61 protein-coding genes and 1 pseudogene are annotated in these 43,921 nt (G+C 47.9%); all 62 read right to left on the reverse strand.

All coding sequences use genetic code 11. The features are described 5' to 3' along the window. Window positions 1-764 (reverse strand): DUF2189 domain-containing protein (locus MDMS009_RS01635; RefSeq protein WP_008290155.1); only part of this gene is annotated, 764 nt, incomplete at its 3' end. Window positions 765-982: 218 nt separating this feature from the next. After that, window positions 983-2,263 (reverse strand): transporter, encoded by a 1,281-nt coding sequence (locus MDMS009_RS01640; protein WP_008290125.1) that lies wholly within the window; start codon window positions 2,261-2,263, stop codon window positions 983-985. Window positions 2,264-2,383: 120 nt separating this feature from the next. Next, entirely contained in the window at window positions 2,384-3,253 is an 870-nt protein-coding gene (locus MDMS009_RS01645) for a hypothetical protein (RefSeq protein ID WP_043887780.1), read from the reverse strand. 63 nt (window positions 3,254-3,316) lie between these two features. Next, a complete protein-coding gene (locus MDMS009_RS01650) occupies window positions 3,317-3,961 on the reverse strand; it encodes a C39 family peptidase (RefSeq protein ID WP_008290143.1) in 645 nt (214 codons plus the stop codon). Window positions 3,962-4,103: 142 nt separating this feature from the next. Further along, a complete protein-coding gene (locus tag MDMS009_RS01655; protein ID WP_008290151.1) occupies window positions 4,104-5,342 on the reverse strand; it encodes a hypothetical protein in 1,239 nt (412 codons plus the stop codon). Window positions 5,343-5,368: 26 nt separating this feature from the next. After that, a complete protein-coding gene (locus MDMS009_RS01660) occupies window positions 5,369-5,986 on the reverse strand; it encodes a hypothetical protein (RefSeq protein WP_008290171.1) in 618 nt (205 codons plus the stop codon). Between the two features lie 2 nt (window positions 5,987-5,988). Further along, complete coding sequence (locus tag MDMS009_RS01665; protein ID WP_008290163.1) at window positions 5,989-6,468, reverse strand: hypothetical protein; 480 nt, start codon at window positions 6,466-6,468, stop codon at window positions 5,989-5,991. Beyond that, entirely contained in the window at window positions 6,465-6,764 is a 300-nt protein-coding gene (locus MDMS009_RS01670; RefSeq protein ID WP_043887782.1) for a hypothetical protein, read from the reverse strand. Before MDMS009_RS01670 ends, MDMS009_RS01665 begins: the two co-directional genes overlap by 4 nt. A 360-nt stretch (window positions 6,765-7,124) precedes the next feature. After that, window positions 7,125-8,480, reverse strand: a complete 1,356-nt coding sequence (locus MDMS009_RS01675) for a sigma-54 dependent transcriptional regulator (protein ID WP_008290159.1) — start codon at window positions 8,478-8,480, stop codon at window positions 7,125-7,127. Between the two features lie 63 nt (window positions 8,481-8,543). After that, complete coding sequence (locus MDMS009_RS01680; RefSeq protein WP_008290137.1) at window positions 8,544-8,759, reverse strand: hypothetical protein; 216 nt, start codon at window positions 8,757-8,759, stop codon at window positions 8,544-8,546. Window positions 8,760-8,794: 35 nt separating this feature from the next. Next, window positions 8,795-9,685: a hypothetical protein gene (locus MDMS009_RS01685; protein ID WP_008290170.1), complete on the reverse strand. Its 891-nt coding sequence runs from the start codon at window positions 9,683-9,685 to the stop codon at window positions 8,795-8,797. A gap of 31 nt (window positions 9,686-9,716) precedes the next feature. Further along, window positions 9,717-10,478 carry a DNA adenine methylase gene (locus MDMS009_RS01690; RefSeq protein WP_008290146.1) on the reverse strand — a complete coding sequence of 254 codons (762 nt, stop codon included), beginning with the start codon at window positions 10,476-10,478 and terminating at the stop codon, window positions 9,717-9,719. Next, complete coding sequence (locus MDMS009_RS16650; RefSeq protein ID WP_081443579.1) at window positions 10,444-10,638, reverse strand: Com family DNA-binding transcriptional regulator; 195 nt, start codon at window positions 10,636-10,638, stop codon at window positions 10,444-10,446. Before MDMS009_RS16650 ends, MDMS009_RS01690 begins: the two co-directional genes overlap by 35 nt. 138 nt (window positions 10,639-10,776) lie before the next feature. Continuing rightward, window positions 10,777-11,139, reverse strand: coding sequence for a hypothetical protein (locus tag MDMS009_RS01695; protein WP_008290144.1), 363 nt, complete (start codon window positions 11,137-11,139; stop codon window positions 10,777-10,779). After that, complete coding sequence (locus MDMS009_RS01700; protein WP_008290664.1) at window positions 11,139-11,660, reverse strand: hypothetical protein; 522 nt, start codon at window positions 11,658-11,660, stop codon at window positions 11,139-11,141. The genes MDMS009_RS01695 and MDMS009_RS01700 overlap by 1 nt, the downstream gene beginning before the upstream one ends. Next, window positions 11,660-12,607, reverse strand: coding sequence for a hypothetical protein (locus MDMS009_RS15720; RefSeq protein ID WP_008290149.1), 948 nt, complete (start codon window positions 12,605-12,607; stop codon window positions 11,660-11,662). Before MDMS009_RS15720 ends, MDMS009_RS01700 begins: the two co-directional genes overlap by 1 nt. Before the next feature lie 2 nt (window positions 12,608-12,609). Then, on the reverse strand, window positions 12,610-13,197 hold the full coding sequence (locus MDMS009_RS01710; protein WP_008290129.1) for a YmfQ family protein: 588 nt from the start codon (window positions 13,195-13,197) through the stop codon (window positions 12,610-12,612). Beyond that, window positions 13,188-14,252 carry a baseplate J/gp47 family protein gene (locus MDMS009_RS01715; protein ID WP_008290140.1) on the reverse strand — a complete coding sequence of 355 codons (1,065 nt, stop codon included), beginning with the start codon at window positions 14,250-14,252 and terminating at the stop codon, window positions 13,188-13,190. The genes MDMS009_RS01710 and MDMS009_RS01715 overlap by 10 nt, the downstream gene beginning before the upstream one ends. Next, window positions 14,242-14,703, reverse strand: a complete 462-nt coding sequence (locus MDMS009_RS01720; protein ID WP_008290120.1) for a phage GP46 family protein — start codon at window positions 14,701-14,703, stop codon at window positions 14,242-14,244. The genes MDMS009_RS01715 and MDMS009_RS01720 overlap by 11 nt, the downstream gene beginning before the upstream one ends. Then, window positions 14,700-15,251, reverse strand: a complete 552-nt coding sequence (locus tag MDMS009_RS01725; protein ID WP_008290167.1) for a phage baseplate assembly protein V — start codon at window positions 15,249-15,251, stop codon at window positions 14,700-14,702. Before MDMS009_RS01725 ends, MDMS009_RS01720 begins: the two co-directional genes overlap by 4 nt. Next, window positions 15,251-16,273 (reverse strand): phage baseplate assembly protein, encoded by a 1,023-nt coding sequence (locus MDMS009_RS01730; RefSeq protein WP_008290121.1) that lies wholly within the window; start codon window positions 16,271-16,273, stop codon window positions 15,251-15,253. The genes MDMS009_RS01725 and MDMS009_RS01730 overlap by 1 nt, the downstream gene beginning before the upstream one ends. Beyond that, window positions 16,266-17,393: a DNA circularization protein gene (locus MDMS009_RS01735; RefSeq protein ID WP_008290153.1), complete on the reverse strand. Its 1,128-nt coding sequence runs from the start codon at window positions 17,391-17,393 to the stop codon at window positions 16,266-16,268. The genes MDMS009_RS01730 and MDMS009_RS01735 overlap by 8 nt, the downstream gene beginning before the upstream one ends. After that, a complete protein-coding gene (locus MDMS009_RS01740) occupies window positions 17,393-19,165 on the reverse strand; it encodes a phage tail tape measure protein (protein WP_008290161.1) in 1,773 nt (590 codons plus the stop codon). Before MDMS009_RS01740 ends, MDMS009_RS01735 begins: the two co-directional genes overlap by 1 nt. An 81-nt stretch (window positions 19,166-19,246) precedes the next feature. Continuing rightward, window positions 19,247-19,627 (reverse strand): phage tail assembly protein, encoded by a 381-nt coding sequence (locus MDMS009_RS01745; RefSeq protein ID WP_043887794.1) that lies wholly within the window; start codon window positions 19,625-19,627, stop codon window positions 19,247-19,249. 4 nt (window positions 19,628-19,631) lie between these two features. After that, window positions 19,632-19,982, reverse strand: a complete 351-nt coding sequence (locus MDMS009_RS01750; RefSeq protein WP_008290154.1) for a phage tail tube protein — start codon at window positions 19,980-19,982, stop codon at window positions 19,632-19,634. Between the two features lie 15 nt (window positions 19,983-19,997). Beyond that, window positions 19,998-21,464, reverse strand: coding sequence for a phage tail sheath subtilisin-like domain-containing protein (locus tag MDMS009_RS01755; protein ID WP_008290164.1), 1,467 nt, complete (start codon window positions 21,462-21,464; stop codon window positions 19,998-20,000). A 2-nt stretch (window positions 21,465-21,466) separates the two neighbouring features. Further along, entirely contained in the window at window positions 21,467-21,715 is a 249-nt protein-coding gene (locus MDMS009_RS01760; protein ID WP_008290139.1) for a DUF2635 domain-containing protein, read from the reverse strand. Between the two features lie 3 nt (window positions 21,716-21,718). Continuing rightward, complete coding sequence (locus tag MDMS009_RS01765) at window positions 21,719-22,282, reverse strand: phage protein Gp37 (protein WP_008290165.1); 564 nt, start codon at window positions 22,280-22,282, stop codon at window positions 21,719-21,721. Next, window positions 22,279-22,698, reverse strand: coding sequence for a gp436 family protein (locus MDMS009_RS01770; protein WP_008290132.1), 420 nt, complete (start codon window positions 22,696-22,698; stop codon window positions 22,279-22,281). Before MDMS009_RS01770 ends, MDMS009_RS01765 begins: the two co-directional genes overlap by 4 nt. 15 nt (window positions 22,699-22,713) lie before the next feature. Then, complete coding sequence (locus MDMS009_RS01775) at window positions 22,714-23,136, reverse strand: hypothetical protein (RefSeq protein WP_008290141.1); 423 nt, start codon at window positions 23,134-23,136, stop codon at window positions 22,714-22,716. 66 nt (window positions 23,137-23,202) lie between these two features. Continuing rightward, complete coding sequence (locus tag MDMS009_RS01780; protein WP_008290173.1) at window positions 23,203-24,273, reverse strand: Mu-like prophage major head subunit gpT family protein; 1,071 nt, start codon at window positions 24,271-24,273, stop codon at window positions 23,203-23,205. A 37-nt stretch (window positions 24,274-24,310) separates the two neighbouring features. After that, window positions 24,311-24,712, reverse strand: coding sequence for a hypothetical protein (locus MDMS009_RS01785; protein WP_008290156.1), 402 nt, complete (start codon window positions 24,710-24,712; stop codon window positions 24,311-24,313). Beyond that, window positions 24,712-25,806, reverse strand: a complete 1,095-nt coding sequence (locus tag MDMS009_RS01790) for a phage protease (RefSeq protein ID WP_008290138.1) — start codon at window positions 25,804-25,806, stop codon at window positions 24,712-24,714. Before MDMS009_RS01790 ends, MDMS009_RS01785 begins: the two co-directional genes overlap by 1 nt. A gap of 173 nt (window positions 25,807-25,979) precedes the next feature. Further along, on the reverse strand, window positions 25,980-26,558 hold the full coding sequence (locus MDMS009_RS01795) for a hypothetical protein (protein WP_008290118.1): 579 nt from the start codon (window positions 26,556-26,558) through the stop codon (window positions 25,980-25,982). Further along, a complete protein-coding gene (locus MDMS009_RS01800; RefSeq protein ID WP_154646946.1) occupies window positions 26,558-27,010 on the reverse strand; it encodes a hypothetical protein in 453 nt (150 codons plus the stop codon). Before MDMS009_RS01800 ends, MDMS009_RS01795 begins: the two co-directional genes overlap by 1 nt. A gap of 230 nt (window positions 27,011-27,240) precedes the next feature. Then, complete coding sequence (locus MDMS009_RS01805) at window positions 27,241-27,690, reverse strand: phage virion morphogenesis protein (protein WP_008290150.1); 450 nt, start codon at window positions 27,688-27,690, stop codon at window positions 27,241-27,243. Between the two features lie 96 nt (window positions 27,691-27,786). Further along, window positions 27,787-29,004: a PBECR2 nuclease fold domain-containing protein gene (locus MDMS009_RS01810; protein ID WP_008290145.1), complete on the reverse strand. Its 1,218-nt coding sequence runs from the start codon at window positions 29,002-29,004 to the stop codon at window positions 27,787-27,789. Then, complete coding sequence (locus MDMS009_RS01815; RefSeq protein WP_008290712.1) at window positions 29,005-29,301, reverse strand: Gp49 family protein; 297 nt, start codon at window positions 29,299-29,301, stop codon at window positions 29,005-29,007. After that, a complete protein-coding gene (locus MDMS009_RS01820) occupies window positions 29,294-30,859 on the reverse strand; it encodes a DUF935 domain-containing protein (RefSeq protein WP_008290130.1) in 1,566 nt (521 codons plus the stop codon). Before MDMS009_RS01820 ends, MDMS009_RS01815 begins: the two co-directional genes overlap by 8 nt. Before the next feature lie 2 nt (window positions 30,860-30,861). Further along, window positions 30,862-32,388 carry a terminase large subunit domain-containing protein gene (locus MDMS009_RS01825; RefSeq protein WP_008290169.1) on the reverse strand — a complete coding sequence of 509 codons (1,527 nt, stop codon included), beginning with the start codon at window positions 32,386-32,388 and terminating at the stop codon, window positions 30,862-30,864. 3 nt (window positions 32,389-32,391) lie between these two features. Continuing rightward, entirely contained in the window at window positions 32,392-32,940 is a 549-nt protein-coding gene (locus tag MDMS009_RS01830) for a DUF3486 family protein (protein ID WP_008290117.1), read from the reverse strand. After that, window positions 32,940-33,113 carry a hypothetical protein gene (locus MDMS009_RS16195; protein WP_008290347.1) on the reverse strand — a complete coding sequence of 58 codons (174 nt, stop codon included), beginning with the start codon at window positions 33,111-33,113 and terminating at the stop codon, window positions 32,940-32,942. The genes MDMS009_RS01830 and MDMS009_RS16195 overlap by 1 nt, the downstream gene beginning before the upstream one ends. Next, window positions 33,110-33,400 (reverse strand): VpaChn25_0724 family phage protein, encoded by a 291-nt coding sequence (locus MDMS009_RS01835; protein ID WP_008290323.1) that lies wholly within the window; start codon window positions 33,398-33,400, stop codon window positions 33,110-33,112. Before MDMS009_RS01835 ends, MDMS009_RS16195 begins: the two co-directional genes overlap by 4 nt. After that, complete coding sequence (locus MDMS009_RS01840; protein ID WP_008290353.1) at window positions 33,397-33,732, reverse strand: DUF2730 family protein; 336 nt, start codon at window positions 33,730-33,732, stop codon at window positions 33,397-33,399. Before MDMS009_RS01840 ends, MDMS009_RS01835 begins: the two co-directional genes overlap by 4 nt. Further along, the gene (locus MDMS009_RS01845) at window positions 33,733-33,960 is read right to left on the reverse strand and encodes a TraR/DksA family transcriptional regulator (protein ID WP_081443580.1); all 228 of its coding nucleotides are present in this window, start codon (window positions 33,958-33,960) and stop codon (window positions 33,733-33,735) included. 2 nt (window positions 33,961-33,962) lie between these two features. After that, complete coding sequence (locus MDMS009_RS01850; protein ID WP_008290135.1) at window positions 33,963-34,541, reverse strand: 3TM-type holin; 579 nt, start codon at window positions 34,539-34,541, stop codon at window positions 33,963-33,965. Then, window positions 34,528-35,073: a glycoside hydrolase family 108 protein gene (locus MDMS009_RS01855; protein ID WP_008290134.1), complete on the reverse strand. Its 546-nt coding sequence runs from the start codon at window positions 35,071-35,073 to the stop codon at window positions 34,528-34,530. The genes MDMS009_RS01850 and MDMS009_RS01855 overlap by 14 nt, the downstream gene beginning before the upstream one ends. Window positions 35,074-35,241: 168 nt before the next feature. After that, window positions 35,242-35,562: a hypothetical protein gene (locus tag MDMS009_RS01860; RefSeq protein ID WP_043887798.1), complete on the reverse strand. Its 321-nt coding sequence runs from the start codon at window positions 35,560-35,562 to the stop codon at window positions 35,242-35,244. Between the two features lie 75 nt (window positions 35,563-35,637). Then, window positions 35,638-36,546: an AAA family ATPase gene (locus MDMS009_RS01865; RefSeq protein WP_008290124.1), complete on the reverse strand. Its 909-nt coding sequence runs from the start codon at window positions 36,544-36,546 to the stop codon at window positions 35,638-35,640. After that, on the reverse strand, window positions 36,546-36,920 hold the full coding sequence (locus MDMS009_RS01870; protein WP_008290342.1) for a hypothetical protein: 375 nt from the start codon (window positions 36,918-36,920) through the stop codon (window positions 36,546-36,548). The genes MDMS009_RS01865 and MDMS009_RS01870 overlap by 1 nt, the downstream gene beginning before the upstream one ends. Window positions 36,921-36,936: 16 nt before the next feature. Continuing rightward, entirely contained in the window at window positions 36,937-37,545 is a 609-nt protein-coding gene (locus tag MDMS009_RS01875; protein WP_008290168.1) for a regulatory protein GemA, read from the reverse strand. Next, the gene (locus tag MDMS009_RS01880) at window positions 37,542-38,093 is read right to left on the reverse strand and encodes an HD domain-containing protein (RefSeq protein ID WP_237700449.1); all 552 of its coding nucleotides are present in this window, start codon (window positions 38,091-38,093) and stop codon (window positions 37,542-37,544) included. Before MDMS009_RS01880 ends, MDMS009_RS01875 begins: the two co-directional genes overlap by 4 nt. A 362-nt stretch (window positions 38,094-38,455) precedes the next feature. Continuing rightward, window positions 38,456-38,680: a hypothetical protein gene (locus tag MDMS009_RS01885; RefSeq protein WP_008290122.1), complete on the reverse strand. Its 225-nt coding sequence runs from the start codon at window positions 38,678-38,680 to the stop codon at window positions 38,456-38,458. Window positions 38,681-38,688: 8 nt separating this feature from the next. Beyond that, window positions 38,689-39,306, reverse strand: coding sequence for a DUF3164 family protein (locus tag MDMS009_RS01890; RefSeq protein ID WP_008290166.1), 618 nt, complete (start codon window positions 39,304-39,306; stop codon window positions 38,689-38,691). 13 nt (window positions 39,307-39,319) lie between these two features. Then, a complete protein-coding gene (locus tag MDMS009_RS01895; protein WP_008290127.1) occupies window positions 39,320-39,589 on the reverse strand; it encodes a hypothetical protein in 270 nt (89 codons plus the stop codon). A gap of 2 nt (window positions 39,590-39,591) precedes the next feature. Beyond that, window positions 39,592-39,924 (reverse strand): hypothetical protein, encoded by a 333-nt coding sequence (locus tag MDMS009_RS01900; protein ID WP_043887799.1) that lies wholly within the window; start codon window positions 39,922-39,924, stop codon window positions 39,592-39,594. After that, the gene (gene csrA, locus MDMS009_RS01905; protein ID WP_043887800.1) at window positions 39,921-40,100 is read right to left on the reverse strand and encodes a carbon storage regulator CsrA; all 180 of its coding nucleotides are present in this window, start codon (window positions 40,098-40,100) and stop codon (window positions 39,921-39,923) included. Before csrA ends, MDMS009_RS01900 begins: the two co-directional genes overlap by 4 nt. Next, on the reverse strand, window positions 40,100-40,321 hold the full coding sequence (locus MDMS009_RS01910) for a hypothetical protein (protein ID WP_008290147.1): 222 nt from the start codon (window positions 40,319-40,321) through the stop codon (window positions 40,100-40,102). Before MDMS009_RS01910 ends, csrA begins: the two co-directional genes overlap by 1 nt. After that, the gene (locus tag MDMS009_RS01915) at window positions 40,321-40,932 is read right to left on the reverse strand and encodes a hypothetical protein (RefSeq protein WP_008290358.1); all 612 of its coding nucleotides are present in this window, start codon (window positions 40,930-40,932) and stop codon (window positions 40,321-40,323) included. Before MDMS009_RS01915 ends, MDMS009_RS01910 begins: the two co-directional genes overlap by 1 nt. Continuing rightward, entirely contained in the window at window positions 40,929-41,693 is a 765-nt protein-coding gene (locus MDMS009_RS01920; protein ID WP_008290142.1) for an AAA family ATPase, read from the reverse strand. The genes MDMS009_RS01915 and MDMS009_RS01920 overlap by 4 nt, the downstream gene beginning before the upstream one ends. A 22-nt stretch (window positions 41,694-41,715) precedes the next feature. After that, entirely contained in the window at window positions 41,716-43,485 is a 1,770-nt protein-coding gene (locus MDMS009_RS01925) for a transposase domain-containing protein (protein WP_237700450.1), read from the reverse strand. Between the two features lie 45 nt (window positions 43,486-43,530). After that, window positions 43,531-43,866: pseudogene (locus MDMS009_RS16655) on the reverse strand (DNA-binding protein); the annotation flags it as partial. Window positions 43,867-43,921 lie beyond the last annotated feature (55 nt).

Raw genomic sequence — 43,921 nt, forward strand, 5'->3', positions numbered from 1 at the left:
AAATCACGATAAGCATGCCAACTAGCATGGCCAAGCAGCGGGTATATCACGATCATTCCGATCAGGAAGGTGGCAAGACTAATACCCATCAGTAATACAATTAAACTCGCCCAAACCAGCATGGTTAGGCTGTTAGAGACAACCACTTGAATGCTGATAATCATGGCGTCCATTGCAGTGATTTGACTATCGATGATAGCGGGTACCGACACTACCGACATGACATAAACCAGGCAGGCCAAAAGACCTCCCACAATCAGATATAAGGCCAATTGCATCGGTGCCACAACTGCAAAGAAATCACCCCACAGGGTTTCATTCAAGGCTGGTGCAACATTGCCGACTGTTGCCAGTAACACCAATGCGGATAAAAAGAACCAAAGTACGCTGAAGCCAAGCAACATGCTGGCAAAGCGGACTAAAGCCGTTTGGTTACGACTCAGGCCATTCAATGAGCTGTCAAAACTGACGGGGCTCTCTTTTTGTCGTTGGCGTGAAATTTCACACAGGCCAGCGGCCATGATCGGCCCAATAAGCATAAAGCCCGAGATGACGGCGGCAAGCACATAGACATGGCGGCTGGTTATCAACAAGGCTATCAAGAAAATGGCGGTGACAATCAGCCCATGAGCAAGACTGGCAGCAGGGTTATGAATAAGATCCCGCCAGCCTTTTGATAACCAATGGAAGGGACGCAATAAACTGACATCCTGTATCGAGAATTGTGATGGGATTTTATAATTAAGGTGACTTTGTACACTCATGATTTTCTCCTTCCCATGTCGAACGATGGGCAGTAATCCATTGTGAATGGAGGCATGAGATGAAACAGTAAGCGTTGAAGATAAGGTGAGTACCCATACCTCTTAATTATGAGACAGGCTTTGAGCTGAAAAAGCTCCGCGAAAATATTCGTATCCTTGATGTTCATAAAACAACGCCGTTACGATTGCTAACGGCGTTGTTAATGAGAAAAGCGACTTTAGAAGTTGTATGGGAAGCGGAAGCCAACGGAGACATCTGGCGCATCGGGGGTAATGCCAATACCGACATTACCGGTCATGGTCAGGTTGTCACCGAGACTATAACTCACGCCAAAGTTAAGCAGCCCGGCACTGGCATCACTGCCGTTGACGTCTATCTCAGATTGGCCTCGTTGTTTGATGCTGGTTTCTTTTGTAATACGGTGTGAGTAAGACATGCTGGCACTCAGCTTTTCATTAAGCGCAAAAGCAAAACCGGCACCGAACGCGTAACTATCTCCTAAATCGACATCAGCGCCGGTTTGAATGTCGGGACTGGTACTGATATCGCTAAACGAGCGTTCAAAGTTATAAGTGTAGGAAAAATTGGCAAACAGAATCGCTGGATCAGTTGTCTTGATAATACTAATCCCGGGGGTTAATGACCACACGCCATTACCTGTAGGTAGCTCGGTCGGCACGGTCAGATTCTGACCACTATCTGAGACTTCAACAAATTTAATACCGTAGGGGTCTTTCCCTGTAGGTGCTTTAACCCGAAGACTTAGGACCGTGTCAGGACGTGAGCCTCGTTCCTGAAAAAGTCGATAAAATGCACCAAAGCTGACATCACCAAAGTCACCATTAGAGACATCATCCTCAGCGACTGAATTCGTAGCGAAACCCGCACCAACCGTGGAGAATGATGAGTCACGATAAAGGTAAGGCACATTGACATCGAATTGCAGACGGTCGCTGTAGCTATAACGTCCGGTTAGATCAAATGTCCACGTATCCGCTTTAATTCGGTCAAGACTGATGTCGCCTAAGAAAATTGCATCCAAAGCCAGAAAGCCATTTAAGAATAGGTCTCGGCGATCAGAGTGAGAATAAGTAATACCGGGTTCAATAGTGAATTTTCGGTCAAACAGCGTATGTTGCTCACGGTACACGGCTTCAGTGCTTCGTGCAGCCGGCGCTTCTTTGACGACACCTTGCTGGTTTTGGGCTTGCTGTGTGCCTGACTGCCCTTGAGGTTCTCCCTGCTCTGCAGAGGTATTCGGCTGGGGTTGTGCGCCACCAACTTTGACATTTCGTGGCTGCGACTCTTGTTCAAGTCGCTGTATCTTGACCGCCATGGCTTTGAGCACATCATTTTGTTGCTCGTAGCGCTTCTGCATTTGCTCGACTTGCTGCTGCAGCTGTTCGACTTCTTTGTCTGTCGCCGCCTGTATCGGTGTGGCGAGTGCCATACCGATACAGAGGCTCAGGGTGGTGTAACGATTTTTGAGTGCAGGCATTTTAACTCCTTGGCTGATTACTCGACCCCATTTAAAATGAAGTATTGAACGCGGTTTTAAAATTTGTCAAATTTATTGTGTGCATTCATCAGGATATTAATGCCTCATATCGACGTTTTCCTAAAAAGGTGTGGTCTGTGACAGTTGTCGCAGTGATGACAAAATTTGCTGTGTATTTGCAGAAGAAGACACAGCATTATTTCTGGTTTGTATATCCAAGTTGATAAGGTTACGAATCTGATTGAGATCGCCACCCAGTCTTACTGACTGTAAGACCTGACCATTCCCTTGTGAAATACTACGTATGGCTTGTTGTGCCTGCCCTTGTTCGAGGACATTTACATTCACTGACAAGCCATTATTGACCAGAGAAACCGCAGCGGTATTGCCGGAAGGGGTTGTCACATTTAGATTCGCCCCTGTGTTTCCAACGGGTGGGTTATTGCCTGATTCGTTGTATTTTTTGACCGATATACCGATGGAGTTACCGATACCATTGGTATTACCTGCAACTTGAATACTCTGTACTACCCCAGTCACATTTTCTAACCCTTGACCACCGGTGACGAAATTATTGCCTTGTGAGGATGGCTGGCCGACGGGCTGTGTCTGATGGATGCTGATCACCGGTTCAAAACTAATCGACGGTTGACCATTAGCCATATTCACCGCCAAGGTGCCGCTGGCATTGATGACCTCGCCAGTTGAGGTGATCCACTCGGTTACCATTCTGATACCAAAGGTCATAATTTGCCCGGCGGAAACAAATTTACCGCGTGTTTCTCCCAGTACGTCATCCGAAAGTTCTTGAGCGTTAGCAAAAACTCCCATTTCAGGGAGCTCAGCATGGGCTTGATGTAGAGGCGCAATACACAAGAGCAGCACTGAAAGTGCAACGGCACGAGGTTTAAACCGTCTGGGTAGCGACGTCCCTGTTTTGTCTTTTGGCGTAACACTGTCCCTGCTGTACGCACTAATGATAGTTTTCATCTTGTCCTTCTCCATTTTGACTGCCGAACCTTTCATTGGTCGACAACGCATGGGCAAGCAGACTTAGAACAGCTCGGAGCGATAAAAGCCAAACTCAACCAGCTCAGCATCTGTTAATGGTCGCCAGGTATCGACCGTGTTTCGCGCGGTCAGAGGTTCCTTGGGACGTAACAGAATGGAGTCACGGTCAAAGCCTTCACCGATAATGGCAAAGGTGACTTTATTCCAACCATCCACGAAGTCTTGCCTGTCCATGACCCTGTTACCTAGGGCCGGATCGGCGATGTATACTTTGTCTTGTGTCGTTTTTTTGAGAACGACAAAGTGTTTGTAACCACGTATATCCAGCAAAGCGATAGTGGGGATTTTGATGCGATCAAGGATCTCCGGATTGACGGAGTAGCCGCGTCCACGTAACCCCAGTGTTTCCACATAATGTTTAATATCTAATAGTGAAAAACCTTGGCTTTGCACCAGTTGTAAGTCGCTGACCTTGAGCATGCCTTCAATCACATCGGCTTCAGTGAAGTCGTAGTTGTAGGCATAATTGAGAATGGTGGCCAAGGCAGCCGCACCACAACTGAAGTCAGTTTGCTGTGGCACCATTTCAACGAAATGTTGCTCGCGCATACTGATAATGTTCTTATTAATGATGGTGCCGGGAATGACACCACTAAATTGAATATTGGCCGCATTGCTTAACGACATTGACAGCCAGAGACTGAACAAGCTCGTGAGTAGCAGTGCGCTTTTTTTGTATTTCATTGTCTGGTGGCCTTTAGGAAAACTCCGGCTCCCGGAGGAGCCGGAGAGTTCAGTTGATCGTACTCAACTCATTGTATCCCTACTTTTACGGCTCACCACCGCCACCACCATTACCAGGCGCACCTGGACCAGTCGCGGCTGCGATGGATAGGTGATTGCCTTGCAGGTTGTTAGTACCCGCAGCAATGTTGACACCGATGTTACCACTGGCACCGCGAAGTGCGTCTCCACCGAAGTTGGCATTATTGTGGTGAGGACGAACAATCCAGCGGGTAGTGACAACTTCACCGGTGAAGGTGCCGCCTAAGGTTACTGCGCCTTGCTCCTGAAAGATAATACGACCACTTTCATTAAAGGCTAAAGCACCACCGTCACCATTCAGATCCGAACCACCTTGAGTGTCTGTATCCAAATCAAAGTGACCGGTTTGGTTACCAGCGGGGTGAGAGTCACCAGACCAGATATCAGGATAAACATCGCCAATCTGATCTGATGTACCTACATAACGTGCATTTGGCAGGTTGCCTGATACTGAACCTTCCAAGGTGACCTGAACGGTATCGCTAACTTGTTTCAGCATCCCTTTGTTCATAGTGAAGTTATGATCTTGGGTTTGAATGCTAGATACAGTCGCTTCTGCCATTGTGCCAGAAGTGTTGACAGATGCAGCCAGTGAGTTGGCTTGCAGATTGCTGTTACCAGCAGAGATGTTAACGGCAATATTACCGCTGGCATCACGCAGTGTGTTGCCGCCCATAACCGCATCGTTACGAACACCATGGTTGAAGTAAGTGTTACGTTCTGCATTTTGATTCGAAATAGAATCGGCTGCTGCAAACACAAACGCGGCATCAACTTTTGACAATGAAGCACTGTTATCTTGTGCATTGTTGTCACCTGCTGTGATATTGAGGCCAATATTACCGCTTGCTCCCTGCAGGCCGTTTTCTTCAGCTTTGGCATCATTATCAGTCAAGTAGTTGATGGATTTATTACGGTAGTTATTCTGATTCTGACTAGTCAGAGATGCAGAGCTACTGTTGACTGGGATTTCCCCAACCACATCAATATCACCTTTAACATCAATATAACGGTCAGTGTCATAGACCCTTTCTAACTCGACATCTGTGTCATTTTCATACTTAGACACGCTCAAACCTAAGTCAGCACGGGCATTGAGTTTAAGGTCGACCAGTAAAGTAGGACCGCCGGGGCCGTTACCTGGACCACCGGGGCCACCTGGACCACCAGCTGTAGCAACACTACTTGCCACCAGCATGGTCATCGCGACAGCGATAGGGGTGTACTTGGTTGTAAGTTTCATGACTTTCTCCTTGATGAATCACAAAGTTATTTCGCACCCAGATCAAGCTGGAGTACGAAGTTGTTGGCCGTGCTATTGCCCGACCCGGCTGACTGGTTAACTTGCACCAGCCCGCGTGAACCGTTGAAGGCACTATCAGCGATAGTGGCACTTCGGATTCCCTCGTCTGGTTCGCGGGCTGCCAGTCCAGCCCCGGTCGACATGTTGGAAAGCATGCTTTCCGACATGACGTTGACATCCAGCCCAATACCGATTGCCATCCCATTGACTTGGGCGTTGCCCGTGCCACTGGTCTGATTAATCGAGAGAGCGCCGATACTGTTAGTAAAGGCATGACCGCCAATACCCGATATCGACAATCCTGACGGTGTGCTGGAATTCTGATGTAGGTTTTGCTGTGTAAACAGACCAATGCTTGCTACCCCGTTAGGGTTGAGAGCTATGGCTGCTGCATTCTGTTGTGCGTTAGCATCACCCGCAGCCATATTGACCACGTTACGACCTCTTGTGCCGCTGAGTGCATGACCATCGATCATGCTGTTGTTAATGGCATAAGGCAGCCCGGTCAATGCATCGTCAGCAATGGCTGCCGGCAATGTGGGCAACAATGAAGCAAACAGCAAACTGATAGGTAAAAGCTTCATAGTTATCTACCTGGTAAAGTGTCCGATAACGCACCACGAATATCGCTACCAAGACTTCGGGTAGCACCGCCGACACTGCCGGAAATGCTGCCACCGAGACCGGTGGTGATACTGTTTACCGTACTCATCTGGCTGGAGACACTGCTACCGCTTCCATGACCACCTAATTGATTGGTCAGAGTGCTAGCAAAGTGATTGTTGATAGCCGATGGGCCTGAGACGGCGTTGGATGTGATACCGGAAAATTGTTGATCGGTCAGTTCGCTCATCCCCATGTCCTGCATCGAATTATTGAGGGATTGGGTTTCTTTGACCGGTGAAGGATTAATGACAGTGGGTAGGCCGGTATGACGATTTACATCCCAGCGCTGTGCTGGCACATCGCGGCTCATAACGATGCCTCCAGGCTCTGCATTAATGGGTAATAACAAACTGACCAGCAGTAAGCCTGATACAGTTTGAATAAGGTGTTTAACATTCATGGCGTATCAACCGTGATGGTAAATTGACTGCCTTGACCTGAATGGTTGTTGTGGGTGGGTTTCTGACCGTTATCAACTTCATCCCATAAGATGACGCCTGTTTGTATGTCTGGAAAACTGAAACCTTGGCCACGATGACTAGACAGTTCTTGATCAGATAAATGGTGACTGACCGAAAGGGGAGCCAAATCGGAGTTACCTGTCATTAACAAAGCAATGTCTTGCGCCATGACTTGATAACCAGGCAAAGCCAGCAAGATCGAAATAAGAAACAGTTTTATTTTTTGCTTTGTCATGACACGTTCTACATATTTGTCTATTTGAACATGTCGTTACAGTATTCATGCCATGATTGTAACTTGTTGATATTTAATTATATTATTGGGTTTTGTGGCGAGTCGCTAACGCAGATCTGTAAACTTTTAGATACACGATTTTGTGGGGGGTAATTTGTAATCCTATGTATTTTAAAAGAAAACTTATGAACTGAGATCTGTACCGTTTTCGTTACAGTCACAAAAATGTATTACAAAGAAGGAGGCTTATTTGCTGTGTGGCTAGCGACAACTATTGTCGTTCGCTTAAGTTATGCAAGGCGAGGCATGCTATGTGGCACAAGAGGATGCGGTGTATGTGATAAACACCGTTAAGGTTTTTTAGTCACTAATGTTAATGCTATGTTTTTCTATCAAGCGATACAATGTGACGCGTGACACTTTGAGCGTTTTAGCGGTGAGTGTGACATTGTTATGCATTCGCGCCAGAGCATTAAGAATAGCTTCACGTTCAGCACGATCTTTTGCTTCCTTGAGAGACATGAAGTGAAAATGATGTGAGGATTCATCAATACCCAGATCTTCTGCAGAAATGAGTCGGTTTTCACACATCACCATGGCATGGCGAATACGGTTCACCAGCTCTCTGACATTACCTTCCCAAGCGTAATCACGCATAACGGCAAGGCAAGCGCTAGAGAAGCCCTTCACCGTTTTATTTTTTTCATGTGAAAACTTTTTGAAGAAGTAATGGGCAAGCAATTCAATATCACCGGGTCTTTTTCTTAAAGGCGGTGTGCAGAGTTGCAACACGTTAAGACGATAATAAAGATCTTCGCGCATCTTTCCTGTCTTAACGGCTTGTTCTAAATTAATGTGGGTGGCAGCAATGATTCTCACATCAACAGGAATTTGTTCGTTACTACCCACCCGTTGGATCGTTCCTTCTTGTAGAAAACGTAACAGATTTATTTGTTGATCCAGTGGCAAATCACCGACTTCATCTAAGAAAATGCTGCCTTTGTGAGCGGCTTCAAAATGCCCCAGCTTTTTGTGATTTGCCCCTGTAAAGGCGCCTTTTTCATAACCAAATAACTCAGACTGAATCAGGCTATGAGGAATGGCTCCACAGTTCACAGTAATAAAGGGACCGTTTGCACACTTCGAGCGCTCATGTATCGCGTGTGCCGTTAACTCTTTACCTGTACCACTCTCACCCGTGATAAGAACAGGAGCTGAAACGCCGGCGACCTTTCTTATGTTTGCAAACAGGTTTTGGATTTGTTGACTGCTACCGACCATCTCCTGTTCAAGGCCATCGGTTTCGTCAGGAATATTAACCGTATCCCATTTCATTTTGGCCATGCCGTAAGCATGACCGACATTGGCGAGTAAATGACTAGGATCGACGGGTAGCGTGTGAAAGTCAGAAAATGACTCAGCAATAATCTGCTTGAGGCTCGAATTTAACCCGGTTTCACTGTGAACGAGTGCAATCCATTCCATTTGGAAGTATTGCTGAAGCATCTCTTGAATTTGGGATAGATAAGATTCTGTATGTTGGCAAGTTAGCTCAATTAAGCCGACATGCAACTTATGCTCACGCATGGTCTGTTTGGCTTCATCAATATTACTCGTCTGTTTGACATGCCAGTCATTCAACTGCAATGTCTCTAACAAGTTTTGAGAAACGCCGTTATTTCCCATATAGATGAGTGCACGCCCATCTGACTTCATGAATCTCCCTGTAGGCCGCCACATGAATTGCGATCTCTCGCCACATGAATTGCGATCTGTAGTTTAATCGTCAGTTGGCGAAACTACTCCTCGCTTAACCAAACGTCTCAGCAAAATCCTAGCGACTTGGTCTGGCTTCATACCTCCAAGAGTGGTGAACTCGACCTCTGGCTTATGAGGGTCACCTAGATCACCATAAACCCGAACCACACCACCAACTTCATGGTACTCAGACTCATAGAGCTTCCCTTCGACCTCAACAGAAACAAAACCAGACATAACAAACTCCAAACTAACTATAGGTAATTAATGATCTATTTAAGCTGCTTTATATAAGAAGTAAATGCAGAAGATTCATCATAACTGCCACCTAAACGATCAAGTGGTTTTAAGTTCTCTCTAGTGAGAAACACTCTGGCAAAGAGAATGATTTGTGTGGCTTTACTGACTAAAGAGTCAACCTCTCTAACCCACTTCGCCCATTTCTCTAAATCTTGATAACTGAGCTGATTTATATCGGCATCTCTCAATTGATTGAGATTGCTTTCAAGCTGAATAACCACCAACTCTCTGATGTCGTTCTCATCATACAAAGCCTCTAAGCCAGCAATTTCAGCAACAGGACGTTCAACATAATGAGGCCTTTCAAGGGTTACATTTTGAGCAGCCTCAATAGCTTCAACCTCTTGCACAGTAGCTTTCACGGTAATTATAAGTTGATTACTCCGTGTCTTGATCATGCTAGACAAGGCTTTAGATATGGTAGGAAATTTATTCTGTTTAAACGGGCTAAGTTTAGAATTAGCCCAATTGGCACCTTTTTCCTGAGCCTTTAGTTCCGAAACCTGTTGTTGAACAGAATCAATATCAAACTCTCTTAATGTGGCACGGTTTTCAGATTCAGTAACAAAACGGTCGAAGCGTTTCGATAGAGTGTTGAATTCAACACCGAAGTAACTGGCACCACATAACTGGCCGATGTTAGTGGTATAGCCATCTTCAGTTGAGACAATATAGCCTTTGTTATGAGGCGAATGACAAGTTGATAAACCACAACGAATTTTTTCAGTAAAAGTATAATTACCTAGAATCTCCTTTAATTTATGGTCTGATGGATCGAGGTTTTCCTCAAAACCAGCTAAGTCTTGAATATCTCCCCATGAATCAACACGGATTAAGCCTTTCTCGGTATTTAGTGTAATCATCGCTTAAGAATGTGACTCCATTTGTTAATTATCACCAATTCCATATTAGCAGCTCACGGGATGCTTTTTTATTGTGATTTCCACCTACCGTGTAATTGATATTTAAAGGCTTATTTGAGAGGCCTTTAAAGACCTTTTTAATAGTGTCGTGGTCGTTGATGCTGATGAGCATTTTGCCTGGGATAGTTTGGGCCAGTTCTGCCATGGTTTCGTATTGTTCTAAACCAAAGTCTTGACCGTAACCTGCGGTTTCATAGTACGGTGGATCCAGATAGAACAGTGTGCCTGGTCGATCATATTTCTGAATGCAGCGCTGCCAGTCTAGGTTCTCGACGTTGGTTCTGGCCAGGCGAAGGTGAGCGGCGCTCAGATCCTCCTCGATGCGGAGTAGATTGAGCCGTGGCGGACTGGTAGTGGCGGTGCCATAGCTCTGGCCGTCGACCTTGCCACCGAAGGCAAGCTTTTGCAGATAGTAGAACCTGGCTGCACGCTGGATATCGGTGAGCGTTTCGGGTGTTTTGGCTTTTTCCCATTCAAACAGTTGTCTGCTGGATAAGGCCCACTTGAACTGCCGGACGAATTCTTCAAGGTGGTGCTGAACAACCCGGTAAAGGTTGGTCAGCTCACCATTGATGTCATTAAGCACTTCGACTTTGGATGGTTCCTTTTTGTAAAAGAGCGCTGCGCCACCAGCAAAGACTTCGACGTAGCATTGATGTTCCGGAAACAGGGGCAGGATGTCTTTTGCGAGTCGGGTTTTACCGCCCATCCACGGGATAATTGGTTTGGCCATGTTTTTCCTCTATTGGTCTGGCACTCGCTGGTGCTGGATTAAGAGGCTCAATGGCCTTCAGGTTGTTGAGTGTCTTACATCGCGGACACTTGATTTCGATTTGTACGTATTCAGCTTTAGCCAGTAACCGGCTGCAGCCACCACATCTAACTTCTTTCATGTGAGCCTCTATCTGTTTGTGCTAGGCTGGCCCGGCTGCGTCGACGCGGCGGGATGGCCTTGGTTGGCTCACAGGGTATGTGCCTGTGGGTTGACGGCTCGGCAGTGTTGGCGCACTGCCGAGTCGCTGTCTCTTCCTTTACTTCAGTATTTGGTCTAGCGATTTGTATTGGCCATCTTCAAAATGAAAACGGCCAAAGAAGCGAACCAGACCATAGAACCCAACAGCTTCTATAGCTGCTGGCAATTGTAATGACCAATGCAGCCGCTTGACATCTCGCAGCATGGCTTTAAAAAAGCCTCGGTCAGCTGAGAGACGATCCTTATCACCACCACCACGTTGGTAGTTAAAATCGTGATGACGGCAACTCGCCTCGAAGAACCAGCCAAATAACAGCTTAGCAACTGGTTCGGGTAGCCAGTCAGGGCCACAGCCATTTCCAAAACTGATTTTTTGTTCCGGTGTCAGGTCTGACCAGGATATTTTTGATTGCTTAGGCATTAGCTGTAATCCACAACAATCGCGTCAATATCAGCTTGAATCACATCCGGCTGCTGCTCATCTTCGTGCTGTGTTTGAAGTGCATAGAGCAAGTCTTCATAGTCCTGCTTTTTTCCAATAGCTGGGCCAGCCACACTTTTATAATTGGACGCATTGCTAATGATTCGTCCGACTAGGGTTGCTTTATCAACGCTGGCTCTCTCTGCAACAATGAAGTCAATCAGTGGCGTCGGCGCGGCATTGTCCGACTGCCAAGCTATTGCTTCTGGCTCTTGCGTTGGGAAGCTAGCAATTTCTTCAGCCGTATAAAGACTCGTGACTGGAGCCATGGCTAGTTTGAATTTCTGAACAATCTCAGAATGCTTATTAGCAAGCCGATCATCGATTATTAGTTTTGAATCTATGACAGATTGAATTTCTGACTCATCAATTTCAGTCATGCCAGACTTAATTAAATGATCTTGTGAGCCATCGGATTCAAATGCAAAGACATTATTATTTTCGTCTTTAAAATATTTCATTATCTAAGCTCCCACCAAACATCAAATCCCGAAAGAACTCCAGCTCCGGCTTGATATGTGCTACCGTTCGGAATAATCAAATTAACGTATTGTTCATCAGAATCACCTGCGATAGTGCAGATAACTTCACCGTCAACAAGGAAATTACGAGGCCCACTGCCAGCGCTTAGAACTATCGCCAGTTGAATAGATCTACCAGTAGTGTTTGTATAAGTAACACCCTCTGAACGACTGACAAAAACGTCTTGCCAGACCTGCCCCTCGCCAATAGCCATCGTTTTGATTTTGGCATCAAGCTTGTCGGGGCTGATAATACTCTCAGTCGTATCGGTTCCCGTATTCCATGTCGTCTGATCCTGAATAGGCGTACCGGCAATCGGGTCAATATCAACAAACATCACGGTGGCTGATTTAGCCAGACCGACGACCACCTTTTCGGATGGCGCAGTTGCAGTAATTTCCCCCTCCGTACTGCCAGACAGATAATACTTGTCACCCACCGTCAGGCCGGAGAACAGCGCCGAACGACCAAACGCTTCGACCAGGCTGTTGGTGACATCCGCAAAGCCGACCATCTTCTGTTTGTCGGTACCGTCGGCAATGGCACGGTCATAGCGGCTGTTGGCAGTGTCCCAGTACACGGCATCGCCATCGGCTACTGATGGACCAAAGGTGACATCTTCCAGCCGTACAACGTGGTTGGTGGCTGAGACCAGCTTGACGATGGCTTTCTGCAGCAGGTTTAAATCACCATCATCAGGTGTGAGGCCTGCATTAGTGATGACGTTGCGTAGTGACTCGCCCATTTTGTAGAACCAATGCGCGCCGGGCCATGTCGCTGGTGTACCGGATGTAGGATCACCATTTGTTGGATAACCAACTGACGGTACTGCTGGGGCATCAGGAGGTGATGCTGAAGCATCCGCTTCATAATTACGTGGTTCCATTATTATCCTCCGTAGGAAAAAATGAGTGTGGTGTGATCGGGTTTTAATCTATGGAGTGTGCATTCGAGGCGCTTATTGCCCCATGATGCTAATGGCTCATCGACGCGGCCATTCACTCTCCAATAGCTAATCGTTTCTTCAGGCGCATTGACCTGCCATGCAAACTGCCAAGACTGCCCATAAAGCGGTTTATTGACTCGGTCTGCGACTGTCCAGCGCGAAAACTCGGTGATAGTGACTTGATAGCCAATCGATTCTGCAATGGCTATAAAATACGGGATGCTTTGCCCCCCTTTATTGGTCACTTTGGCGTATAGGCTAGCCAGTCGCTGCTGAAGGGTTTGCACGTCATCTACGCACGGATCGGGCAGCGCGTAAGCGGCTTCCCACTCATTAAGCATTTCATAGGTGGTACGCGGGTCTGCTTCGTCTAACAGGTCATCTTCACGGGCGTGAAGGATGGCAAGCTCTTCAGCGGTTGATTCGAACAAGCCGATAAAGTCAGGATCGTGTTGCAGATCGTCCCAAAGCAGGCCGCGAGGCATTAAGGCCATCAGCATAGTGAGGTATTGCTGGGTTTTTATTGCCATGTGATATCACCTGGCACGAGAATTTGGCCTAGCGTTAGCGTGACGTCTTCTGTCGGGCTAACTAAAACATGATCGGTCTCACCAGCAGCGATACTAATCGCTTCTCGGATATGGCTGACTTTGATAGTGCCTTTGCCATTACCATCTTCTGGAATCGCTTCTCGCGAAAGTAAGTCGGCTATTTCGGATTCAACGGCTGCTTTGACAACCGTGGTATTCGGTGTCAACGCGATAGTTAAATCTAAAGCGACAGGGATGGGGGCAACAACATAGATCCCGGCTGTAACAGGGTGCTGTTCAAAAATATAGTCATACACCGCTTCCACTTCAGTCGCATCAGGGATGATGCTGTCATCGTTATCTCTCACGAAACGAACGGTGACAGTGCCTTCACCCATCTCACCCGGATATTGCCATGCACGGGTAACACCTGGCACTTGTTTTGACCATCTAATGTAGTCATGTGCCGCGCCACCTTGAGCCGGTTGCTGGATGTTTTCGATATGACGTTGACGCCAACTTTCAAGCTGCTCGATGTCGGTACCATTGTTAATACCGTCTGCGTCAACGATGGCTTGGCCATTAATACCGGCAAGGGTATCGACAAAGGTTAAGGCAACGCCAGCGATGGCATTGGCTTCAGCGCCTGGCAAAACGGCTGTGACTGAAATAACGGCTTCACCACCGACAATAGTGACTTCATCATCGACTGTGTATTCAACCGCATCAGCACGTTTTAGAGTTTTACCGGCTTCGATAACAGCGCCATTGGTGCCGGTGACTTCACATTGGCCGATCGCGTATTCGAATGGGTTTCGCTCGGTGCCTTCAATTGATGCGAGACGACCAAAGTGCGCTTCATCGGCGCTATCAGGCAATAACTGCTTCGCTTTATAGGCTTGATAGCCATACATCTCATGCATGCCACCCGCCATGACCGTGGCAAAGATATTAAACGGTGAACGGCGCAGACGTGGCTGACCATCGGTTCTGCTATCAATATTCGCCGTTAAACGGGCATGTAATTCTGCCAATGAAGGACGTTTAAACGCCATTGAAAGCCTCCCAGGCATAATTGAAATTTAAAAGCTGGCCGTCTGCTGTTTCGATGTCGATATCTAAGGCTAACCATTCAGCGCGTGGGTAACTGGCTGTGACTTGCACGGAATCAACCACTTCATCATCAATGAGATGCTGCAAGGCTTCATCGGCATAGTCTTCAGCGGCTTTTCGCACAGGCTCGGTTTGCTTTTCACGTTGTAACAACCAAAGCCGTGAGCCGATCAAGTCACCAGAAACAGACGCCAAGGCATCGCCCCACCAGCCACGTTTATCATTGGTGCCATCGGGGATGACGTCATCTGAGTCGGCTTGTCTGTCAGTGAAAAGCGCCACGATGACGGCTGTTTCCAGTATCGCGACGTAGGTAATTTTTAATGGATCGGTTTCCAGCACAAAGCGTGGACGACCATTTTTATTCACCATTTTGATAACAAAATCCATCATGGTGTCATACTCTGATTAGGGTTACTGGTGGTGCCGCCACTATCGCCATTATGATTGTGGCCGTTATAAGTAGAACGCATGCTCGCCATGGTCAGACCATCGCTATCGACGTGATCGATAATGTCGCCGGTGACGTTCAGTTGGCCTTCGATACGAAAAACCGGCACTTTGGCCGTGATTTGTGTGTTGGCAATCAACTCCATCAGGCCACCCTGCTTGAGGTGAACGAGTTGTCCTTGACTATCGTAGAGTGCAACTTCGCCCGGCTTGAGACTGACTTGACGATAGCGCTTATCATCCATCTTGATGCAAACATAGCCATTGGTTTTACCGCCAATAGCCGCGACGACACCTTTTGCTCCGGGTAGTGGCACGGATGTTATGCCGTAATCTTGAATGCGAGGCACCTCAATCACCTCACCAGATAAGGTTTCGATCTGCACCATTTGAATCGGTGGTGCGTCATTGACTTTAAGCAAGGCACCGACACGTAGCATTTGTTGCAGGCCACGTTTTAATGGTGACAGTAATTTCTGTAAGCGACGCATTACCAGACACCGCCTTCATCGTTTGGCTCTGGCAGGGCTTGTAGTTCAAACGCTTCAGGCAAACCAAGGATCAGCTCAGCGCGCAGCCCTTTATCATCAACTATATAGGTGATGCCTACGATCAATAGGTCACGATTGACATTCAGGTAGTGGTCTTTCACTGCGATAAGGCAATTGGGTTCGATCAATTCATCGTCTAAATACCAGCTCAGCATCGTGTAATTAAATGTCTGAGCTTTCGCTGCAGAAATATTTCTATGCCATGTGGCTCTGGCTTTGCAGCCAGCGGCATCTAAGGCATCTTCAGCTAGAATAATTTTAGGTCGATGACGAGTAACGGCTTTATCTGCCACGGTAGCTGACACCGATACCGTATCTATCCAGGCACTGCTGGTTTGGCCTTTAACCGTGTAGTGACTAAAGCGTTCGCGTGATGAGCGTTTACGACTACCGGCTTTAATGTTGACACCGGTTTCTAAACTGCCTTTCAGGCGTCGGGTTCCGGAACGTGTGATTTTTAGGCCACCCAAACCATCAGACACTAGCAGTACTGCTCTGATTTTAGCGACGGTATCGAGCACTTCAAAGGTGCTTTCACCTTCATCTGATTTCATTGTGGCAAACGGTTTGCTGGTATCAACCGTTGAGGACACCGGAATACCGTATGGCTCACAGAGTACTGACGCACCCTCTAATTGGTTACGACCAGCCCACTGAAACGATGGCGCGCTACAATCAACCAGGTCACCGGTTGCATCACGCCCTGCTACTTGAATGCCATTAGTGCTGTCATCATAGCTATGATCAACTTCATCAATATAGCCAGTGATGACCGTGTGATCATCAATCGTCACCTTGCAGGAATCGCCATCGTTAATAGGGCGTGGCGCGCTGTTTTCAGACCATTTATCAGTCAGCTTGAGATTAAACTCATTCGCAATTTGAACAATTGAACGATTGATCCGAACCTCTTCCCAGCCATACCAGTCCAGACCATTCACTTTCAAGGCGACATCATGCATCCAACACCTCCAAAGTCTGACCACCGGGTACAAATCCGGGGTGACCGATGTTATTGCGAGAGACGATATCGGTTGCACGATCAGCGTCTTGGTAGAGCTGATGCGCAATCACTAATGAGGGCAATGTCGCTTGTGGTGTATAGCGACGAACTTGCTTGAGGTTGGCGGCACGTTCTGTCAGGTCTTGAACCATGGAAGCCCGTAAATCTTGCAGTGCGATATAGGTCTCATCGTCTGCCGCTTGCATTTGCTCATCTAATACCTCAGACAGTTCATCACGTGCGGCAATCGCATCTTGAGCCGAGTCATAATCACGGGTACTAGCCACTCTGGCCGCTTCAATTTGTGATGATTGTTGTACCAGGTTAATGATTGCCTGCTGATTTGAGGCTTGCTGAACACGACTTGGCGTGGTGGTTGGCACGGCGGCTGATTCGCTACCAAAGCTGAACAGTTTACGAAACTGAGTCATGGCAGAAAGACTGCCGACACTGCCAATCACCTGCCCCGCTAAGGCATCGGGCAAACCAACAAAATCGGCAATGGTGGCATCGATAACACCTAATCCGGAAAAGCGTGACTCGATATCGGATAAGACGGTTTTCGCCTGTTCTTTCACCCAACCTGGAAAGCCGGTAACGCTGTATGCCGATGTAAATTGTTGCTTCACTACAGCTTGTGCGTTTTTGGCCGCTGCATTGACGCGTTGTTGCGTGTCAACTTTTGATGTTGGCTTGGCGCGTGACTCAGCTTTGTAAAAAGTCAGAGTAAATCGGGCAATACCACCTTCTTTATTGGTTTCACGCAAACTGCTGGGGCCAGCCTGCACACGGACACGTCCGAGGTAACGATGAACTAAGGTGCCAGAGCCTTTTTTGTTTAAAGCCTCAATCAGTTTGTCACGCTGCTGCCTGTAATCTTCACCCACTACAAAAGCAGGAAAGGAGTACACAGCATCTTTGCCGCCTAAGTCTTCGGCATAGGCATCATCTTTAAAGGGATAATCATGCAACTGGACACGGCGACCAAATTCGAGCGTATGGTCATCAACATAAAACTCAACGCCACGGAATGAGGATTGTTGAAGTTGCTCGCGCCATGTCAATACTTGTTCGGCCATTACAGATTCCCCACTGTAGGGCCAGTATCGACATTAATATCCATGTCATCGCTTTGGATATTTTTGACCTGGACACGCTTATCGGTGACTTCAATTTGCAGTTGGCTGCGTTTTTCCGCACTTAATGCGGCCTGAGCATTATCATTACCAAACAAAGCCAAGGCTTTAGCAATCGAACGGCCTAATGCGTCAGCAAACTCAGTGCCTTCTAATGCATTATCATAAATAACCTTACCGGCTCCGTAACCTGCCAAACCAGCAGCGCCAACTGCTAAACCAGCAGTACCCATCGCTCCGGCACCCATCGCTGCTATTGTTTTCATATTTGGCGCTGCTCTAAGCATTTGCCTACGATTAGGTTTTTTTACTTTTGGTTTCTTTTTTGGATCCATACCCGTTGGATCCATGCCGCCGCGCATATTGACAACATAAACAGGCGTTACCCCATCCATCCCGCCTAGTGCACCACCCATGGCGGATTTAGCTTTGCTGCCTTTAACAAAGTCGGAGATACCCTTGCCACCTTTATAGAGTTTCCTCGCTAGGATAGCTGTGCCACCGACTGCAACCAGACCTGCTGCACCTTTGATGAGCATATCCAGTGTTTCTTTATCAATGTCATTGATCGTGTCCGCCAATGATTGAATGTAGGTAGTCAGGTTTGAGTCAGCAAATTGTTGCCAGGCAGTGTAGAGGTTTCGCATAGCGCCTGCGGCATCATTTGCTGCTCTGGTCGAGTCTTCTAATGTGGTGGTGCCATCAGCGTGGACATTCATGAATTTATCTAAGCTTTCCAGCCCACCAGTGCGCTGGAACTCGGCAGTGGAAGAATTGAATGCACGCATGGCTTCTGCATCAAACACGGTGCTTAACAGTGTTTTTTTGCCTTGTGTTTTTTTGATAATGTCGACCATGATTTCATTGATTGGTCGCAACACTTCTTCGCCACGACTTAAAGCTTCAGCATCAAATATTTTGATGCCGCCGCTTTTGAGCATGTCTATTTTCTTAGCATCACTCAGTGTCCGCATTAAGGCTTCAAAAGCCGTCGCTGCCATCTCTGATGAGCCGGTACCCTGACGGATAACCTGCAATGCCGCACCCATCTCACGAATAGCAGGAATACCTTGCCGCCCCATCGAGGTGTAAGCGGTGACAACACGAGGGCCTAATGCCGCAATATTTTGCAAGGTGAACGCGCCTTCTTTACCTTGCACATTGAGTGTGTCGAGTGCCGTAAGCACGTCTTTTTCCAAGACGATGCCCATTTTCTGGAACTCACCTAGCACTTCACCAATCGATGTGCCTTCTGCACCGGTTGCCTGGATGGCTAAACCAATGTTGCGGATATTGGCTTCAGCAAAGTCCAGGTCACCGGTTTTCTCGACAATAGATTCAATCGCGCTGGTGATTTGACTTGGGTCAACTCTGATGTCGGGTGATTGTGCCGTTTCATAGATTTTCTTTTTCAGTTCATCGATTGCTTCAGCACCGATATTGGCTTGAATGCCTAGCCGAGTGAAGCGACGCTCAAGCGAGACTAAAAACTTGGCTGTTCCGGCACCAGCGGCACCGGTCAATAGTGCGGTGTAACGATTGCCTAACTTATCAAGCCCGTTACCAAAGCTGCTGACACTTCTACGCAACACGCCCATTTGACGTTGGCCTGTTTTGCTAAAGCGTTTCCAACGGTCTTCATTAACACGCATCTGGCGGCCGAAGTTACCTCCGGCGTTGATGTTGATGCTGGTTGTTAAGTCGTTTTGGCTCATCGTTTCATTAGCTGCGTATAAAAGAGTCTTAAAGGTCTATTTAATGTGTAGTTAAGAGGCGTCTGGCTGTACTGGCTGAACTTAATCGTCTGCCAGTTCAGGTTCTCCGCCAGACGCATCATGCTTCCCCCGCTGCATGACAGACTCCAGCACTGCCTGGTCTAATCGTTCTGCATGAAACTGAAGCAGCTCAAAATCTTCACGGTGAAATTTACGCAGGTCATCAATATCAACAATGCCGTCATAATCACCAATAGATTCAATCTGCTTCGCCAAGGTATGAAGCCCCATCAATGTCGGACTGACAGCAAACACATAGCCATCATCTGATGCCGTGACACGTTCAGACGCTAGCCCCGCATCAATGATGTCTCCAGGGGTTAACTCTCGCAGCAAGACTGTAGTGTGGGTTTTATCGCCCATTTTGACGCCGTGTTCGAGTGAAATTGTTATCGTGGCCATGCGTTTATACCTTCTCCGCCATATCGCCTGACATCTCGACATCCGCACTGGTCATGCCATGCTCAATCACATTCACAGTGAAGGCGTTACGCATTAAATAACGTTGGCCGGTATCAGTGATAAACGTGACGGTTTTGTTTTTCCACTTATTCACCTCTGTCACGTCAACCGTTGACGTGAGCAGGATTTTAAACTTCAGGTTCGGTGGTGAATCTGATTCGGTGAAATAGGTTTTGCCACCATGGCTCGACGGTTCTCTTGAAACACCACCCGGATCTAACGTGGCTTCGTTTTCTGACTCAATAACACCGCCGTCAATTCTGACTTTTACTTTTCCTGTGACTTGTTCGCTCATTGCTTACTCCTAAATTTAACGACGATATTCAGTGTGCACAGCCGTGACACGTAGGTTATTGATGAGTTTTGGTGAGTCATACATATCCAGACGGTCTGGATCGTCATCATGAATTTCAGCGATGATTGTGGCTTTATAACCTTCATAATCCTGGCACCAGCCGCGATCCATAAAGACGGTATACAAGGCTAAAAACTCATCTTCCATGGCATTAGGCGTCACCACCGCCTGACCGGCTGGAATATCAAAATCATCATCCGCCAGCTTGTGACGCGGGAATTTTTGAGACACCATTGCCCGTTGCTCAAAGCGGATGCGTTCTAATGTTTCTGCCGTGTTGATGTTGAGATAACTGTCATCAGCAAAGCCGGACGCATTGGTTTGATACATACTGATTTGACGTTCAATTCGTACCAATCCACCACGATCAACACTGTAAGTAGCAATACCATCGAACAGCAGCTGATTACGCTCGGTACCATCCCAACGCAGTTCTTTTTTCGGTGGCTTAATACCAGGCAATGCCAGCGTTCTTAGCTGACGTGCCGGGTCAATTTGCAAGGAAGCGGCAGCGACAACACAATTGACGCCAGCCCATAGATAAGGCGGAGTCGGTGAGTCATTGGTACCCATGCAGGTGACGTGTGGGCCATTTCGTCCACTGCCAAAAGTCCCGGTTTCTGAGTGGGTGCCTTTAAACGCAGTAAATGCCCGAAAGCCGATGGCACGCATTGGCCCCCAGCGACTTTCTGCTTCGGCTTCTAGCACCACTAAGTTGGCTGTATCGGTATAAGGCACTGCAAGCCAGTTGTACCATTCATCACCAATAGCAGTGAACACATCAGTAAGATCAGGATTACCGGTACCGCCAGACATGGCCACAAAGGTGAGGCCGACACCATCAGGCAAGGCTTCATCGTAGAAATTGAGTCGCATATCAATATCGTTGCCGGTTTCACCTTTCCACTTACAAGTGATATCGACCTCAGTCGACTCTGCACCATTAACTTCGGCTGTTACCGGTAAGGTCGTCTCTGCCGTAATGGCTGCAACGATAGCGCTGGCAATATCTTCATCCGTGTCAGCAGCGTCAACACCAATGAGTAAGCGATAGCCTGCGATGTAAAGAAAGACTGTGCCTCCTCGCGTGGCCGGGCCAGTAACGGTGATTGACCCGGTTGCTTGTTCACCGCCTGATGCATCATCTAAAGCCAAGAACCACTTTTCAGTAAACTGATCGGCATTGATTTGTGCCTTGCCCATTTCAGCCAACATAGAGCCTCGACCAAAATACGCTTCCAATTCTTCAGGGCTATTGGCACGAACTGCTTGCCCCGCTGGAATCGTGCCGGTTGACAGTCGCTGACCGATAACCAGCATTTTAAAATCAATATTGGCATTACCTGCCAACCGATTACTGAACTCAATGGCTGTAAACGGTAGACGTAATTTTTCAGGAATCGTATCAAAAGAAATAGCCATGCTTATGCATCCTTATCAGTTGAATCTGTGGGTTTGGCAGCAACGGCTTTTTTGGCATCCGTTTTAGCCTTGGCCAACGCTTTTTTAATGTCGGCGTCACTGGTTAGCTCAATCGCATCACCGTCTTTTATCCGCTTCAGGTAATACACTTCACGTGGCACGTATTCACCGTGCTGATTTAACAGACCGCCGCGTAGCTTTCGCACATTGACAGCCTGCTTGGCGGGTTTGATAAAAATTCGGTCTGGCATGGTTTATTGCTCCAATGTTATGTGGTCAATAGCGTCGGGTTCGTCGTCGCCGTCGACCAATGAATGTTCAGCATGAAAGGTGACAAAATCAGCCAACGTTGATGGGTCAAAGTCATTAGGAAATGGCATATTTGGCAACTCAAAAGTGACGGCATACATCGTGGCTTTGAAGCTTTGCTCCAGCTGCATTGAAAACAGATTCCTGACATTCTTCAGCGCCAGTGAACCGACCCCTGCAATCGTCGATTCATGCAGCTTAGGAATCAGTGCCGCTAAAATGTCATAAGCACCAATGGTGGTTGTGTCACCTCGACGCCGGGCGCTGTGGTTACCAACGTGACGGGTGATGACATACACATCAAAACGGCCATTGAGGCTACCGCGTGAGTTGCCTTGACCACCGAGAAACGTGGTGTAAACGCCCGGCGTTCTGTTTGAGGCAACCAACTGTTTCAGTACTGCCAAGTTCAACGCGCTGGGTAACACTTCAGCAGCGCTTAATGTATTGCCAAATAACGCCTGTGCTTTTTCAATGATGTGATCTTCAACGGTGCTAATGCTGTTCATATAAAGCTCTTATCTTTACGGTTAAAGACATTGCCACCGGTGTTGATTTTCACTGTGTTTTGGCTGAGAGGTTTGGCACCTTCTGTACTGATACCAATGCTCAATTCGCCACGGGCGATGCTTTTGAGTGACTTGACTGCTTCGTTGTACCGGTCTTTTACTTCATCGGGCGCTAGATTTTCGTACAAGTAATAGCGTGTAATTTCGCAAGCAATACGCACCAATGACCTTGGCAGCGGGTCAATCGGCAGGCTGTAACGGCCACCCAGATAACCATCAATCATGCTGTCTGAGTCGGCAATGGCTAAATTAATGACGTCCGTGTCCAGCTGACCCGTGTTTTGCTTATCCGTAAGCTGGATCAGTTCATCCTCTCCATATCGGGTGACCAGGTCTTGTTGTGTGCAGTAAGGCATCGTTGAGATATCCGCTTATAGCTCGACAACGCTGAACATCGGATCGGCTTCCAGGATGGCGACCTCTTCTTCGCTCAGCTCGACATCATCACTGCCTGACCAGGCACGACCTAAACGACGAAACCCATCCCGCATCACGGTCACACGGTAGTGTGGTAAAGCGTTCTGTTTGGTGCTTGGTTTAGAATCAGGGTCACTGTCGGTTGTAGTGGTTGTTGTGGTTGTGCTGTTTTTGTCTGAGTCACCGCCACCCCCATTATCATCAGCTTCTGAATTCGTTTTAGACTGAGCCTGCTTTTCGTCCTGAATGACTTTCCAGGCTTCATCACGCTCTTTGGCTGTAATGCTGTCCAGACCATCAAACTTTTTCAGTTCTTCGACGGTAGGCTTTTTGTCGAATGCCTTCTCACGTAGCAGTTGTAGTAAGTTTTCCATCATGCGTTCCTTATCTTGGTTATCAGGGCGGAAAACCGCCCTGATAAAGTTGTCTTAAAGGCTGATTAACTACGCGCCGCCGGTGGAACCGACAGACAGTTGCCAGAAGCCATACACGCCAGTCGCTCGCGCTTCGGCACCAAACTTGTATTCACGCTTATTGAATACATCATCGTTTTCCATATCCGTCTGGCTGACGAAGACAGGCTTCTTACGCATCTGGATAATGAAAGGCTTCACAGCGTTGCGGGTGTGGTGGAGGAACCAGACAGTATCAGACGTTAACCCCGGATTGACTTCAATTTTGGCTGTGCCTTTGTAGGGGTTCGGGCTGTCATCGTCGAGCTTGTCGGCTTCGACCAATTTACGTGCGACAGCTTCCAAAGCCGGTGGCACTTCGAGCAAGTCGGGTACCAGACGCAATGGCATGCCTTCGTCATCGGTGAACTTCATCATTGCAGTACGTGCCGCACCGTAAGACGCCGCTGCAGCCGCTGATGTTGCCGCGCTCAATGCCACTGTCAGTTTGTTCGATACCGAATCTTCATTCACTTCATGATCGGTGTCATAGAAGTACTGACCATCAAGACCTTCATTAATAAAGGCGTTGTTTTTCAGATCGTCCAAGATGATGTCGTGCAGTTCACCCGCTGAGTCACCCGCCATATTGGCTTGGGTGTTGTAGATACCCAAGGTGTCATCTTCGATATCGTTACGATCAACCGCGATGGTCGTTTCCCAATCTTCATTGGTGGCAGTGTATTTACCGGCTTTCAAGGCTTTGACATGCTTTTCACCCACCCATTTACGCATTTTCGGGAAACGTTCTAACCAGGCGTAGTCTTCGGTCTTGGTGCTAGACATGACCTCCATCGCAGTCAGTTGCCAGTTACTGGTTCGGGCTTTGAGTGCGTTATGGAAGACGGTTTTCAGGCCAATAAAAATATCTTGAATAGCCTGTTTGTTAATGATGATGCCGCCAAACGCCAGCATTGGCATTGCATCACCCATCATGGCCGTATTCAATGAGGCAGGGCCGGTCATTAGGCTGGCTGGCAATGACCAGTCAGCCGCCATCGCGGAGGTCATCATTACGAGAGCGCCGACGATGGCCATCGGCAAGAGAATCAGTTTTTTCATGGTGTCATCCTTATTAATTAGCTAAACCAGTGAAGTCTTAGTCGAATTTGACCCAGACGCCGTCAACATCAACGTCGACAATCTTGCCTGCAGCACTACGGGAGCCGGTGTCGTCAGTGTTAGCCACTGTCTGGTCATCGACGATGTAAGCGGTGGCTTCGATATCGGTGCGGTCAATCGAGCCATCGTTTGCAAACAAGAACGTGCCTTTGCGTACATCAATGGCTTTATCACCGGCAGAGCCAGCACCGTTATCAACGTGCTGGTCTGCACGGCCTACGGCTTTCAAACCGGTTGCCGTTGAACCAGCCTCAGCATTGCCAGATGAATCAAGCACAACAATAGAGCCAGCAAAGATGACACTTGATGCCGCCACTGGATGGTTGTGAACTTCACCTAACCGTTGCGGGGTATTACGGTCTTTGGTTAATGCGGCCATTACTTATCTCCTTTGAGTGATTTGGCGTATTCGGCTGGCTCGACACCCAATTGCGTACAAACCGCCAACTGCGCATCAGACAGAACGGGGTTGCCGTCGTCATCGACTTGCTGTGTGGTGGTTTGTTTACCTGTCAGGGCGGCAATGGGGGCGGCTGATTTAAGGTAGGACTTCAGCACATCAACCGGCTGGTCTTTAGCCCACAGCTCCATGGCGGGAGTGAGCTTGCCATCTGCTTTGGCTGCGGCAATCATGGCGTCCTTGTCATTGCCATCCAGGCGCGCTGTCAGAGCAGCAATTTCTTCGCCTTGCTCTTTAATAACAGCCATAGCGGTGTCGGGGGTAGCCGCAGTGGCAGCAGCAACAGCTTCATCAGCGCTATCGGCTTTTTTCTTTAGCTCACCGAGAGCATTGCTAACCGCTGTCAGCGCAGCAAGCCCTGAAGTGTCTTTCAGCTCCAATGTGGTTGCCATGTTGGTAACCTGCTTATTCATAGCAGTCAGAGCTGCAGTCACCGCTGATTCATCGGCATCAGCTGCAAGGCCAAATAATTGGCGTAACAGCTTTAAAGTCTCCTCGTTCATAGAAGCGTCCTCTTGTTTTGGTTGCGGGAGAAGGGAAGCCGCTGCCAATACATCATCCATTCCATCAATGGCTGGGTTATTGGTTAACGCGACATGAAGTAAATCCAAGACATGACCTGTTTTGGGGTCATAGGTGAAAACGGGTGAAATATATTTATATTCTTTGTTGGTGATGAAGCCGTTGGCTTTTGGTGTCCATTCAGGACTAGACAACATGAGACCTTTATCAGGCACCCAACTCAACGCGGCAGGCTTACCCCAACCGGCAGCGGGTGCAGGCTGACCATTTTTAGCAGCCAACAAAGTTTGGTGTTCGTAATCGAAAACGATGTCGTTCTTGCGTGATTGAACGCGATTAATAAGTGCAGCTGCAGAAACATCATCAAGATACCAAGGGCCACTCCCTGCCATCGCACCGCGAGGGGCATCGAACTTGCCAGCAGGAAATAACTGGACGGCACCATCAGTGCCGACCAGTAGTGAGCAGATTGCAAGCGCTACGTTATGCATAGCGACCTTGAGGGAATGATGTCATGGCGAGTCTCCTGTTCGTCGTTTATTTCAAGAACAGGTGCCACTCTACGAATGCGGGGCAAAAAAAATGCCCTGAAACAGTTCAGGGCATTAAATATTTGTTGTTATTGAAGATACCGTCTACGCATAAAAACGGCAACAATCAGAAGTTAAGATGCAACCGCTTGACCTATGCAATTAGCTTCAGCATCCAGCATTGTCCATTTACTACGTACACTTTTTGACGTGACAGCATTATCAATCTTGCGATTTTTTAGAATTAGGAGCAATGCCGTCATATATAGTACCGCCCTTAAAAAGAGTGAACCTCTGACAATGTGATAAAAGACAGTAAGGTGCATTTCTTTTTGGGCTTTTAATATCAGTTTCTTTTGATGCTCTGACTCTGTTTTTAAGAAAGCATCCTCCCAACGCTCTTGATAACGTTTTAACTGAGGACTATTTTTAATATCATTCCGGCCCAAAAATAACGTCAGGATAAAATGCATCGCACTTAACTGATGGGTGTATCTAATCACCCCATTCAAAGTCGTGCGTGTAATGCAATACAATTCATTATCAAAATCAATTTCTCCCGCTTCAGCGGCATTGAATAATTGATCACGTATATCAAAAAGGCGCTGACGAGTAGAGTCGTTCAAATAGCTTCTATACTCAACAAACCAGGCGTACCAAATCCCAATAAATAACGCGATCAGTAATATTGAATCATTCAATTGTGAATCCATCACACATCCTCCGGTCTTGTTTCGCCTCTTGGCGTTAAGTCACTAGATGTTCTCTTACTGTCCACTTCTTTTTCATACATCTCTTTATATGGTTGATAGCGTTCAACCACATTTTTTCTATGTCTTGACTGACCTCTACCATATAAAATCCCGAACACACCAAAGAGACCACCGAGCAAGCCAACTAGATAACTACTCTCTTCAGCTGACTTTTCATCCTTGTTAATTTCAGCGTGGATTTTCGCGTTAATGCCAATATCAGCTTTTGTTGTTTTACCAGCCCATGAAATTGCAACTGGCGATAAAAGATATAGCCCTAAAACCAATGCTGACCCAGCAATAAACCACCTTATAGTTTTTGACCACTCAGCAGCTCGCATTGTTGCGATACTTCCCCGAAGCGATGCATTTTCAACGAGTAAGTCTGTTCTTGATTGATATTTGTCTGCCATCAGGCACAAAAAAACCCGACACCAATCAAACCATCAGCATCAGGGTTACTCCCTATTAGTAGTTATCCATAATAAGGCATATTGTCACAGTTTTACATATCCAAGCAATAGCAACACTATTAAAGACCGCTTAACCCCGTTTAAATTCCCGCACAATCGTTTAATACTTTTATATTCCAATACTGACCGCACATCAACAGTTAAAACAGCTTAGAACGGCACACAGAGATTCAACGTAGTGCATCTTGAAAGTGTTCGTAAAGGGTATCAATTATCATTTGTTCATCGTCTTCTGACACACCCAAGTAGGGCCTGGCGGGAATACCTCGGTCTTCATCACCGAACTGATGGGTCGCGCCCTGGATAAGGTTGGTACCCATTTCCATACTCTGGCTGCTGGTGTTATAGGCTAGCGTGTCACGCATGAATCCTTCTAGCACCAGCACCTTGTCGGCGTTTTTCTTTTTACGTGCCTGATATTTCGGATCGAGTGGCTCCCATGGGTTACTTTCAGGATCGACTTGCTGATCCCATCGATCATGGGTGCTGTTAAGTAAACCTTCACCGATATCGATAAAGGCGGGTTCCAAGTCTTCACCGGCATCGACCAGGGCGCGTAGCCGGGCGGCGATGGCTTTATCCGGGAAGCTATAGTCGATACTGATTGATGCGCCTGCCATTATTCACCTATACTATGTTTATCGGTTGCGATGCTGGCGCGTACGCCCATAGCATCAAAAACCCGCCAACCTGGTGCGTCAGGAAAAGTGGCCCCATCATTCTTCATCCCCATACACCAGATACCCCTTACGCTGACTGTTCAGGTAATTACGGCGTGATGTCGGGATAAACGTCCAGCTTTCCAGTAACCCCTTTCTCACATTGGCCACCGCGACCAGGTACCGGCCTTTACCGATATCGTAGGCTTTGACAATGCGAGAGCGCAGCACCACTTTGCCAGTGCCGTTGTGTTGCTGGAACGATAACCAGACTTCATAAGGATTGGTCAGCAAGTCGTCCAGTAACGGCAGGAACTCAGCACGGGCGGGATCAATATGTTCTGATAATGCCTTGCTGTTGAGCAGAAACGGTAAGCCTCCGGGGGTGTAGAGTTTCTCTTCACCCACTTGTTTTTGCAGCTGCTCATATACTTCTGCTTTTTTATTTAAGCGTGATCCCAACTTCACCGGCGACTTGGTGAAAGGTATCTGTTGTTCTCTGCCAGCTTCAGCCCAGCCTTGTGGTGTGAGCGTTGTCCACTGAGTGCGTGTTTTTGTGTATTGCGCCATCACATCATCAGCCAGCTGCTCACCAAAAGCGGCTCTGCCTGGATTATAGGCGAAGCCCGGATCAACACCTTTGGGTACGCTTACGGTACGAGGCGACGGGCCTCGGACACCGACCACTTTATCTTCCAGTTCTACTGCAGGAGCGTTATCCGGGCCAGTTTTACCGAGCTTATCCATATCGCGTTTGCTGAGTGTTCTGACCCGACACTTGCAACCCCAGCCGTTCTGGGGGTAATGGGTCTGCCAGAATGGGTCGTCGGCATCAAGGATTAATCCGTCCCAGGCTACATGCTCTGGCCGTGGATGCTCGACAGCATCATTGTGTATGTACTGCCAGAATGGTCGAGTGTGTTTGACTTGCTGCATCTGGGCATATCGACCAGCGTTATGGCTTTGATACAGATTGGTCTCGTAGATAACCCGGCTGCGCCAGTTGCGACCACCGTTATAGCCCCAGCCGTGCTTGCTGACTATCTGATCAAAGTCTTTGCGAAAGTCCTTCAGGCTCATGCCTTCAGTAATCACTTTGTCCATTGATGAACGAAAATCGTTAAGCAGGTCTTCTTTCATCGCCCCGGCAATGACAAAGGCACGGGCATGCTGGCCCTCATAGATATCTGTCCAGGATGCCGTCGGCAGGTTCAGCTTGTCACGAAACGCATCAACCGCTTTATTGAAAGGCATGGAGCCGTAATTGATGTTCATTTAGCCAGCTTCATGCAATTTTTGCTTCAGCAGATAACCTTCCAGTTGCCAGATTTTATTTTTGGCATTCTCATAGGCTATCTTCTCACCTATTTCAGCGTCGAAGTTTTCTGGACTAGCGCAAGCTGATTCACCTGTTACAGTAAAGCCATTTTGTAAAGTTAAGCAGCAGACAGTTAATTGGCTTCCTTCAAATACGTGATACTGCTCTGACTTGATTACAGCCTGAAGCATATCTGGAGTTAACCTTGGAGCGTTAAGTTCTTTCTTTTGAATTTCATTTTCTATTTCAGTCATTTTCAGACACCTCATAACGCCCAGCCAGCTCAGCGGTGGCCAGCGCCATTTGAATCACGTCAGCAAGTTCTTCCGGGTCAAGAAAACCGAATGCTTCGACCAGGCGATCCTGAAAGTCTTCTAGCGTGCCACCGTTATCATCCACTTCCTCTAATAAGGATTTAATACGGTTATAAAGGTCGTCTAACGGTGACTGTGCTTGTGTTGCCAGTTGATTCACAACACCATCTAACTCTGTTTCATTATCACCGGCTTTGGCTGCAGCGGTAGCGGCGGCATTCGGGCGTGCAGCATCATTTTGTTCAGGGGTGTTAGTTGGAACCGGTTCATAGCCTTCACCATAGATCTCCGTCAGTTTTTCTTGGTTAAGCCGGTAGCCCATATCGAACAAAAGCTTATCGCGTTCGGCGCGTTCGTTAAGTTCTTCACCTTCCTCAGAGATGAACTTGATACGTGGGCCACGGCGTGGATCGGCACCGGGAATATTGAGTGCAACCATTGGCCAAAGTAGGTCACGGTTTAAGGTGCCAGCAATTTGCCGCACGTCACTGACCAGCAGATCATGACGCACTTCATTATGGATATCACCCAGGTTAGAACCCAGACCGGTATTTTGTGCCGTACTGGTTAAGGTGCCACCGAGAATCGCTTTAGACTGAACCGACTCGCACCAGTTGATCATAAACTGGTATGGGTCGCTGGCTCCCTTGGCGGCCTCTTTAAAATCGACATCCATACCATCGGGCATGATGCCTGCAGCACTGTGGCCGATACCAATGACGGCGCGAAGCAAGGTATTTTTTTCTTCATCACTGGCACCGCTGGGGTAAGTGCCGAGTCGCATTGGTATGCCATAGACTTCCAGAAACTCGGCCAGATCCCGAATGCTGTAGTTTTTAAACAGGTATGGCCATGCGAGGATACGATGCAAACCGCCACGGGCAATGCTGCCAGACTTGGCTTTATGAACATGCGTTACCCAGCCAAACGGCCACAATTCATCACCTCTGCCACCACTGTTACGCAGCAGAATCTTTTTGCGATCATTTTCATCGATGGTAAATAGGCGTGCTGATTGATGCTCTAGCGTTGGTAACAGCGTTTTACCCAGCTTATGCCAACCGAGTTCCAGCATCGAATAGCCTTTGCCAATCGCATCACCGATATCGAAAAGGTGATCTTCGAAGTCTTCCATGTCAAGCAGCCACTCTTTGACCTCTTCGGCAAGCGCTTCTTCTTTTTTATCGGCATTACGCGGTGCGACCACATCCCAATCGACACCCATCAACGCCCGTTTTCGCTTACTCATTTCCGCAAAGACATGGGCATCTTTTTCTTCCATATCTTCAAACAGGTCGGCCTGTTCGACCAGATTGCCTTGTTCAGCTGCTTGCAGAATGCTGGCTAACTTGCGTGGTGTTAAACCACCTGAAGGATGGTTCTCAAACTCTTTACTGATAAAGCCGAGCTTGGATGTTTGCTCTTCACTCAGTGCTTCTCGCACCTGTACTGGCTTACCAGCGGCATCTACGATTTGACTTGTTCTTACTTGTTCCATTGTTACCATCCACCGCCTTTTTGCATCAGGCTGCTGTAGTCGTTGTCGGGGTTGTCGCGTTCGGTTTTGCTGGGGGCTGCTGTCCACTCAATCGGTGAAGCCAAATCAAAGCTGGCAGCATGCGCCATGACCAAACTAATCGCTGCGTCACCGTGTCGGCTTTTGGCAGCATCGGTTTTACCATCGGGCAATTTCGGTACACCTTTAATCACTTGCAGCGCACCGATATCGTCTGCGACATCGGCATCACGCGGGATAAGAATGGTGTCGTCCTCAAACGCAGCTTTGAACTTGGGCATATTATCCAGGTACCAGCTTTGGCTAAGCATCACTTCTTCGACCACATTGACGCCATAGCGGTACTTGGCTTGCTCTGCCAGATACTGACCATTACCACGGGCATCCAGCTTGGCCGCACTGAATCGAGGCAAACGATCACAGATATAAAACAGCACCTGCTCTTGCTGCTTGAACGGCACGTTGTGCAGTTCAACCATAAATGGCACTACGCGCCTGAGCTGCTGACTGATGGTCATCGGTGTCAGCACGGTTAAGTCACCGGAGCGACCAAAATCTTCGCCTAAAACGTGGCGTAAATTGGGATTTAACTGGTCTAAAAGCGGCTTTAAATTAACCTCACACCAGGCCAGCATTTCTGCCTGGCGAAGATGCTCTGGCCACAGGTTGAACTCGGCGGTACCGGAATAGCGCAGCACCGGCACATCATGCATGCGGGACTCACGTAGGGCGCGGCTGATATAGGTGCCACCGCCTTGTTTGGGGACGCAGTCATATTCTTCTTCGGCATCTTCGGTACTGGCAGTATTTTTACGAAGCCCAGCTTTCCATTCGTCTTCGCCTTCTTGTGTCCATTGAATTTTCTGAATTTGGCAGATGCGTTTATAGAGACCCATTTCACACGCATCATCCAGTGTGATTCGATGAACGCTGTAATCTTTTTTTCCAGATCGACTGTCTTCGATGAGTTCATTGAACAGGTTTTCTACGCCATTATGCGTAGAGATGATTCGAATTTTGCTGCCCCACATCGTCAGAGCTAACGCAGCTTTTAAAAGCTCATCAAGTGCATCATGGAATGCCGCCTCATCAATGCAGACATTACCCTGACGACCACGCATATTGCTGGGTCGTGAGCTGAGTGCCTGAATCTTAAAGCCGCTGGCAAAGCGAATAGTGAAGGTGAGAATATCTTTGTCTTCATCTTCAAAGATTTCCTCTTCAATGGCTGAGGCAGCCTTATTGAATGACTTAGCCCACATCGAACAAGCATCAATAAACTCTACGGCCATCTCTTTATTAGAACCAACGTAGTAGCAGTTGGTACCGCCCGCAGCCTTTGACGATGAGGCGGCTAATACTTGATCGGCTGCTTCAGCCCAAGTTAAACCTGTACGTCGTGACTTTTCAGCAAGCTTAAGAATACTGTCATCTGCCATCCAGTTCTTTTGATATGGCAGCAGGACATCATTCGGATCGTAATCTTTGTATATGGCTAAAGCAGCGCCCATCGCTTAACCCAGCCCCAGTATTTCTGTCTTGATTGAATCAATTGCTTTTTGGCTCATGCCTTGGCTGACCATAGACTTTTCAGCTGTCGCTGCAGCTTCGTTAGCGGCTTCGGCTCTGATGGCTTTCTCTCGCTCTTCATTCATATTGGCCGCTGACTCCAGTCGCTGAACAGCGAGTGCCAATTGAGCCAGCATTTTTGGCTCTACAGGGGTATCACCTTCAGCCATATGCATTGCTGAATCAAACGCCATCGTGCGGATGATTTCATTGACTAACTTACCAACCTGGCCTTGCGGTGCAGCGCCCAGCTTGCCGATCCACATGCTGGCCAGTTCGCGTGATTGCTGTAGTTTGGCTCCGACATCTTTCATCTTGACGGCATATCGATTGACCGCAGACTTGCTGACGCGATCATCAGTGCCGAGCTGTTCAAGGATGGCATTGATTTGTGCTGTGGCATCCAGTTGTGAGACTCGCGGATCTCGCAACAGGGTTTGCAGCTGCTCCAGAATATCGGCTGGCAATTGCTCAATGGATGAGGCGCGAGCCATTATTCAGTCGTCTCTACGCTGATGGTGATGGGTGAATAAGAATGTGACATCCCAACACCAAAGAAATAACCAGCGGCAATGATGTAGCAAAAAATAACCACACTCTTTAACACTTCTTTGCCGAAGCTCTTTATATCTTGCTGTAACAGCCAGTTCTTTAATTTTCTAATCATGGTCGCGCTCTCCCAATACCATCAATTCGGCTCCGCCCCAGCGCAACATCGACGCCACGCTGAGTCACCTTGGCAATCAACAATTCACCAACCGTTGTAATCGCCAGCAGACCTTGCTCTTCCAGCCAGCGCAATTCGGTACGAACACGATCAGCAGACACATCATGACCAACACTGGCCAAAATCATTTGCAAGATGTTTTCGTTATGCGAGTAGCCAGGGTCTTGCTCCAATGCCTGCAATAAGGCAAGACGAATAGATTCTGTGAGTATTTGATTAAAGCTCACCGCTTATCTCCTCGTAACAGATAGTCATTGATTAGCGTTAGCTGGGTTGTCATGGCTTTCAAAGAGCCAGTCATTTCGCTGATGTTTTCACTCATTCCATTCATGCGATTGTAGATATTGCTAAGGTCGGTATGCGTTGGTGCACCATTCATTCGCTCTTCAACGATATCCATTCGGCTAACTACTTTAACTATCTGCTGGCTCACTTCTTTAATCTCTGTTTTATTCACGCGATGGCGATTGATTAGCCAGGTGTAAACCCAATTACCTGCAAACAAAAAAGCCAGAAACACATCAAACCAAAACCTGTATGCGGTGTAATCTAATTCCATTTATCGCTCCCGCTTAGCCTTAATGTTTTGACAGTCCACACAGCGCACCGCGTCTGGTCTTGCTTCCAGTCTTTTATTTGGAATCGGCTCACCACAATCCAAGCAATAGCGAATACCGTTTTCTTCATCAGGTTGTTCTGTTTCTCTGCTACTTCGAAGCACCGTCTGAATCGCGATATCCCTGTCTTTTTGTTCGCGCTCCTGGGCGCGGTCGAACACGTCCACCATGCTTATTTACTTTCCTTGTTACGGCTTAAAAGAGTAGATAGATTCTGAAATACGCCCGGAGGTGGCGTTTGTCCGGCTGACACTTGTTTATCATCAGAACGCTTTTTCACTGAGACACCCAGCACAGCAAGCGCGATTGCCCACATACCAGATAGGTTGACCATGGCATTGATAACAGCAGGAGCGTCATTCGGTGAAATAACGATCACAATGCCCAAAGCAGACATTTGTACAAACCATGTCACGGCAATGGTGTAACCGAAGAAAGGTCTCCAGCGACGGACGAATGAATCGCCAGAGGTGTACTCGGTTCGCATGGTGGCGTTGATGGTGGCCAACTGCTTGTTCTCGGCTTCTAGTTCGGCGAGAACGATAACGTTCATTTCTTTTTGCAGTTTTAGTTGAAGCTCTGGATCATGCTTTATTTTGGCTAAGGCTTCATCAGCGTTACCTGCGCCCGTTACTGCATTGGCTGCTTTAACAACCTTATCAGCGACGTTACCAGCCCTATCCCCCATTAAAAGCCGGGTTAGCCCCGGCACGAATTGCGCTAATCCTAAAGCAATGCTAATCGGCTCCATGAGTCACCTCTGTATTGATAAATTGCTGCAACACAAACAGACGGCGCATCCAGCCCATAATGAAGCGTTCTTGTGATGGGTTTTCAACGGCGAGGTCATGATAGAAGTCAGCCCGATAGGCAAGGCTGAGAGTGAGCTTGTTAGTAAGGTAGTCTTCGTTATTAGCGAAACGTCTGATAGCGCCAAGCGTTTCATCACCGATCACACCATCTACTTCCACGCGATAAGCGCATTGAAGGAATTTGATTGCTGTTTTGGGCCGGTGGTTTACTACCGAGTCAAACAAGAAACAACCAATGACTGGTGGCAAATCGCCACAGCCATAGGCTTGCCAGTAGTCACGGAAATAGAGTGCAATGGCATCATCTAATGTCAGCAGTCTGATATTAAGATGGGGGTATTGACGCTTGCTGATGCCGTAGTTGGTTTCGCCACCGGCATCGTTTGGATCATCCACATAGCCGCCTTCAATCTTCAAGACATGATTGACTGCTTTGAGGAAAAGTTCTGGGTAGGTTTTGTTTGTGTCCATGGGTTGCATGATGCTTTCTGGCACAAACAAAAACGCCCTGAATGAGTTCAGGGCGCTGGGGTGTTACTACAATTTAGTTAAGCAGGTTTTAGAAGTCTGGGCAATCTTGAGTTATTTTTTTCAGACTGGCTGGAAGTTATAACCAAGCTGGAAATTTACCTATAAGATTCATTGGACTTGGTCTTTCAGCTGACACCGTTGAACCCAACCGTTTGACATTGCATCCATATCTACTTTTTCAAAACTCTGCCCGGAACGGGCTGCAAATCTCTCAGCTGCCATTCGGTAGCTATTATTTACCCAGTTACTACGCGACTCATACTGCTCATCATTCAATGTACTGGGGCTGCCATAAATGCGATTCGCTGCCAAACTCACCATACCCTGAGCAGTGAAAGCATCACACCATGGCTGGAAGAGTGAGTCATCGGCTGCAAAAACTGATGAAGAAAGTAGTAGCGCATAGATACAAAAAGCGAGTTTTTTCATTTTTAAGTTCCTTTTATCAACAACCGATACAACCGCTACAACTTAGCAGATAGGTTGTTCGCGTTGTAGTGGTTGTTAAACCAAACTATAGGTGTAAGCACCTTTTATTTTCTCAGATTGCCAGTGAATACGGTCAAAGCGATCTAGTCTATCACGGGCGGTTTTATCATCTTTTTTGTGACCGCAGGCGTCCAGTAGCTTGGTTTTATTCAAACTACCTTGCTCCTTCAGCACGGTTTTTACCTTGTCGATAAACGCTCTTTCTTCATCGTTGAGTGTGACTTCGTCGAGATCCAGTTCGGTTAAAAACAGATCTGCCACTTCTATTCTTAGTGCGATATTGGCAATGGCAGCACGTTCTTTTTTAACTTCGAGCAGCCAGCGAATTTCACCTTCGGGCGAGTCCGCTTTGATAAGACGGTACATATTATCGACGCTGTTACGTAGGTTGTTTGATCCTTGATAGTTGCTGCCGTTCTTGGTGGAGTGATGCAACACAATAATGGTGGCACCGGCGTCACGTATCTTTTTCAGCTTGTTGCCGATCCGCATGGCTGTCAGGTCATTATTGATATCACCAAAGTCTCTGAGACTGTCCAGCATCAGCAGCATGTTTTTAAACGCGTTGCCATAGGCTCTGTTTTCAAGCTCATCCAGCAGTTCGAGTGGCTCACCATTGAACTTACTGCGGTGCGAGTAGGTTAGATTCGGGCAGGCTTCGATCAGTTTATGTTCGATGCCACGCTCTTTCAGCACACTGATGGGGTTATCGACATCGATGTACAGCACATTCATCGCGCCTTGCTCACTACCACTGTTGTGTTCAGTGGCATATTTTGCCAGCCCGAAAAGCAACCAGCTTTTACCCATGCCGCCATCGGCATAGATCATAGTGATTTGTTTTTTAGGCAAAAAATTAGGGTATAAAAACTCAACACTATCGTTGAAGTCATCAGTTGTGAGTGGATTGATAAAATCGAACATTAAAAGAGATCCTGTTGTTTGTCATTTTCAAGTTGACGCTGTTTAGCCTGGCGTTTGTAGACAGCGCGTTCAGTAATTTTTTGTGTCCGGGCGACTTCTGCTTTGGTAAAGCCTTGATCAAGCAGACGGCTTGTCTCTGCCAGATCCACTTGGTATAGCCTTGCTTGAAGCTTGGGGATGGCGATTTTCTCATTACGGAAGGTATGCACGAACTGTTTGTATTGATCTGGACTAAGCACTTGCTTTAGGTCACCTTGCCCCGGCACTCGAATAGTGACACCACCGAACTGTTTCACCAGACGCAACAGTCCATCAAGACCGATCACATCGGCTATCTCTCTGGCTACAGGTGGTAAATAATCAGGTAAATTCACTGGCTCGGTACCTTGCTTATGGCAGCGCTACTTGAGTGGCACGTTCAAACGCGACTTTGTCATTAAGGTGATCGACGATGGCATTGAGTAGCGGCACATTACGACGCCACTTGCTGGCATTCGCACGGCGTGCTACCAGCTTCTCGACATAGCTTTCGCTCAGGTTCATGGCATCCAGTAGGTACTCAACGGTTTGCAGCAGGCTGCGTTTTTTCTGTTCCTGATATAACGCGGCAATGATCGCTTCAAACTGCTGACGCTTGTGCACCCACTCCAGACGTTCAATACCAGGACGGCCTGTTGTTGCATGGCCTTTACCACCGGTGACGTGCCAGGCTATGGTTTCAGCGTATTCCCAACTGAGTTGCATATCGGTCAGTAAGGCTTCAATTTTTGCCATATACGGGCTGCGATTGAATGGCTTTCTGCCTGCGCGTTTAGGTGGTTTAATCGCTTTGGCATCACGTAGCAAATTGACTAAATGTTTCAATTCTTTGTCCGTCATCTTGCTGCACGAACGTTCACCGGTATGGTCTCCTTGCCATGTGCGACGAGCTTCTTCGTCCTTAAACAAGCGGCTAGCGCCGATATGAACAAGCTGGATTAGCTTTTGTCTTGAACTCATAGCTGCCCCACGATTTGTAGATAACGGCCAACAAACATTAAAAACGCTGTGCTGGGAGACACTGGTTCAATGGCTTTTTTTAATGGCTCAATATCTTTAATTAACGGCCATTCATCATCGTGTGGTGCCATCAAGTCACGCTGCTCTGTGGCTAACAAGACCAAGTCTGCGTGCTTCACTTCTGCAGGCATCTCAGCGTCTAACCCAAAACGGCCTAACACGGCTTTTTCAACACGCTTCTCTATTTCACGATAATCGGGCAAGAGGTTTTTCAGTGGTCTGGCCACATCACCAACAAACGCCTCTGCGGCATCATGCAGCAGTCCGTGCAAAGCCATTTCAGGCGGTACAATTTCAGACACATAAACCGAATGTTGGGCTACGCTGTAGAACTTATTAGTGTGGCCAGCGAAGCGGCAAATGTTTGATAGGCCATGAGCGGCAACGTAAATGTCGAACTCAGACTCTTCAGGACACATAAAGTTAAAGTATTCACCACTGATAGTGAGTATGTCTGGTCGCATCTCGCTTGCTTCTTTCATGTTCATTATTTGGATTCCTCTAACGATCCCCAGCTCCATGCAATGGAGTTATGGCCACAATGTTTACAGCGGAGGATATGAATGTTTTCCGGTGTAACCTCTTTTGCTGTTTTGTACTTGTGACCAGATATATACCGACCACGACTAAGCGACCGCCAGATGCAACGTGCAAAACAGATTGGGTTCCTTAATTCATCCATATCATCTCCCGGATTTTTCACTGCCTTAACCCCAACGAAGGGGCTAAGTAATCCGTCTCGTGGATCAGTCGGCGTTGCCCGGCGGGGAGAAAGGTTATAAAACCCACCGTCTCAGCTGCAGTCTGTTAGTTTTTTGCTGGCACCACCTGTCTGCTGACGCGCCGTTGGTTAAGCGGATTTAGGCTGAATATCGATGACGCGATACTTCAACTGTCGTTGAACCCCATCACGGGGACTGGTGACGGTTGGTCGCTCACCAACTTTTATGTCTGATACAAACGTGCCACTCCAGATACCAGCCTGAAATGGTCTTGAATCAACAACGACGCCATCTTCATCGATGTCCCACTCCAGAAAGTCCTGGCCCCTGTCTTCGAATACAATCATTTCCATAGAAGACCTCACAGAGCAGCCATATCGAGAGCCAGATTCTGAAACTTGCTCTCGGTGGTCGGGCGGTAATAGAAACGCACATAGGCGCTGGAGCCAGTGATTTGCATCGAATCTTTCAGCGCCTCCATGGCTTGCTTCCATTTGTGATCGTCAATCTCCAGCCGCAGCAGTCCGAGGATTCGGGCAGCACTAAGCTGGCCTTCAGTGTTGGTTTTGAAGGCGTGATCGACCAGGGCTTTGATATTGTCGTTGCTGCCTTCTGACCATTCTTGAATGCATTCATCAATCAGGGATTTAGCTGCTTCAGCACGCTCATCGAAGTGCAACAGCTCGGCCATTTGAATGCGAATCTGGCGTTTACCGTCATAGCTGGTGAGGCTGATATTGCCTTTTTTGCCACCGAGCTTGGCATCGTATTTTTCTGCAACAAGCTCGACGAAGGCATAAACGTCATTCATCGCCTGAGCTTTGAAGGCGACCATCTGCTCTCGCAGCAACTCGGCCTTACCAAACAGTTCTTCGATAAGATCATCACGATCCAGATCGATTTGTTTGATTTTGCTAATGGGTACAAGGTGACCTTGTGCGTTCACCTTGTGTTGCTCTGTATTGATAGCTGTATTCATGGGTTACTCCTGTTTAAGCCACAACTTTCCACTGCACCTGGCAGCCGCTGACTTCTGTGGCGTAGGTTTCGAGACGACGTAGGCCGGTTTTAATGCGGGTTTTTGTGCCGCCCTTAAGTCCACCTGGACTGTCGTTGTAGCCGACGATGGTGATGGTCGGCTTTCTGGCTTCACCGATGTTGATATCGGTAATGGTGAGGCCACGTCGTGCTAGTTCTGCTAAGCAGTGGCGAACGTCTTCTACTTTTTTGCTGATGATGTCGTTACCCAAATTCTTGTTCATGATTAGGCTCCAATTTTGCTGTGTTCACAGCCGCCACGGCAGGCTCTATAAAGTTGAATGCGTGTCGGGTTTGTTGCTGCATACGGGCGGCTTTGGTATTCAATGCATTGGTCGCTGGGGATAGCACCAACCACCGGGCATTGCACACTGCCGGACATAAACTTGCCTTCAATGAGTGCTTGCAGTCGGTCAGTTCTGCCGGGGTATTTACTCTTGATGACCTGGTTAATCACGGTTGGTGAAGGAAAGCCATCATTCTGTCTGAGAACAGCGGCCACCTTGGCTTGTGATGTTTTCTCACATTCGGTTTTGAGTACTTGTTTCCAGTCGCTCATTTGTTGTCATCCTTTTCTTTCTGAATGCGGTTATAAATTTCTTCACGATGAACAGAGACATCTTTTGGGGCTTCAACCCCGATCCGGACTTGATTACCTTTGGTACCAAGCACATTCACGACAACGTCATCACCGATAATCAGGGCTTCGCCCACACGTCTTGTTAAAATCAGCATTACTCACCTTCCTTTAATGAAATGGGTAACTTGCCAAGCAGTGACAAACTAATCTTCACGCCTAAATGAACGCCTTTGAGCACCTCCGGATCGGTTATTTCAATCTCTTCACCGATTTTGATAGAGGCACCTTTTTGATCCACTATCAGCTGCAATTCATCAACTCGTTTCTGGTGCCATGCCATTAATTGTTGAATTACGTCTACTGTCGCTTCATCCATTACTCACCATCCTTTGGCCATACGACCTTGTTTAAATTGGGATCAAAGACTTGTTTAATGCGTTGAATCATCGGCGGCTTTGGACCGGTATTCATCGCGGGTAATAGTTTGTATCGCGCCAGACCACCACCATGGTTGGCTGGGATTATCTCTTTGAGATAATTCGCCTTAGCCAGAAAGGTGATGTAATCCTTGGCAGTGTTCGGTTCGATAGGTGTTTCTTCCGTAGAGGCTGATGCCACCAAATCACGCCAACTGAAATCACTCAGAATTCGCATGGTTCGCCACATCTGTTCACGGCTCTCGCCACCAGTGACGTGGTCACCTTTGCGGTTGACGCGAGGTGCATTCACACCGACATCACGAGTCAGCCTCCAGACAATGGCACCGCCCATGCGCTTGGTGGTGCGTTCCAGATAGCCAGCACCTTCCAGCCCTATCACGTAGGTTCTGGCTGTTCGGCGATTCACTTCATTCAGCTGTTTGTGATCACTGGTGTGTGCTTCCAGGTCAAGTAAAGAAAACACTTTCAATTCACGTATGGCTTGCCAGCAGGCATCTCTACCTGACAGCTTGCCGTTTGCTCTTGTGATATGAACAGGCTGTGTCATTTAACCTTCCTCCTGGGTGCGTCGCCGGTATAGAGGGGACGGTTACCCCAGAGTTTGACGTCGATTTGGTCGGTACCAGCTGAGTAGGCGGCTTGCTGAACTTGGTTGAGATTGACGCAGATTCGACGGGCGACGCCCATGCTTTCACGCTGGATGCGTTCGAGCAGGTCATCAGCAATGGTGATGTCCGGGCAGTAAAGTTGGGACAGTTGTCGTGTGTCTTCCAGATCGGCAGGTTGAGCGCCTTGCCAAGCCAGCATTCGATTGTGGAACCGTTCCCACTTGAGCAGCTTGGTCGGGAGCTTCTCTTCACCGATCAGCAGGATGGCAGCGTTTGATCCTTCATAAATGTCACGCACTACTTCGACGGCTTTCTTTTCGACGATGTGATCCATCTCATCGATGATGAGCGGCAGACCACTCAGCGCCAGCTGCTGACTGATTTGCTCGACCATGTCATAGTTGGTCTTATCTGGCTGGATGCCCATTTCTTTGAGAATGGAAAGGAGCAGCGCTTTTTTTGTCCAGGTGCTTTTGCATTCAACGTAGTAAGCGCGGTATTTATTCGCTGCATAAGCTGCAGCAAACGATTTACCCCAGCCACTCGGGCCAAAGAAAGTGACCATACCTGGTAGATGTGCTGGGCGATTCATCGCTTGTTCCAGCAATCGTGTACAGAGCATGACGTTTTTCAGTGGTGCCGTGGTGACAGAGGCTTCGACTCTGTCTCCCAAGTTGACCACGTTTTGATTTGTTGTCATTATTTACCTCATCACGTTTTACTTACCCGCCTGCCAGCGGGTTTGTTTTTTTATGCCTCGACAGTTCGTCGAAGCTCTCAAAGTCAGCGCTGAACTCGCTCATAAAGCGGAACTCATCGCCTTTCTGGTACATCGCCCAGAATTTCTGATCAGCTGCTGAGAGTTGACTCCCTTCTCGCAACCGACGGTCTAAATTGACCCAACGCTTGTAGCGCGCTCTGGGGTCATCATTTCTTATGATTTGTGCTGCAGGCTCTTGTGGCTGTTGGAACTCGGCTTGGAATGTAGCCAGATCCTGTTTTTGTTCGTCAGTTAGTTGTGGCTGCGGTATGTGTCGGCCTAGTTCTGGCGCTGGGCGAAGTGGTCTGACCACTTTCGGGTTGGCGACTTCAGGCTGTGGCTGCAAAGGCAGGCGACTTGCCACTTCCATTGCATCCATCGCGACTTCGGCTTTCGCTGCCAGCTTGGTGGCCTTGATAAAGCGAGTGCGATGCTTGTTGAAGCTTCGAGCCGCTTCAGTATCACCAAACCCAGTAGCTTCAATACATTGCGCCTCACCGATATAGCGATTATCTAAGGTGTAGGCATAGACGATTTCATGCAGCGCTTGAGGGTCAAAACGAACGGTAATCTTCTGGCCTGCAAAGTCGAGCAACGCTGGCGCGTGGTAGCGGTTTTTGCCTTGTCCTGTGGCTGATCCGGCATCAAGATTAAATGATCCATCTTTCTGCACTTTGATGGCTTCAGCCATCAGCAGCCACATGCGACGTTGTTCTTGGTTAGCTGTTTTGATAACGGCGGTTTGATAGCTTTCGGTGAAAGCTTGATCAAAACTTTTTGTGCCGTTGCAGATTTCAGTGCGTCGAGCCGGTTTGGCATTCCAAGCAATGATTTCTTGTTCCAGTACTGCTAGGAACGTTTCAATGGGTACCGCTTTTTTGGCGTAGTTTTCTGGCTTGGCCATTGGGTTTGGGCCGGTATAGGCACCTTCAAACTTAGGATGCTTGTCCAGATATTCACCAAGACCACCAACACCAAAGGCACGTTCGACAGGTTTAGCCTGACCGTGTCCTTTGCCGCCAATCACTGATGTCCAGTGCACTTTGATACCGAGCGTAGGGAATAGGCCGAGTGGATCATCTTCTTTTACGGTGAAGCGATAGCGGTTTTTAACGCCACCGGTCATCCATTTATTGGCTGCAGCGCGGGTGTTATCAATAGTGACGTGTTCGGGTATGCCGAACTGATCCACAACATCGCCAAAACTGGCTCGGATTGAGTCGGTGTTTTCTGATTCATCGACGCGGTAAGCCAGTATTTTGCGGCTGTAGACGTCCTGCCAGAACCACGTTTTCATGCGCGTTACATCGCCATTTGGCAATAGAACAAACACGTTGTGTTGGTAGCCATCACCATTGATCCACTCAAGCGCATGTAGCTCTTGGACTGTTCGCTGTTGGGCAGGAAACAGTTTGATCAAACCGGCTTCACCTTCACGTAGATAAACGCGGGTTGCCAGCGGTATGGCTTTGATGCGACGTTCCAGTGTTTTTTTGCTGGGGATTTTCCAGCCTTGTTCGGCTGCAGTACGTTGTAGTCGGTAGTAACAGGCTTCGAACTCTGGCTGCTCCAGGCGAAGGTAATCGGCTTTGTAAAATTCCCAAGCCTCAGTATCCATATCTGCTGTGACCGTTCGGCCAACAAAGCCGGGTACCAGCGCGGCTAACCAGTCTTGACGAGCATAGAATTTCACCCCTTTCTTGCTCTTGGTACCGTGATACCAGCCTTGCATGGTGCGTTCACTAATGTCGTTTTGATCAGCCACCAGTAAGAAGGCATTCTTAAGTGTGGCGCCACCGTTTTCTGTCAGAGCCATGACCTGCAAAAGCAGGTTGAGTTTGTTCTGAGCTGCGTCCTTTTGTTTTTGTGGCTTGTTGTCATAGTGCTGCCATAATGCTTGAGGATCGTAGCTAAATTCAGTGCTTTCCGAGCTGCTCTTAACTGGGGTCGGCAGGTGTTGTTTTATCAACGCGGCCTGAGTTTCTACTGGCAGGCTGGAAAGGTGGTATTCATTTGCTGATCCACCTCTTACTTTTACTTGCCTTGTATTCCAGCCTTGTTTTGAGGCCTGCTGATTAACGCCACGCTTGTACTTTGGAAGACCTGGTTTGTTTGCTAATTCAGTTGCTGTGAACCATTCCCTGTTTGTTCAGTCATCTTCACCGCCC

This window comes from Methylophaga thiooxydans DMS010, assembly GCF_000156355.1.
Lineage (GTDB): Bacteria > Pseudomonadota > Gammaproteobacteria > Nitrosococcales > Methylophagaceae > Methylophaga > Methylophaga thiooxydans.

Excerpts from the sequence above, each read along its gene's own strand:
- MDMS009_RS01710 (WP_008290129.1), bottom strand. The coding sequence starts at position 13,197 with ATGGCAATAAAAACCCAGCAATACCTCACTATGCTGATGGCCTTAATG.
- MDMS009_RS01880 (WP_237700449.1), bottom strand. The coding sequence starts at position 38,093 with ATGAACATGAAAGAAGCAAGCGAGATGCGACCAGACATACTCACTATC.
- csrA (WP_043887800.1), bottom strand. The coding sequence starts at position 40,100 with ATGCTGATTTTAACAAGACGTGTGGGCGAAGCCCTGATTATCGGTGAT.
- MDMS009_RS01780 (WP_008290173.1), bottom strand. The coding sequence starts at position 24,273 with ATGAAAAAACTGATTCTCTTGCCGATGGCCATCGTCGGCGCTCTCGTA.
- MDMS009_RS01670 (WP_043887782.1), bottom strand. The coding sequence starts at position 6,764 with ATGACAAAGCAAAAAATAAAACTGTTTCTTATTTCGATCTTGCTGGCT.
- MDMS009_RS01640 (WP_008290125.1), bottom strand. The coding sequence starts at position 2,263 with ATGCCTGCACTCAAAAATCGTTACACCACCCTGAGCCTCTGTATCGGT.
- MDMS009_RS01890 (WP_008290166.1), bottom strand. The coding sequence starts at position 39,306 with ATGAATACAGCTATCAATACAGAGCAACACAAGGTGAACGCACAAGGT.
- MDMS009_RS01810 (WP_008290145.1), bottom strand. The coding sequence starts at position 29,004 with ATGAACATCAATTACGGCTCCATGCCTTTCAATAAAGCGGTTGATGCG.
- MDMS009_RS01805 (WP_008290150.1), bottom strand. The coding sequence starts at position 27,690 with ATGGCAGGCGCATCAATCAGTATCGACTATAGCTTCCCGGATAAAGCC.
- MDMS009_RS01680 (WP_008290137.1), bottom strand. The coding sequence starts at position 8,759 with ATGTCTGGTTTTGTTTCTGTTGAGGTCGAAGGGAAGCTCTATGAGTCT.
- MDMS009_RS01665 (WP_008290163.1), bottom strand. The coding sequence starts at position 6,468 with ATGAATGTTAAACACCTTATTCAAACTGTATCAGGCTTACTGCTGGTC.
- MDMS009_RS01760 (WP_008290139.1), bottom strand. The coding sequence starts at position 21,715 with ATGCCAGACCGAATTTTTATCAAACCCGCCAAGCAGGCTGTCAATGTG.
- MDMS009_RS01850 (WP_008290135.1), bottom strand. The coding sequence starts at position 34,541 with ATGGAGCCGATTAGCATTGCTTTAGGATTAGCGCAATTCGTGCCGGGG.
- MDMS009_RS01800 (WP_154646946.1), bottom strand. The coding sequence starts at position 27,010 with ATGGCAGACAAATATCAATCAAGAACAGACTTACTCGTTGAAAATGCA.
- MDMS009_RS01740 (WP_008290161.1), bottom strand. The coding sequence starts at position 19,165 with ATGAGCCAAAACGACTTAACAACCAGCATCAACATCAACGCCGGAGGT.
- MDMS009_RS01690 (WP_008290146.1), bottom strand. The coding sequence starts at position 10,478 with ATGGCCAAACCAATTATCCCGTGGATGGGCGGTAAAACCCGACTCGCA.
- MDMS009_RS01855 (WP_008290134.1), bottom strand. The coding sequence starts at position 35,073 with ATGGACACAAACAAAACCTACCCAGAACTTTTCCTCAAAGCAGTCAAT.
- MDMS009_RS01735 (WP_008290153.1), bottom strand. The coding sequence starts at position 17,393 with ATGGCCGAACAAGTATTGACATGGCGCGAGCAACTTCAACAATCCTCA.
- MDMS009_RS01770 (WP_008290132.1), bottom strand. The coding sequence starts at position 22,698 with ATGCCTTACTGCACACAACAAGACCTGGTCACCCGATATGGAGAGGAT.
- MDMS009_RS01915 (WP_008290358.1), bottom strand. The coding sequence starts at position 40,932 with ATGACACAGCCTGTTCATATCACAAGAGCAAACGGCAAGCTGTCAGGT.
- MDMS009_RS01650 (WP_008290143.1), bottom strand. The coding sequence starts at position 3,961 with ATGTCGTTAAGCAATGCGGCCAATATTCAATTTAGTGGTGTCATTCCC.
- MDMS009_RS01775 (WP_008290141.1), bottom strand. The coding sequence starts at position 23,136 with ATGATGGAAAACTTACTACAACTGCTACGTGAGAAGGCATTCGACAAA.
- MDMS009_RS01825 (WP_008290169.1), bottom strand. The coding sequence starts at position 32,388 with ATGGGCGCTGCTTTAGCCATATACAAAGATTACGATCCGAATGATGTC.
- MDMS009_RS01750 (WP_008290154.1), bottom strand. The coding sequence starts at position 19,982 with ATGAGCGAACAAGTCACAGGAAAAGTAAAAGTCAGAATTGACGGCGGT.
- MDMS009_RS01700 (WP_008290664.1), bottom strand. The coding sequence starts at position 11,660 with ATGAAATATTTTAAAGACGAAAATAATAATGTCTTTGCATTTGAATCC.
- MDMS009_RS01675 (WP_008290159.1), bottom strand. The coding sequence starts at position 8,480 with ATGAAGTCAGATGGGCGTGCACTCATCTATATGGGAAATAACGGCGTT.
- MDMS009_RS01745 (WP_043887794.1), bottom strand. The coding sequence starts at position 19,627 with ATGGCCACGATAACAATTTCACTCGAACACGGCGTCAAAATGGGCGAT.
- MDMS009_RS01715 (WP_008290140.1), bottom strand. The coding sequence starts at position 14,252 with ATGGCGTTTAAACGTCCTTCATTGGCAGAATTACATGCCCGTTTAACG.
- MDMS009_RS01815 (WP_008290712.1), bottom strand. The coding sequence starts at position 29,301 with ATGACTGAAATAGAAAATGAAATTCAAAAGAAAGAACTTAACGCTCCA.
- MDMS009_RS01660 (WP_008290171.1), bottom strand. The coding sequence starts at position 5,986 with ATGAAGCTTTTACCTATCAGTTTGCTGTTTGCTTCATTGTTGCCCACA.
- MDMS009_RS16195 (WP_008290347.1), bottom strand. The coding sequence starts at position 33,113 with ATGATTAGAAAATTAAAGAACTGGCTGTTACAGCAAGATATAAAGAGC.
- MDMS009_RS01830 (WP_008290117.1), bottom strand. The coding sequence starts at position 32,940 with ATGGCTCGCGCCTCATCCATTGAGCAATTGCCAGCCGATATTCTGGAG.
- MDMS009_RS01895 (WP_008290127.1), bottom strand. The coding sequence starts at position 39,589 with ATGAACAAGAATTTGGGTAACGACATCATCAGCAAAAAAGTAGAAGAC.
- MDMS009_RS01720 (WP_008290120.1), bottom strand. The coding sequence starts at position 14,703 with ATGATGGATTTTGTTATCAAAATGGTGAATAAAAATGGTCGTCCACGC.
- MDMS009_RS01875 (WP_008290168.1), bottom strand. The coding sequence starts at position 37,545 with ATGAGTTCAAGACAAAAGCTAATCCAGCTTGTTCATATCGGCGCTAGC.
- MDMS009_RS01925 (WP_237700450.1), bottom strand. The coding sequence starts at position 43,485 with ATGCAAGGCTGGTATCACGGTACCAAGAGCAAGAAAGGGGTGAAATTC.
- MDMS009_RS16650 (WP_081443579.1), bottom strand. The coding sequence starts at position 10,638 with ATGAAAGAAGTTAGATGTGGTGGCTGCAGCCGGTTACTGGCTAAAGCT.
- MDMS009_RS01725 (WP_008290167.1), bottom strand. The coding sequence starts at position 15,251 with ATGCGTCGCTTACAGAAATTACTGTCACCATTAAAACGTGGCCTGCAA.
- MDMS009_RS01795 (WP_008290118.1), bottom strand. The coding sequence starts at position 26,558 with ATGGATTCACAATTGAATGATTCAATATTACTGATCGCGTTATTTATT.
- MDMS009_RS01900 (WP_043887799.1), bottom strand. The coding sequence starts at position 39,924 with ATGAGCGACTGGAAACAAGTACTCAAAACCGAATGTGAGAAAACATCA.
- MDMS009_RS01910 (WP_008290147.1), bottom strand. The coding sequence starts at position 40,321 with ATGGATGAAGCGACAGTAGACGTAATTCAACAATTAATGGCATGGCAC.
- MDMS009_RS01845 (WP_081443580.1), bottom strand. The coding sequence starts at position 33,960 with ATGGTGGACGTGTTCGACCGCGCCCAGGAGCGCGAACAAAAAGACAGG.
- MDMS009_RS01730 (WP_008290121.1), bottom strand. The coding sequence starts at position 16,273 with ATGCATGATGTCGCCTTGAAAGTGAATGGTCTGGACTGGTATGGCTGG.
- MDMS009_RS01645 (WP_043887780.1), bottom strand. The coding sequence starts at position 3,253 with ATGAAAACTATCATTAGTGCGTACAGCAGGGACAGTGTTACGCCAAAA.
- MDMS009_RS01840 (WP_008290353.1), bottom strand. The coding sequence starts at position 33,732 with ATGGAATTAGATTACACCGCATACAGGTTTTGGTTTGATGTGTTTCTG.
- MDMS009_RS01785 (WP_008290156.1), bottom strand. The coding sequence starts at position 24,712 with ATGGCCGCATTAACCAAAGACCGTAATACCCCGCAACGGTTAGGTGAA.
- MDMS009_RS01755 (WP_008290164.1), bottom strand. The coding sequence starts at position 21,464 with ATGGCTATTTCTTTTGATACGATTCCTGAAAAATTACGTCTACCGTTT.
- MDMS009_RS01695 (WP_008290144.1), bottom strand. The coding sequence starts at position 11,139 with ATGCCTAAGCAATCAAAAATATCCTGGTCAGACCTGACACCGGAACAA.
- MDMS009_RS01765 (WP_008290165.1), bottom strand. The coding sequence starts at position 22,282 with ATGAACAGCATTAGCACCGTTGAAGATCACATCATTGAAAAAGCACAG.
- MDMS009_RS01860 (WP_043887798.1), bottom strand. The coding sequence starts at position 35,562 with ATGAAAAAACTCGCTTTTTGTATCTATGCGCTACTACTTTCTTCATCA.
- MDMS009_RS01685 (WP_008290170.1), bottom strand. The coding sequence starts at position 9,685 with ATGATTACACTAAATACCGAGAAAGGCTTAATCCGTGTTGATTCATGG.
- MDMS009_RS01885 (WP_008290122.1), bottom strand. The coding sequence starts at position 38,680 with ATGGAAATGATTGTATTCGAAGACAGGGGCCAGGACTTTCTGGAGTGG.
- MDMS009_RS01865 (WP_008290124.1), bottom strand. The coding sequence starts at position 36,546 with ATGTTCGATTTTATCAATCCACTCACAACTGATGACTTCAACGATAGT.
- MDMS009_RS01655 (WP_008290151.1), bottom strand. The coding sequence starts at position 5,342 with ATGAAACTTACAACCAAGTACACCCCTATCGCTGTCGCGATGACCATG.
- MDMS009_RS01920 (WP_008290142.1), bottom strand. The coding sequence starts at position 41,693 with ATGACAACAAATCAAAACGTGGTCAACTTGGGAGACAGAGTCGAAGCC.
- MDMS009_RS01790 (WP_008290138.1), bottom strand. The coding sequence starts at position 25,806 with ATGCATAACGTAGCGCTTGCAATCTGCTCACTACTGGTCGGCACTGAT.
- MDMS009_RS01820 (WP_008290130.1), bottom strand. The coding sequence starts at position 30,859 with ATGGAACAAGTAAGAACAAGTCAAATCGTAGATGCCGCTGGTAAGCCA.
- MDMS009_RS15720 (WP_008290149.1), bottom strand. The coding sequence starts at position 12,607 with ATGGAACCACGTAATTATGAAGCGGATGCTTCAGCATCACCTCCTGAT.